General features: G+C 36.1%; 56 protein-coding genes and 2 pseudogenes (2 of these 58 cut by a window edge). 28 read left to right on the top strand and 30 right to left on the bottom strand.

Annotation, left to right across the window (positions count from 1 at the left end; all coding sequences use genetic code 11):
* The 5 genes from ACMAYL_RS15490 to trxA all read right to left on the bottom strand — a co-directional run.
* Window positions 1-349 carry the 5' portion of a biopolymer transporter ExbD gene (locus ACMAYL_RS15490; protein ID WP_103217616.1) on the bottom strand. The gene continues 161 nt to the left of window position 1, outside the view, so the window shows 349 of its 510 coding nt (coding positions 1-349); it begins with the start codon at window positions 347-349; the stop codon falls past the left edge of the window.
* A 21-nt stretch (window positions 350-370) separates the two neighbouring features.
* Window positions 371-898: an ExbD/TolR family protein gene (locus ACMAYL_RS15485; protein WP_103217617.1), complete on the bottom strand. Its 528-nt coding sequence runs from the start codon at window positions 896-898 to the stop codon at window positions 371-373.
* 2 nt (window positions 899-900) lie between these two features.
* Window positions 901-1,551: a MotA/TolQ/ExbB proton channel family protein gene (locus tag ACMAYL_RS15480; protein WP_103217618.1), complete on the bottom strand. Its 651-nt coding sequence runs from the start codon at window positions 1,549-1,551 to the stop codon at window positions 901-903.
* A 111-nt stretch (window positions 1,552-1,662) separates the two neighbouring features.
* Window positions 1,663-2,244: a D-sedoheptulose 7-phosphate isomerase gene (gmhA, locus tag ACMAYL_RS15475; RefSeq protein ID WP_103217619.1), complete on the bottom strand. Its 582-nt coding sequence runs from the start codon at window positions 2,242-2,244 to the stop codon at window positions 1,663-1,665.
* A 45-nt stretch (window positions 2,245-2,289) separates the two neighbouring features.
* The gene (gene trxA, locus ACMAYL_RS15470) at window positions 2,290-2,613 is read right to left on the bottom strand and encodes a thioredoxin (RefSeq protein WP_103217620.1); all 324 of its coding nucleotides are present in this window, start codon (window positions 2,611-2,613) and stop codon (window positions 2,290-2,292) included.
* Window positions 2,614-2,809: 196 nt separating this feature from the next.
* Between trxA and ACMAYL_RS15465 the strand changes: the two genes are divergently transcribed.
* Window positions 2,810-3,307, top strand: coding sequence for an RDD family protein (locus ACMAYL_RS15465; RefSeq protein WP_103217621.1), 498 nt, complete (start codon window positions 2,810-2,812; stop codon window positions 3,305-3,307).
* Here ACMAYL_RS15465 and ACMAYL_RS15460 read toward each other — a convergent pair.
* On the bottom strand, window positions 3,304-3,771 hold the full coding sequence (locus ACMAYL_RS15460) for a GAF domain-containing protein (protein ID WP_392993586.1): 468 nt from the start codon (window positions 3,769-3,771) through the stop codon (window positions 3,304-3,306). The two genes, ACMAYL_RS15465 and ACMAYL_RS15460, sit on opposite strands and share 4 nt — an antisense overlap.
* A 73-nt stretch (window positions 3,772-3,844) precedes the next feature.
* On the opposite strand from ACMAYL_RS15460, the gene polA reads away from it, so the two are divergent.
* Window positions 3,845-6,499: a DNA polymerase I gene (gene polA / locus ACMAYL_RS15455; RefSeq protein WP_103217623.1), complete on the top strand. Its 2,655-nt coding sequence runs from the start codon at window positions 3,845-3,847 to the stop codon at window positions 6,497-6,499.
* 1 nt (window position 6,500) lies between these two features.
* Here polA and ACMAYL_RS15450 read toward each other — a convergent pair whose 3' ends face one another.
* From ACMAYL_RS15450 to ACMAYL_RS15425, 6 genes are all read right to left on the bottom strand, one after another.
* Window positions 6,501-6,989 carry a hypothetical protein gene (locus tag ACMAYL_RS15450; RefSeq protein ID WP_412471315.1) on the bottom strand — a complete coding sequence of 163 codons (489 nt, stop codon included), beginning with the start codon at window positions 6,987-6,989 and terminating at the stop codon, window positions 6,501-6,503.
* Window positions 6,977-9,607: a hypothetical protein gene (locus tag ACMAYL_RS15445; protein ID WP_412471314.1), complete on the bottom strand. Its 2,631-nt coding sequence runs from the start codon at window positions 9,605-9,607 to the stop codon at window positions 6,977-6,979. Before ACMAYL_RS15445 ends, ACMAYL_RS15450 begins: the two co-directional genes overlap by 13 nt.
* A gap of 56 nt (window positions 9,608-9,663) precedes the next feature.
* Window positions 9,664-10,191: a hypothetical protein gene (locus ACMAYL_RS15440; RefSeq protein WP_103217626.1), complete on the bottom strand. Its 528-nt coding sequence runs from the start codon at window positions 10,189-10,191 to the stop codon at window positions 9,664-9,666.
* Between the two features lie 26 nt (window positions 10,192-10,217).
* Window positions 10,218-11,708 carry a hypothetical protein gene (locus ACMAYL_RS15435; protein ID WP_392993577.1) on the bottom strand — a complete coding sequence of 497 codons (1,491 nt, stop codon included), beginning with the start codon at window positions 11,706-11,708 and terminating at the stop codon, window positions 10,218-10,220.
* Window positions 11,709-11,930: 222 nt separating this feature from the next.
* On the bottom strand, window positions 11,931-13,064 hold the full coding sequence (locus ACMAYL_RS15430; RefSeq protein ID WP_103217628.1) for a hypothetical protein: 1,134 nt from the start codon (window positions 13,062-13,064) through the stop codon (window positions 11,931-11,933).
* Window positions 13,065-13,211: 147 nt separating this feature from the next.
* Complete coding sequence (locus tag ACMAYL_RS15425) at window positions 13,212-14,948, bottom strand: chloride channel protein (RefSeq protein WP_412471313.1); 1,737 nt, start codon at window positions 14,946-14,948, stop codon at window positions 13,212-13,214.
* Window positions 14,949-15,175: 227 nt separating this feature from the next.
* On the opposite strand from ACMAYL_RS15425, the gene groES reads away from it, so the two are divergent.
* The 3 genes from groES (at window position 15,176) to ACMAYL_RS15410 (ending at window position 17,893) form a co-directional block, all read left to right on the top strand.
* Window positions 15,176-15,463 (top strand): co-chaperone GroES, encoded by a 288-nt coding sequence (gene groES, locus ACMAYL_RS15420; RefSeq protein WP_103217630.1) that lies wholly within the window; start codon window positions 15,176-15,178, stop codon window positions 15,461-15,463.
* Window positions 15,464-15,494: 31 nt separating this feature from the next.
* Entirely contained in the window at window positions 15,495-17,132 is a 1,638-nt protein-coding gene (groL, locus tag ACMAYL_RS15415; RefSeq protein ID WP_103217631.1) for a chaperonin GroEL, read from the top strand.
* Window positions 17,133-17,485: 353 nt separating this feature from the next.
* Entirely contained in the window at window positions 17,486-17,893 is a 408-nt protein-coding gene (locus tag ACMAYL_RS15410; protein WP_392993573.1) for a response regulator, read from the top strand.
* A gap of 17 nt (window positions 17,894-17,910) precedes the next feature.
* On the opposite strand, the gene ACMAYL_RS15405 is transcribed toward ACMAYL_RS15410, so the two are convergent.
* A complete protein-coding gene (locus ACMAYL_RS15405; protein WP_392993570.1) occupies window positions 17,911-18,303 on the bottom strand; it encodes a hypothetical protein in 393 nt (130 codons plus the stop codon).
* Window positions 18,304-18,443: 140 nt separating this feature from the next.
* Between ACMAYL_RS15405 and lepB the strand changes: the two genes are divergently transcribed.
* The 11 genes from lepB (at window position 18,444) to ACMAYL_RS15350 (ending at window position 28,309) form a co-directional block, all read left to right on the top strand.
* On the top strand, window positions 18,444-19,208 hold the full coding sequence (lepB, locus tag ACMAYL_RS15400) for a signal peptidase I (protein WP_103217634.1): 765 nt from the start codon (window positions 18,444-18,446) through the stop codon (window positions 19,206-19,208).
* 641 nt (window positions 19,209-19,849) lie between these two features.
* Window positions 19,850-20,293, top strand: coding sequence for a hypothetical protein (locus ACMAYL_RS15395; protein ID WP_103217636.1), 444 nt, complete (start codon window positions 19,850-19,852; stop codon window positions 20,291-20,293).
* 16 nt (window positions 20,294-20,309) lie between these two features.
* A complete protein-coding gene (locus ACMAYL_RS15390; RefSeq protein WP_103217637.1) occupies window positions 20,310-20,705 on the top strand; it encodes a hypothetical protein in 396 nt (131 codons plus the stop codon).
* A complete protein-coding gene (locus ACMAYL_RS15385) occupies window positions 20,683-21,366 on the top strand; it encodes a class I SAM-dependent methyltransferase (RefSeq protein ID WP_158246845.1) in 684 nt (227 codons plus the stop codon). The genes ACMAYL_RS15390 and ACMAYL_RS15385 overlap by 23 nt, the downstream gene beginning before the upstream one ends.
* Window positions 21,367-21,422: 56 nt before the next feature.
* Complete coding sequence (locus ACMAYL_RS15380; RefSeq protein WP_103217639.1) at window positions 21,423-22,112, top strand: hypothetical protein; 690 nt, start codon at window positions 21,423-21,425, stop codon at window positions 22,110-22,112.
* Between the two features lie 122 nt (window positions 22,113-22,234).
* Window positions 22,235-23,884 carry an ABC transporter substrate-binding protein gene (locus ACMAYL_RS15375; RefSeq protein WP_103217640.1) on the top strand — a complete coding sequence of 550 codons (1,650 nt, stop codon included), beginning with the start codon at window positions 22,235-22,237 and terminating at the stop codon, window positions 23,882-23,884.
* Between the two features lie 14 nt (window positions 23,885-23,898).
* The gene (locus ACMAYL_RS15370; protein WP_103217641.1) at window positions 23,899-24,924 is read left to right on the top strand and encodes an ABC transporter permease subunit; all 1,026 of its coding nucleotides are present in this window, start codon (window positions 23,899-23,901) and stop codon (window positions 24,922-24,924) included.
* On the top strand, window positions 24,921-25,931 hold the full coding sequence (locus ACMAYL_RS15365) for an ABC transporter permease subunit (RefSeq protein WP_103217642.1): 1,011 nt from the start codon (window positions 24,921-24,923) through the stop codon (window positions 25,929-25,931). Before ACMAYL_RS15370 ends, ACMAYL_RS15365 begins: the two co-directional genes overlap by 4 nt.
* 10 nt (window positions 25,932-25,941) lie before the next feature.
* Window positions 25,942-26,727: an ABC transporter substrate-binding protein gene (locus tag ACMAYL_RS15360; protein WP_103217643.1), complete on the top strand. Its 786-nt coding sequence runs from the start codon at window positions 25,942-25,944 to the stop codon at window positions 26,725-26,727.
* Window positions 26,724-27,386: an ATP-binding cassette domain-containing protein gene (locus ACMAYL_RS15355; RefSeq protein WP_412470397.1), complete on the top strand. Its 663-nt coding sequence runs from the start codon at window positions 26,724-26,726 to the stop codon at window positions 27,384-27,386. The genes ACMAYL_RS15360 and ACMAYL_RS15355 overlap by 4 nt, the downstream gene beginning before the upstream one ends.
* Entirely contained in the window at window positions 27,383-28,309 is a 927-nt protein-coding gene (locus tag ACMAYL_RS15350; RefSeq protein ID WP_392993560.1) for a FecCD family ABC transporter permease, read from the top strand. The genes ACMAYL_RS15355 and ACMAYL_RS15350 overlap by 4 nt, the downstream gene beginning before the upstream one ends.
* Here the strand turns inward: ACMAYL_RS15350 and ACMAYL_RS15345 are convergent.
* Window positions 28,306-29,397, bottom strand: coding sequence for a S1C family serine protease (locus ACMAYL_RS15345; RefSeq protein ID WP_158246846.1), 1,092 nt, complete (start codon window positions 29,395-29,397; stop codon window positions 28,306-28,308). The two genes, ACMAYL_RS15350 and ACMAYL_RS15345, sit on opposite strands and share 4 nt — an antisense overlap.
* 150 nt (window positions 29,398-29,547) lie before the next feature.
* Here ACMAYL_RS15345 and ACMAYL_RS15340 point away from each other — a divergent pair, with 150 nt between their 5' ends.
* The gene (locus ACMAYL_RS15340; RefSeq protein WP_392993557.1) at window positions 29,548-30,414 is read left to right on the top strand and encodes a phosphatidylserine decarboxylase; all 867 of its coding nucleotides are present in this window, start codon (window positions 29,548-29,550) and stop codon (window positions 30,412-30,414) included.
* On the opposite strand, the gene ACMAYL_RS15335 is transcribed toward ACMAYL_RS15340, so the two are convergent.
* A complete protein-coding gene (locus ACMAYL_RS15335) occupies window positions 30,378-31,157 on the bottom strand; it encodes an endonuclease/exonuclease/phosphatase family protein (protein ID WP_412470395.1) in 780 nt (259 codons plus the stop codon). The two genes, ACMAYL_RS15340 and ACMAYL_RS15335, sit on opposite strands and share 37 nt — an antisense overlap.
* A 114-nt stretch (window positions 31,158-31,271) precedes the next feature.
* On the opposite strand from ACMAYL_RS15335, the gene ACMAYL_RS15330 reads away from it, so the two are divergent.
* Complete coding sequence (locus ACMAYL_RS15330) at window positions 31,272-31,574, top strand: hypothetical protein (protein WP_103217648.1); 303 nt, start codon at window positions 31,272-31,274, stop codon at window positions 31,572-31,574.
* 9 nt (window positions 31,575-31,583) lie between these two features.
* The gene (locus ACMAYL_RS15325) at window positions 31,584-32,078 is read left to right on the top strand and encodes a hypothetical protein (RefSeq protein ID WP_103217649.1); all 495 of its coding nucleotides are present in this window, start codon (window positions 31,584-31,586) and stop codon (window positions 32,076-32,078) included.
* A gap of 18 nt (window positions 32,079-32,096) precedes the next feature.
* Here the strand turns inward: ACMAYL_RS15325 and ACMAYL_RS15320 are convergent, their stop codons facing one another.
* The gene (locus ACMAYL_RS15320; RefSeq protein WP_103217650.1) at window positions 32,097-32,495 is read right to left on the bottom strand and encodes a hypothetical protein; all 399 of its coding nucleotides are present in this window, start codon (window positions 32,493-32,495) and stop codon (window positions 32,097-32,099) included.
* Between the two features lie 81 nt (window positions 32,496-32,576).
* On the opposite strand from ACMAYL_RS15320, the gene ACMAYL_RS15315 reads away from it, so the two are divergent.
* Entirely contained in the window at window positions 32,577-34,289 is a 1,713-nt protein-coding gene (locus tag ACMAYL_RS15315; protein WP_103217651.1) for an ABC transporter ATP-binding protein, read from the top strand.
* Window positions 34,290-34,311: 22 nt separating this feature from the next.
* Here the strand turns inward: ACMAYL_RS15315 and ACMAYL_RS15310 are convergent, their stop codons facing one another.
* Genes ACMAYL_RS15310 through ACMAYL_RS15300 form a run of 3 tightly spaced genes read right to left on the bottom strand, consistent with a single transcriptional unit; the run spans window position 34,312 to window position 39,917 of the window.
* Window positions 34,312-35,289 (bottom strand): glycosyltransferase, encoded by a 978-nt coding sequence (locus ACMAYL_RS15310; RefSeq protein ID WP_103217652.1) that lies wholly within the window; start codon window positions 35,287-35,289, stop codon window positions 34,312-34,314.
* 9 nt (window positions 35,290-35,298) lie between these two features.
* Window positions 35,299-38,973, bottom strand: coding sequence for a methionine synthase (gene metH / locus ACMAYL_RS15305; RefSeq protein WP_412470394.1), 3,675 nt, complete (start codon window positions 38,971-38,973; stop codon window positions 35,299-35,301).
* Window positions 38,973-39,917 (bottom strand): methylenetetrahydrofolate reductase, encoded by a 945-nt coding sequence (locus tag ACMAYL_RS15300; protein ID WP_103217654.1) that lies wholly within the window; start codon window positions 39,915-39,917, stop codon window positions 38,973-38,975. Before ACMAYL_RS15300 ends, metH begins: the two co-directional genes overlap by 1 nt.
* A 200-nt stretch (window positions 39,918-40,117) precedes the next feature.
* Here ACMAYL_RS15300 and ACMAYL_RS15295 point away from each other — a divergent pair, with 200 nt between their 5' ends.
* The 3 genes from ACMAYL_RS15295 to ACMAYL_RS15285 are packed head-to-tail and all read left to right on the top strand — an operon-like array spanning window position 40,118 to window position 41,903.
* Window positions 40,118-40,252, top strand: coding sequence for a hypothetical protein (locus tag ACMAYL_RS15295; protein ID WP_255407613.1), 135 nt, complete (start codon window positions 40,118-40,120; stop codon window positions 40,250-40,252).
* 4 nt (window positions 40,253-40,256) lie between these two features.
* Window positions 40,257-41,141 (top strand): hypothetical protein, encoded by an 885-nt coding sequence (locus ACMAYL_RS15290; RefSeq protein ID WP_412470393.1) that lies wholly within the window; start codon window positions 40,257-40,259, stop codon window positions 41,139-41,141.
* Window positions 41,142-41,162: 21 nt separating this feature from the next.
* Complete coding sequence (locus ACMAYL_RS15285) at window positions 41,163-41,903, top strand: inositol monophosphatase family protein (protein ID WP_103217656.1); 741 nt, start codon at window positions 41,163-41,165, stop codon at window positions 41,901-41,903.
* Here the strand turns inward: ACMAYL_RS15285 and ACMAYL_RS15280 are convergent.
* From ACMAYL_RS15280 to trmB, 6 genes and pseudogenes are all read right to left on the bottom strand, one after another.
* Window positions 41,900-45,034, bottom strand: a complete 3,135-nt coding sequence (locus tag ACMAYL_RS15280) for a DEAD/DEAH box helicase (RefSeq protein ID WP_412471312.1) — start codon at window positions 45,032-45,034, stop codon at window positions 41,900-41,902. The genes ACMAYL_RS15285 and ACMAYL_RS15280 overlap by 4 nt on opposite strands.
* A gap of 104 nt (window positions 45,035-45,138) precedes the next feature.
* Window positions 45,139-46,437, bottom strand: a complete 1,299-nt coding sequence (gene rpoD / locus ACMAYL_RS15275) for an RNA polymerase sigma factor RpoD (protein WP_412471325.1) — start codon at window positions 46,435-46,437, stop codon at window positions 45,139-45,141.
* A 62-nt stretch (window positions 46,438-46,499) separates the two neighbouring features.
* Window positions 46,500-46,608: pseudogene (locus tag ACMAYL_RS15270) on the bottom strand (sigma-70 factor domain-containing protein); the annotation flags it as partial.
* A 75-nt stretch (window positions 46,609-46,683) separates the two neighbouring features.
* Window positions 46,684-46,890, bottom strand: a pseudogene (locus ACMAYL_RS15265) (RNA polymerase sigma factor region1.1 domain-containing protein); the annotation flags it as partial.
* Window positions 46,891-46,909: 19 nt separating this feature from the next.
* Complete coding sequence (gene dnaG / locus ACMAYL_RS15260; RefSeq protein WP_103217659.1) at window positions 46,910-48,796, bottom strand: DNA primase; 1,887 nt, start codon at window positions 48,794-48,796, stop codon at window positions 46,910-46,912.
* Window positions 48,797-48,816: 20 nt separating this feature from the next.
* On the bottom strand, window positions 48,817-49,569 hold the full coding sequence (gene trmB, locus ACMAYL_RS15255) for a tRNA (guanosine(46)-N7)-methyltransferase TrmB (protein ID WP_103217660.1): 753 nt from the start codon (window positions 49,567-49,569) through the stop codon (window positions 48,817-48,819).
* 155 nt (window positions 49,570-49,724) lie between these two features.
* Here trmB and ACMAYL_RS15250 point away from each other — a divergent pair, with 155 nt between their 5' ends.
* A complete protein-coding gene (locus ACMAYL_RS15250; RefSeq protein WP_412470390.1) occupies window positions 49,725-50,624 on the top strand; it encodes a hypothetical protein in 900 nt (299 codons plus the stop codon).
* On the opposite strand, the gene ACMAYL_RS15245 is transcribed toward ACMAYL_RS15250, so the two are convergent.
* The 5 genes from ACMAYL_RS15245 to ACMAYL_RS15225 form a co-directional block, all read right to left on the bottom strand.
* Window positions 50,621-50,815: a hypothetical protein gene (locus ACMAYL_RS15245; protein ID WP_103217662.1), complete on the bottom strand. Its 195-nt coding sequence runs from the start codon at window positions 50,813-50,815 to the stop codon at window positions 50,621-50,623. The genes ACMAYL_RS15250 and ACMAYL_RS15245 overlap by 4 nt on opposite strands.
* A gap of 8 nt (window positions 50,816-50,823) precedes the next feature.
* Window positions 50,824-51,036 (bottom strand): hypothetical protein, encoded by a 213-nt coding sequence (locus ACMAYL_RS15240; RefSeq protein ID WP_412471311.1) that lies wholly within the window; start codon window positions 51,034-51,036, stop codon window positions 50,824-50,826.
* 148 nt (window positions 51,037-51,184) lie between these two features.
* A complete protein-coding gene (locus ACMAYL_RS15235; RefSeq protein ID WP_412471310.1) occupies window positions 51,185-52,156 on the bottom strand; it encodes a hypothetical protein in 972 nt (323 codons plus the stop codon).
* Window positions 52,153-53,109 (bottom strand): hypothetical protein, encoded by a 957-nt coding sequence (locus ACMAYL_RS15230; RefSeq protein ID WP_412470389.1) that lies wholly within the window; start codon window positions 53,107-53,109, stop codon window positions 52,153-52,155. The genes ACMAYL_RS15235 and ACMAYL_RS15230 overlap by 4 nt, the downstream gene beginning before the upstream one ends.
* Window positions 53,097-53,507 carry an NUDIX domain-containing protein gene (locus tag ACMAYL_RS15225; RefSeq protein WP_412470388.1) on the bottom strand — a complete coding sequence of 137 codons (411 nt, stop codon included), beginning with the start codon at window positions 53,505-53,507 and terminating at the stop codon, window positions 53,097-53,099. The genes ACMAYL_RS15230 and ACMAYL_RS15225 overlap by 13 nt, the downstream gene beginning before the upstream one ends.
* A gap of 138 nt (window positions 53,508-53,645) precedes the next feature.
* Here ACMAYL_RS15225 and ACMAYL_RS15220 point away from each other — a divergent pair, with 138 nt between their 5' ends.
* The 4 genes from ACMAYL_RS15220 to ACMAYL_RS15205 form a co-directional block, all read left to right on the top strand.
* On the top strand, window positions 53,646-54,305 hold the full coding sequence (locus tag ACMAYL_RS15220; protein WP_103217667.1) for a site-2 protease family protein: 660 nt from the start codon (window positions 53,646-53,648) through the stop codon (window positions 54,303-54,305).
* A gap of 34 nt (window positions 54,306-54,339) precedes the next feature.
* Window positions 54,340-55,245: a segregation and condensation protein A gene (locus ACMAYL_RS15215; protein WP_103217668.1), complete on the top strand. Its 906-nt coding sequence runs from the start codon at window positions 54,340-54,342 to the stop codon at window positions 55,243-55,245.
* A 23-nt stretch (window positions 55,246-55,268) separates the two neighbouring features.
* Entirely contained in the window at window positions 55,269-56,786 is a 1,518-nt protein-coding gene (scpB, locus tag ACMAYL_RS15210) for an SMC-Scp complex subunit ScpB (RefSeq protein WP_103217669.1), read from the top strand.
* A gap of 105 nt (window positions 56,787-56,891) precedes the next feature.
* Window positions 56,892-57,671: the 5' portion of a pseudouridine synthase gene (locus tag ACMAYL_RS15205; protein WP_103217670.1), read on the top strand. It continues 252 nt past the right edge of the window; 780 of the gene's 1,032 nt are visible here — the first part of the coding sequence; it begins with the start codon at window positions 56,892-56,894; its stop codon lies beyond the right edge, outside the window.

The raw sequence follows: 57,671 nt of genomic DNA, 5'->3' as shown, positions 1-57,671 counted from the left end.
CAATCTCTGTTCTCTTCGCAACTAGCTCGTTATATAGAGGAAGAATAAGTCGTCCGCCTTGTGAGTAGAGTTGCCCTTTATATGTCTCTGTATTATGAACTTCTTTGTCATCAACCCAAATGATTTTAGGAGATACCTGAACCACAACACCTTGCTCATTAATTGACTTCGATACCGAGTTCGGAATAGTAATATCTTTTGGGATATTTAAGATCACGCCAGTAGTGTCATAACTTCTAATTAAGAAAACTAGCAGGATAACAAGAATATCAAGAAGGGAAGTGATATCAATATCAAATGGTTCCTTCTTTCTTCTGATTCCTCTATTTCTAATTGAACGATTTCTCATAATAAACCTGATTCTTTATTTCTACGATTGTGTATCGCCAAAAATAATATTGTTAAATAGCTCAAGAACTTTTACATCCTGACCATCTCTTTTTGTCCAAACCTCTGGATCTGTTTTCTTGATATCACGAACAGCATCCATAATCTTAATGAGCTCTTCATAAGAGATATTTGCATTTGGAATAAAGATAACTTCTTTCTCATCCACATATTGCTTCTTAAGATCAATTAACTTTTCTCTTAACTTAAATAGGTCGTATTCACCATCAGCTGTTTTTCCTGCTGAGAATATTCTCCTCTCATTTGGTCCAGAGTGAAGGCTGATATTACTCGCATTGATTTTAAGCGTAAGATCAAGTCTTTCTTTTTGTTGTTTTGGTGGAGTAGAGTTTGAGATAATTGGAACATCAGATCCAATTTCATAAATTCTAACGAAGTTTGCTGACATTAAAAGAAAGAAGATAAAGATGAAGACCGAATCTAAAATTGGAATTAGATTCAGTCTCTCAACTTTCTTATTCTTATATTTTCGACTCGGTTTTCTATACATAACTACTTACTTTCTTCTGTATTTAAAATATCCATTAACTTAACTGAATACTCATCAATCTCATTGATGATCTTCTCTGACTTAGAACTTAAGAATGCATGAATGATCATAATCGTGATGGCCACAAGTAGACCTAGGAAAGTCGTGTTCATCGCTTGTGAAATACCTTTTGCAAGTAGTTCTGCTTTTTGAGTTGGATCAGCAGCAGCAACGGCAGCAAATGAAGCGATTAGACCTTGGATCGTACCTAGTAGACCAAATAGTGTTGAGATATTTGCAATTAGTTGTAGGTAGTTAAGTCTTAGTTCTACTTTTGGAATAATTTCAAGAGCAGTTGCATCGATTGCATTTTGAATTTGCTCTGGCTTAGCAGAAGCTCTTTCGAGACCACTTCTTAAAACCTTAGGTAGAGCAGCACTTGATCCAGAACATACACGTGAAGCACCTTCAACATCATTTGCCATAATATAGCGACGAAGTTCATTCATAAATGAAGCTCCATCAACATCAAATTTAAAGCTTAACTTAAAGAATCTTTCTAATCCAATAGCTAGACCTACTGCCCAGATAAAGAGAATGATCCACATGAAGATCCCACCGTTTTGAAAAAAAGCAGCGATCGTGTTTACCGATGATACAGCTGTGCCTTCCATTTATAGCTCCTTAAAATTATGTACTAACTTAAGAATATTTTAACTCATATTCGCGTCAAGCACTTGATTTTAAAGACTTGGAATAAACTGCCGATTCTTATTCGTAATTCTTTAGTAATTTTGAGGGAAAACTTGTCGCTCAATTCCCTCTATGAACGTATGAATAATTTTAATATGCATTTCTTGAATACGATCAGAAAGATCAGCTTCAATAACGATAGGGAAGTCCACAAGCTCCTTCATCTTTCCACCTCCTTTTCCAAGAAGACCGACTACTTTCATCCCTTTTTCATGAGCTGATTTTACGGCCTCAAGACAATTTGGTGAATTACCTGAAGTTGAGATGGCAAGAAGGACATCTCCTTTGTGTCCATGGGCCTCAACATATTTTGAAAAGATATATTCAAAACCGTAGTCATTGGCCACACATGTGATATGAGAAGAATCTGCGATAGCAATAGCTGGCATTGCTGGGCGGTCTTTACGAAAGCGACCTGTTAGTTCTTCTGCGAAGTGCATAGCATCGCACATTGAACCACCATTTCCACAGCTAATAACACGCCCTCCATTTTTTATGGCCACAACCATTTCATTGATCGCTTTCTCCATAGTGGTGAAGTTTTCTTCGTTCGCGATAAATTTTGTTAGAGTTTCTTGTGCGTGATTAAATGCGTGGGAAATGTAATTAGACATAAATTCCTTCTCAAAAAAGAAAAGCCTCTATCGTAGAGGCTTTTATTACATAAGTTCTTCTAAAGACTTCTTAATTTCTTCTTTTGTTTGAACACCAACTAGAGTCTTAGTTGCTTGACCGTCTTTAAAGAAGATCATTGTTGGGATCCCTCTAATTCCGTATTGTTGAGCAAGCTCTCCGTTGTCATCAACGTTTACTTTTAAGATTGTTGCAGTTTCACCAATTTCTGATGCTACTTCGTCAAGTACTGGTCCAAGTGTTTTACAAGGTCCACACCATTCTGCCCAGAAATCAACTAGAACAGGCTTAGCGCTTTTTAGTACATCAGATTCAAAATTTGTTACGTCAGTTTTACCAACAGTACTCATATAATTATCCTCCAGAGCGTATGTGCTCTCTTTAGTCTCAGTATAAAGTTATATATTAAAATCCTATTTTTGGCTATTAATCAAAGTCTATTGACCGATAGACAAATTAACCATTTCTTTACTTAATATCCATTGTTTGGACTAGGTGCAAAAAATGCCTTGTTTTCTAATAAAATTCATAGGATAAGATAGTTGTATGGATAGAAAGTACCTCTTAAAATCGGCCATTAAAGTCGCTCGTTATTCACGCATCCTTGCTAAGGCAATTGACCTTTTTATTGTCGTCGTCTTATCACTATTTTTGTATCCGATTGGTATCCTTTTATCGATAGTCTATTTAACATTTGCTGATTCAATTCAAAATGGACAGTCAGTAGGGAAGAAATTTATTGGCTTTAGAGTTATCTCTTTAGTTGATGGAACGCCTTGCTCTCTAAAACAAAGTTTTATTAGAAATCTACCTTTTATTATTCCACTCGTTTTTGCCATCATTCCTGTGGCCGGTTGGTTTATGGCAGTTATCGTTGGTCTACCTATTGTTGGGATTGAATTATACCTTCTTTACAAGCTTGATTCTGGACATAGGCTAGGTGATGTTATGGCAGATACAACTGTCATGGCCAATGACGACACAATGCTTGCTATCAAAAAGCGCAAAACTAATTGGTTTGAAGATCAAGGCACGCAGGCTTAAGCAAAGACAGTATTGATAATTTCTTCTAAATTACTTTTATCAACTTCGTCAAAGCTTGCAAGTGAATCACTATCAACATCAAGAACTGCAATTAACTTTTCATTTTCGAAAACTGGTACAACTATTTCGGACTGACTCTTTGGGTCACAAGTAATGTGGTTTGCAATAGAGTGAACATCTTCAACAATTTGTGTTTCCAGTGTATGGGCGGCCGTTCCGCAAACACCTTTACCAAAAGGGATTCGAAGACAGCCAAGAGTTCCTTGATATGGACCGACAACAAGTTCTTTTTCTTTAACAGGGTCAACCATATAGAACCCGCACCAGTAATAATGAGGGAATGCTTGTTTTAAAACACAAGAAATGGTGGCCATTTTGGCAATAGTGCTGCTTTCTCCTTCACAAATAGCAAAGATATCTCTTTTTACTCTTTGATAAGTTTCAGTTTTTTGCGCATTGTCCATAACCAATTCTCCACATTAATCATTAACAGATTCAACATAATTGGCTAGATTTATAGCATAAATTGGAGATTATATGTCAAAGAAAAGATTAATCGTCGTCGACGTCAGTAACTTTATATTCCGTGCATTTTTTGCAATTCGCTCAATGAACGCCCCAGACGGTACACCTGTAAACGCAACATATGGTGTACTTTCAATGTTATTAAAAATTATGGCAAATTATAGGCCAACACATATGCTTCTTGCTCGTGATACATCGGGCGGATCTTTTAGAAATGAACTTTACGATCAGTACAAGGCCAATCGTTCAGAACCACCTGAAGAACTTGTTCCACAATTTGCTCTTATTAAAGAACTTATCGATAAGATGGGGCTTTTAAATGTTGCGAATGAAACATATGAAGCCGACGACATTATCGGCTCAACTGTTGTTCAATGGAAAAATGACTTTGATGAAATCTTAATTGCTTCAGGTGATAAGGACCTTATGCAATTTGTCGGCGACAATATCAAGATGCTCGATACGATGAAAGACGTTATCTACGATGAGAAGGGTGTCTTTGAAAAGATGGGCGTTCGTCCAGATCAAATCGTTGATTACTTATCAATGGTTGGAGATACATCGGATAATATTCCTGGAATGCGTGGGATTGGTGCAAAGGGAGCAGCAAAACTACTTGCAGAGCACGGAACACTTGAGAAGTGTTTTGAAGTGTCAGATACGTTTAAAGGTAAAAAATTAATTACAGCTTTTACTGAGCACGTTGAAGATGCAAAGCTTTCAAAAGAGTTAATTAAAATCGTTACTGATATAGATTTAGAATGTAAATCAGAAGATTCTGAAGTTAAATTTTATCCATCAGAAGAACTTCTAACTTTCCTAAAAGATCTTGGTATGAATTCAATGATCAAGAGAATGGAAGACCTTAAGTATCAACTTTCAATTGCTGATGGCGAGGAAGGGGAAGAAGAAATCGCATCTCCTTTCGAACATAAAGTGGTTACTCTTGATGAGTTAAAAGTACTTATAAAGGATCAAACTGCACTTGCTGTACAAACAGAATTTGATAGCGATGATATTCATGCACGAAACTTAATCGCAATAAGTGTTTCTTTCGATGATAACAACTCATATTTCTTAGAAGTAAATGAAGCTAATGAAAAAGAAGTTATCGAACTCATTTGGGGTGATGATAAAAGAGAAGTTTATAGCGAACATTCAAAGAGAGATTATTCACATATTCTACGTCGCGGCCTAGTGTTTAAGGCCCACAACTTTGATATTACTCAGGCTCACTATAACGTAAGTCCTAGTATGAGACATAATATTGAAGTGATCGCTTCAAATGTAAACGTTAAAGTATCTGAGCTAGATAAGAAAACGCCATTTATTACTTCACTTGAAAATAATGAAGCTAAGGCTTCTTATACAGGACTTCGCTCAATTGCTATTTTTAGATTAGCTTCTCAGTTAAAAGAAGAGCTTAAAGAAAAAGAATTAGTAAGCGTTTACGAAGATATTGATAATAAACTTATCCCAATCTTAGCTGAAATGGAATTTGAGGGCGTGCACTTAAATAAAGAATATCTTTATGAAATGGCCGAAGAACTTCAAGTGTCATTAGAGAAGATTCAAAAGAAAGTTGATTCTTATTCAATGAATGACACAATCAATTTAAATTCACCAAAACAAGTTGGAGAGTTTTTATTTAATGAATTATCGTTTCCTGTTGTTAAGAAAACAAAGACAGGATATTCAACAGACTCTTCAGTACTAGAAGAACTTGATGCTAAAAATATCAATGAAGTCCCTGGACTTATCCTTCAGTATCGTGAGTTAGGAAAAATTCTTTCTACATATGTGAAGGCCCTTCCTGAAATTGTTAATAAGAAAACTGGAAAAGTTCACACTAGCTTTAACCAGCACGTTGCTCAAACGGGACGTCTTTCAAGTGTGAATCCAAACCTACAAAATATTCCAATTCGTTCAGAAACGGGACGTCTTGTTAGAAAGGCATTCATTGCTACACCTGGTAATTTACTACTTGCAGCCGACTATTCTCAAGTAGAACTTAGAATTCTTGCTCACTATAGTGAAGATCCAACAATGATTAAGGCCTTTAACGAAGACAAGGATATTCACGCGCAAACAGCAAGTGAAATTAACGGCGTTGCACTTTCTGATGTAACAAGTGATGAACGCTCAAAAGCTAAGGCCGTTAACTTTGGTCTAATGTATGGGCAGTCTTCATTTGGTTTAGCGTCGGCCCTCAAGATTTCTAGAAAGGATGCAAAAGCATATATTGAAAAATATTTTGAAAGATTCTCAAAAATTAAAGGCTTCTTAGATGGCCTAAAAGAAGACGCAGAGAAAACTGGTTATTCAATCACAATGTATGGCAGAAAGAGATTCCTTCCTGATATTCATTCTAATAATCGTACGATAAAAGCAAATGCTGAGAGAATGGCGATTAACTCACCAATTCAAGGGACAGCTGCTGATATCATTAAATGTGCAATGATTAATATCGATGCGGAAATGAAAAAACGTGGCCTAAAGTCAAAGATGATTCTCCAGGTACACGATGAGCTTATTTTTGACGTACTTGAATCTGAGCTTGAAGAGATGAAGACACTCGTAAAAGAAGGGATGGAGAATGTTGTAGAACTTAAGGTTCCACTAAAAGTTGACCCAGCCTTTGGCGTAAACTGGTACGATCTAAAGTAAGTTAAAATAATTGCGCAGTATATATTTCCTCTCCACAGTAGATAAGCTCTGGGGAGGAAAATGTATCTGCATATCCTCTTTTAAAAAATATAATGGCATCATGCTTATTCGGGCATAAATCTTTGTAAAGTAATTTTTTGATTTCAGTAGAACGACTTGAGACTAGATCGTAGGGAGAGTTGTAGTCGATAGTAATATATTCTTCTGTATAAAGATAAGTAATAAATTCATCGAGAGGTAATTTCTTATCTGCATGAAGATAAGTTGTTATATTGTTAAAAATAAATGTAGAATTCACGGAGTCTGAAAAACACTCATCGCAAATCTCTTCTCGAAGAATATCAGAGTTTTGGCCATCTAGACATCCGATAGAATCACATTCTAAGTGTAACTCCTTTATAAAATCCGAAGTCCATACAATGTTAATGTTTAAGGCATAAGTACTTAGGGTTGATACTAGAATTGATAATATTAATATTATTTTTCGCATGATGAAAATAACCTCGCAAAATTTTGCTCAACCCTAACGGTTAATTCATTTTTACATTCTCTAACTTTAAACTTGTAACCATTAACGACACGCTTTGAAGCAGTAATTGTGAAATTTTGGTCTAATACTTTTTCAACTGCCATTTTTTCATCCTGGTTACTTAAGCAATGATTACCATTTAGTAGACTTGATCGGCAGCTCTTAGGTATCTCACCAAAACGTTGATATGTAGTCTTTAGCTTATCTAAATCAAGCTCCCATCTACGAGGGATATTATCAAAGTCGGTCAGACCCTTGTATAAACTATATATTGCTCTTGCAACATAGAAGAAAGGGCCAAGCTTTGAATTAAAATAAGTTAGTGTATTTGATATCCCTTCAAAATTGATTCGACAAGCAGCACATGCAGCTCGACGACTAGGATCTTTTGAAGAAATATCTGAACCACTGTTGGCGATAATATCTCCGCCACTTCGATCAAAACAGGTGCCTACAGATATTCCTCTGAAATGATATAGGTTAGTAGGACTCTTTGTACTACCTGTAATTGATATTGCACAAGGGACTCCGATAAGTGGGCCAAACTCAGTTATTAGTTCAACATTAACTTTTGTTTTTTCATAATCTTTATTAAATTCAATTTGCCCGTCTTTGATCATTTTATTAAATGAGGTTACATATCCTGGCGTTAAACTTACTCGCGTATACAGAACACCTGGAGTAAACCAACTCATAAGACCTTGGCCAATATCTGAAACAAATTGAGTCATAACTTGTTTCGTTTTAAAATATGGATCATATACCTTACACGAAACTCGATCAGCATAAGGGTTAAATAAATCTGCAGAAGCTTGAGAGAATTTTGCTTTCCAGAACAGATCTCCATAGTAACTAGCACGAGAAGTTTCAATAATATTGATAATTGATTTTCTTAAACAATGACTTATTGATCGACAGATAATATCGCCATTTTCATAAGTAATAAAATCTTGTGAAAGAGCATCACTTTCATAGTGCTTTTCAGGGAATGTCTCAAAAGTTTTTGCTGCACGTGTCTTGTCGATATACCACTGGTGAAAACCTTCATATTCTATATCAAATTCATTATTCCAAATATTTTTTTGATCAAGACTTTTGCAAAAGGCACGTGTTTCATCCATAAGGGACTTGTAATAATCGATAACTTCATCATAAGGTTTTTTTGAAAAGATAAGATCGAGATTGTCGATAAGATCTGTACCTTTAAGGCCTTCAATATGCTTCTTTGTGAAACTAAAGACATCATCTGAAATGACTGAGGCTTCTGCGCATAAGTAGTAAAGATCATTCTTGATCGTATTTCCATCGAGGTTACGAAAGTAAAATGCAAGTTGGTCTTGAACTTCTTCGGCCCTTAAACGATTCCTTACTAATGTGAAGAAAGTTAATGAGTCAATTAGTTTGTTTTTTACATAGTTCTTAGTTTGAGTTTGATTTTTAAATATATGCTCGATCCATTTGTCAGCATCGTCATATGATCCAATATCGAGAATATCTTTATTAACGCTAGCAAAAGGATCTTTGAGAAGATCGTTTTGTACTCCCTCTGAAATCGGGGCGAGGATATCGAGTTCAAGTGCATCTTTTTCAAAATTCTTACGAGAAAATTCTCTAAATGAGTTTTCTGCGAGTCTCTTATTATTACAAGCGGGAATCATATCACTCTTACATCCACTCGGTGAGAAGAGGATATAGTCTTGTGTATTTGAATTTCTGATGATTTGTTCGTATTTAGAATTCTCAACTTTCAAGTTCTTCATTGCCCATGCAAAATAGAGCTTCATTGAATTCCAGTAGTCAAAGCCAATATCTTTTTCCCAATATTTTTCTTTGATTCCTTTTATATCAAATTGATAGCCAGATACTTGAAGATTATCAATTTGATCGATATCCTCAAGGCGACAATCAGTTACCCTTTCGTCTATGTCTAGCAGCTCTTGTGCGATTCGATTTAAGTCTTGAACCGAGGGTTTTTGACCAAAGAGATTCGCCTGTAGAGGACCGAATTTCTTTATTCTAATACACTTAAAAGTTTCATCATCATTGATATATTTTTTCTGAATATAGTTATTATCTTCAAAACTGTCATAGAGACGATGTTTTAACTTATGCGAGTTTGTCCATAGTACGTCCATATAATTATTAAGTTTCGGACACTCTAGTTTTCCATAGCACTCTTTCAATATTCGTTGATACTTAACTGGGATGTTATTTTCACTATCTAAGTAGGGGAGTAGAGGGAGTTCTTGATGAATAAGTTTTTGATGGATTTCATAGATAAGTCGAGTGACTTTATTTCGATAGTCTCTAATAAGCTCTTTTACAACTACCGTCTTATCCTGTCCCGTTCGATTTGCAAGTCGATAAGCAGCTTTTGCAGGAATAGTATTATTTAAAAAGATAAATATTGAAGTTGTTGGTTTTTTTGAATCAATTGCACAAGAGGCACGGTTGTTTAAGTCTATTGTTGTTAACGGTGTGATTAAATTATTTAATTCTTGATGTTGCCAATCATGCCATTTGATTTTTGCATGGGCCGTAAACGTAATTAAAAATAGAAATAAAAAACCTCTCATCATAGAGAGGTTTTATAATTTTGAATTAATCTTAACAATTAAAGAAAAGCTTAAGTTTTTTAGCTTCCGCTATTTCCATTACAGTTGCTTGATTTACCAATGATTGTTGTATAGAAAAGAATCATTGCTTCATCAGCAGGAGTGAAGCCACGGCGTGTATTACCATCTGTGTCAAGTAGGCCATACATATAACGGTTAATAGCAATATAAACAGACTTAGGTACTTTAATACGTTGAGTACACTTACCGTTGTAGTATCTAACATTAACTCCCCAGTATTCTCCGTTAATTTGTCCACCGTATCCTCCAGTGTAGATATTAACTCCACTTCCAGCTTGTTGATTCATGCCTTCGCCAATATTGAATCCAACTTCAAAACCAGCAAATTTGTTTTCAGTAGAAAAAAGAGTACATTCTCCTTTTCGACACGAAACTTTAATGTCTTGTTCTATTCTTAGTAGGATTTCTTCATTTGAAAATTTCTCAAATTCAAATTGGTCCTCTCCACTCCCAAACATATCGTCAACATCATTTGCGAAAGTCGTGCTTGTAAACATTAATAATAAAATCATCAGTAATTTTCTCATTGTTTCCCCTTTGCTAAATATAGCGACTAAAAATCAATATCCCCAAAATCATCATCACTGTCATCGTCCGTTGGGTCCTTCCCTGGAGGAGTACAAGTAAAATATGGTGCTTTGTATTCGTTTGTTGTCTTGTTATCTTGAACATTACTTATTTTTTGGTATTCAAGGACTTCTGAAAGCAGCTCTCCAGTCTTTTCATCTTTCGTTATCTTGAATTTTAATTTCAGTCTTAGCTTGTGATCTTTCATTAAGACACATGATCCCTCGATACAGTAGTCTGAAAAGTATGGTGGCCAAACTGGGTCGTCGAATACACGGCTAATTGAATTAACAGTATTCATTACACCTAAGTGGCTATTCCCAGTAAATTTAATCGTATCAAATACTGGATAAGTCGGTAGTGTCTTTAAAACTTCAACTTTTGCAAATGGTGAAATTTCACCAATTGTTCGTCCTTCTCTATTAATAGAAGGTATTGTTGTCGGTCTCAAAGTTAGGCGTGATTTAATACGGCCCTTGAACATCATAAAATTATATTCTTGATCATCGAGGATTACTTCTAGTTCATAATTCTTTCCAATCTCAAAATAATTAGAAGTAATTTGCGTACCAATTCCGTTTATTAGGCCTGTCCAGTTTGCTGGTGCGATACCTCCATCAAACCAAGAAGTTACATAGTGTTTTTTACCATTGCCAGCTAGCTGAGTAAGAACAAATTCTGCGGCTACTGGTTGCGTATAATTACAAGGTGCCGTACATAGCTTCCCTGGTTCGCACTTTTTCTCACATGTATTTCTTACAAATAACGGTACTCCGAAGTAGGCACTGTTTTTAGCATCTGCTGAAGTTGTTAAGTATAGTTGTCCCAGTTGAATATCGTTTACAGGCCACTTTGTTGGAAACTTTGGCTCTTCCGGTGTAACTGTTTTATTTACCGTTAATAATCCTTCTGGTGATTGGTTTACTCTTAATTTAAAGTCATTAATATATTTTAGTTCAGTTGATCGTCCTGTTGCATCTCCTGAAACATAGACACCAATTGAAGCTAATATATCTTGAAGCTCAAATTCATTTTCTGTGTAAAAATCTTTTGTTAAACAAGCTTCGTTAATAATAGGTTTAATAATATAGGCAGAGTCAGTTTTTGGTTTGAAGAAACAGTAGTAACCTTGAAACCTAGCTGAGTTTTCATCAATTCTTGTTACTTTACAACCTGATTGTGATTTTGGGAAATCGATACCTGTTGCTGATACGTCATTCACTTCAAACTCTAAACAGCGATTCATAATTCGACGACGACCTAATAATCGTTGTTCTCTTTCATCTTTGGTTGTTCCATATGTATTTTCAAGATTTTCAATTCGGCAAAAATCTTTTGAACCATATGTAACACTATCGTTAATACTGTATGTTAGAAATTTATCTGTTAGAACGTAATTTTCTATACCAACTGTAATCATTGTATAGTGATTGTTTGTTGCCGCCGTCATACAGTTGGAAGCTAGTATGTTTGGCATATCATCTTTTTTTACCCCAGCCTCATCATAGATATACAGACCTTTACTGAGTGGAGAAATCGAAATGTTAATATTCTTTGGTGCCGATGCAATTAAGCAGGCAAGAGTATTAAATGTTAAAAATAATAGTATTAAGCCCCTGTAAATCATTTTTCCCCCGCACATCTCTTCACTTAGTAAAGGCAGGGTGGAAAACCACCCTGCAGTATTTAAAAATTGAGATTAGTATCCGTAGTCGTGATCGTGACCTTGGATGTTAGTGATAGCTGTATCAGTACAGATGTTTGCAGCTTGCATTTTCCATCTTCTGAATTTATCAACTGTTTTGTTTGCATATCTTGCATTCTCTTCGAATTCGTAACGAACAACACAACCTCTTAGGTCAGCTGCTGCATAACGCTTGAAGAATTCAACAACAGAGTTTGAAGATAGGTCGATTTGAGCAGAAGGGTTTCCTGATCCACCGTAAACTTGAACGAAGTCACCATCTTTGTCTTTACAGAAAATTCCTGATTTAACAGCAAGTTGAGCTGCTGATTGGTAACTTTCTTCTGACCAGATAACGTCATCTTCGTTTAGATCCCAGTCACCGTTAGTGTTAGAACCTGCGATGTCTGTTACTGTAACTTTTCTTTCGAATTTGTACAGTGGGTTGTCGATGCTACCAAATGACTCTGGCATACCTACTACATAGTCATCTCTGATTTCTTCAGGTACGATGAAATCAAATCTGTCTTCTGAAGACTCTGCTAGGTAGTCTGGTCTTTGACCGTAGTCAATTTGTGTTGCACGGAAACAGATATCAACAAAGTACTTCGCACCATACATTTCTGAACCTAGGTTGAATGATAGTTCTTTAAGTCTCTTGTTGAATTGCTCGTTGTAAGAAAGTAGGCTGTGGTAGTCATACTCACCAGCTGTTTTCTCAAGCGAGAAGCTGTGGTGAGAACGATCTCCGTGATCAGTCCATTTTGTGATTTTACCACGTACTGTATCTAGAGTATTTTCATTTCTTCCATCTAGATCACCAGCACATACGCAATCACAATTTGTTCCATCTGGTCCACAGTCTTGGCCACCGCCATTTGAGCCACCGTAACCGCCGTTACCACCTTCAGCGATAAGTCCTTCTAGGAAAGGATAACCACCATGGCCACCTCTTGATCCTGGATCACATGATCTTAAAGTTTTTGGGTTGTAGCAGAAAACACCTCTGTGCTTTTTGTGCTTTAAACCAGCGTTACATGGATAGATTGATGCTCCCGAAGAATAAACATCAAAGTCGAATTGAACTCTCGCCGCTTGCGTCGAGAAGGCTCCCATAAAAAGAGCCGAAGCTAGTAGTAATTTTTTCATTACCCTCTCCTTTTTAGTTAGGTTGTTAGACAAAAAATATTGATGACAAATTTGTAACAACCGATTTTTTGAAAGTCGAGAGGGGTCAAGGGTGGAAGGCCTGAATTTGTACTTAATTAACCGGCTTTTAAGAAAAGGTTAACTGATTTAATCATTTTCTTTCGATTCTGTGATTTGATAACCGAATTGTTTTACAATATCTTTCGGCGTAAGAATTCCAATGATTCTTTTTTCGTCAAGTCTCGAAACGACCGGTAGACGGGAGATTTGGAACCTTTTTAATCTGTGAAGAGCGATGTATAAACTTTGATCTGGATAGATTTTTATAATTTTTTTCTCGCAACAATGTTCTATTTTTACGTCACCATTTCCTTTTGCAAGTTGTACTCTTAGCTCTGATGTTGACATCATTCCAAGCAGTCTTCCATTTTTTAAAACGGGAAAACCTTGAAGATCAGGATTGTATTTTTGAATGTCTTTTAGTGTTTCATTTACTGTTAAAGTCGCACCGTAAGTTACAATATCTTTTATCATTGCATCTTCAACATGAAGTTGATCAAGTACTTCGAGGTCGTCACGTGTAGGTAAGTGAATACCATCTTGTGCAGAGATTTGTTCGTAGATTGATTCGTTTTCTGTTGGTTTTGAAGAGAGCATATAAGCAATAATATTTGCAATCATTAATGGCAGGATAATATTGTAGTCTCTTGTTAATTCAAACACGATTAAGATAGAAGTAAACGGAGCGCGAATAACTGTAACAAAGAAAGCTCCCATTCCTACTAGCGCATATGCACCCGTGTTCGTTGTAATCTCTGGAAAGAAAACACTTGCTAGTGAACCAATTAAACTTCCTAATGTTGCTCCCATTAAAAGTGTTGGCATGAAAAGACCACCTGAAATTCCTGCCGAATAACAAAGGGAAGTCGCAAGAAACTTCAAACAAAACATTAGAAATAAAACTTTTGGATCGAGTATTAGTGAAAGCAATGTGTCTTCTAAAGTTCCATGTCCACTTCCAATGACACTTGAATGTACCTGAGTCATTAGTGCAATAATGAGAAAAACAATCATCATATAAGTAAGCTTATGACTCTTCATATGTTTTCGATTGAATTCTCTAAATGCTAAAACCGACTTCATCCAAAGAGGGCCAATAAAAGCACAGCTAATTCCAATTAATAAATAGAAAAGTAGTTCACGATGGTCGTGCATCTTATAGTAAAGCTGCTCAAACATATGATGTTGGCCAGTTAGCATCTGTCCAGTGATTGAGGCTACAACTGAAGAAATAACAATTGAACCAAGAACTTTTGCGTTGAGGTCACCAACAACTTCTTCTAATGTAAAAACCACTGCTGATATCGGAGTTGCAAATGCTGCTGCAATACCACCAGCTGCACCAACTGCAACAAGGGCCTTCACTCTCTTTTTAGAGATATGAAATGAGTAGCCAAGCCATGAGGCAACACCTGAGGCGATAGTAACTGTTGGACCTTCTCTTCCTAGAGAGACACCAGAGCCTAGAGCAAGCAGAGTTGTTACTGCTTTTGCAAATGTATCTTTTAAACTGATTCTTCCGTGATCAACGACTAAGGCCGCACGAACTTTTGGGATTCCCGAACCTTCAGAGAATGGAAATCTACGAGTCGTTAGCCAACCAGAAATAAAAAGGGCGATTCCACCAAGAATTACGGATTGCCATGTAAATGTAGTATCTGTTTTGAGGATATGTTGAATCCAGTGAACACCTTTTTGAAGACCAACGGCGATAAGAGCTGATGAAACACCTGTAATGAGCGTAAGGACAAAAAATGTTCTCTCTTCTGCAGTCTCATTTTGCAGGAATTTACCTAAAAGTTTTTCATTAAACTTTAGTTTCATATGCTGTTTATCGGAGCGACTCCTTATAAAGATAAGTTAACTGACTAATTTTTCGCAATATCTCACAATTTTAACCTTACGGGAAGAGAAATTTTGCTTTGCGCCAATATAAATGTGAAAAAATATGATTTTTTCTAAGTGGCAGACCTTGACATGTATCCGTTCACTCCCAATTTATGTATAAACATACGTGAAATAAATAAAAAATGTATTTAACTGGAGGATTTATGCAAGTTAAACCATTACAAGATAGAGTTCTAATCAAAAGAATTGAAAACGAAACAAAGACAGCTGGTGGTATCTACATTCCAGATAACAACTCAGAAAAACCAAGTGAAGGTGAAGTTATTGCTGTTGGGCCAGGATACCGTCTAGACAATGGTTCTGTTGCAGAACTTGCTGTTAAAGAAGGTGATAAGGTTCTTTTTGGAAAATACGCTGGAAGTGAAGTAAAGCTTGATGGTGTTGAGTATCTAATCATGAAAGAATCAGATATTTTAGGAATTTTAGTTTAATCAAATTGATTAATATACAGGAGATAAAAAGATGGCAAAAGAATTAAAGTATTCAGAAGAAGCTAGAGGACTAATCCTTGAAGGTGTTAATCAACTTGCAAATGCAGTTAGAGTAACTCTTGGACCAAAGGGGAGAAACGTAGTAATCCAAAAATCATTTGGTGCTCCACACATCACAAAAGATGGTGTTTCTGTTGCAAAAGAAATCGAATTAGAAAATAACTTTCAAAATATGGGCGCTCAAATGGTTAAAGAAGTTGCTCAAAAGACTAACGAAGACGCAGGTGATGGTACAACTACTGCAACTGTTCTTGCTCAAGCAATCTATACGGAAGGTGCTAAGCTTGTAACTGCTGGTCACAATCCAATGGATCTTAAAAGAGGAATCGATACTGCTGTTGAGAAAATCGTTTCTGAATTAAGAGCTGTTGCAAAAGAAATCAAGACTAACGAAGAAATTGAACAAGTTGGTACAATCTCAGCTAACAATGACAATGAAATCGGAAAACTTCTAGCGGAAGCGATGGATAAAGTTGGTAAAGATGGTGTTATTACTATTGAAGAGTCAAAAACAGCTGAAACAACATTAGATGTTGTAGAAGGTATGCAATTTGACCGCGGTTACCTATCTCCATACTTTGTAACTAACTCAGAGAAAATGGAAGTTTCTTTTGATAATGCAAATATCCTAATCACTGATAAGAAAGTTTCTAACATGAAGGAACTTCTTCCAATCCTTGAAAAAGCTGTTCAGACTTCAAGACCACTTTTAATCATCGCTGAAGATGTTGAAGGTGAGGCAATTACAACTCTTGTTGTTAATAAGCTAAGAGGAACTCTGAATGTTGCAGCTGTAAAAGCTCCAGGATTCGGTGATAGAAGAAAAGAAATGCTTAAAGATATCGCAGCACTTACTGGTGGTACTGTAATTTCTGAAGAACTAGGAATGAGCCTTGAGACAGCTGCTCTTGAGCACTTAGGTTCGGCTAAGAAAATTTCAATTGATAAAGAAAATACAACTATCGTAGATGGTGCTGGTGATGTAGCTGCTGTTGAAGCACGTGTTAACCAAATTAAAGCACAAATTGCAGAAACAACTTCTGACTATGACAGAGAGAAACTACAAGAAAGACTTGCTAAGCTTTCTGGTGGTGTTGCAGTTGTTAACGTTGGTGCTCCAACTGAAACTGAAATGAAAGAAAAGAAAGACCGTGTTGAAGATGCACTAAACGCAACAAGAGCTGCTGTTGAAGAAGGTATTGTTGTTGGTGGTGGTTCTGCTCTTGTTAAAGCTGCTCAAGTTCTTGCAGATCTTAAAGCAAATAGAGAAGAAGAAATGCACGGAATTAAAATCGTTCAAAGAGCTGTTGAAGCTCCTCTTAGACAAATTGCTACAAACGCAGGACTTGAAGGTTCTGTTGTTGTTAACGAAGTTAAGAAGAACGAAGATGCAAAATATGGTTTCAACGCTCGTGATGAGAGATATGAAGACCTAATCGCTGCTGGTATTATTGATCCAGTTAAGGTTACTCGCTCAGCACTTCAAAATGCTGCTTCAGTTGCAGGACTTATGCTTACAACTGAAACAATGATTGCTGATATTCCTAAGGAAGACGGTCCAGCGATGCCTCCAATGGGTGGAATGGGCGGAATGCCTGGTATGATGTAACCCGCAGCATCTTAGCGAAGCTAAGATTTGATGCGGGGTAGGCGCCCATCTTTTGGAATGCCTATCTCATCAAGAGGTGAGCATTTATGCTCACCGGTTTGCCCCAGCGCGAGGGGACTCACTTAAGTAAAAATAAGCCTGCTTTTATGCAGGCTTTTTTTTATATTACTACTTGCTTCTTTGAGAGTGACTAGTTAAAAGCCAACTCTTCAAGGCGCCTATTTTCAAACCCATCCTATTTAAGGACTCTAGTTTTCAATGCTTTACACCGCTTATCTTAAGCAAATAAAGAATTTTCATTGGATTCCGATATAATATTTATTACGAAAGAGTTCACTTTAAGGGGAAAGTTCATGGAGTATTCAAGTATAAAAGCACTTGTTGTTGATGATCTCGATTATATTAGAAAATCAGTTAAAAGTATTTTGAATGATATTGGAGTAGAGAATATTAATGAAGCTGTTGATGGTATTTCGGCACTTCGAAAAGTAATCGAAGCCCATGAAAGTGGCTCTCCCTATCAAATAGTTTTTTGTGATGTGCATATGCCAAACTGTGATGGACTTGATTTTCTCTTTCAACTTAGAGCTGATGAAAGGATGGCCGACTTGCCTGTCGTTATGGTTAGTTCTGAAAATTCTATTGCAATCATTAGAAGAACAATTGAATTAGGTGCAAATAATTACTTACTCAAACCTTTTTCCGCAACAGTATTAGAAGATAAAATGAAATCTGTTTTAAATATAGAAGCGGCCGTTTAGGCCGCTATGATTTATTCTTACTGATCTTGTTTTCTTAATTCGTAACTGATGTCACTAAAGTTGCGATTCACACAACTTACGAAAGAGTAGCTAACGCCTCTTCCAATATTCATACAGTGGCTCAGAAACATTCCTAATTCACTTTCAATTCTTCTGAAATTATTGTTTACACAACTTTCAAATGAGAAGCTTAAGTCATCACCAAAGTTGCTGCAATATTGTAAGAATAGATTTGGTACTTCGAATTCTGCTCGTCTAAAGTTTGAATTAATACAACTTGTGAATGAATAGCTTACTTTGTCTCCAAAATTAGAACAGTGTGATGGAAAATATGCTTCTTGTTCACTTGATGCACTAACATTTAGAATAGTAAAAAATAAAAATACAATCGTAACTAAAGCTGATTTCATAATTCCTCCCTAAGTTTTATGAATAATATTATTTTATGCAGCTTTTTAAAGGATGTGCAACCAAAGTGTCTAACGCAATTAGCCTTATACTTTTTAGGGACAACTCGTTATAATTTTTTAAGTTAATAAAGTGAGGAAATATGTTTAATAAAGCACAAGAAGTTGAGGAGCAGAAACCTGCTTTTCTTTCAGGTCAATGGTTTAAAGATGAAGCGCTATCATGGATTAAAATTATTTTAATCGTATTTGGTTTCAGATCTACTTTTGTTGACCACTACCACATTCCAACAGGATCACTACTTCCGACAAATGCTATCGGTGATTCAATTGTTGTTAATAAGATGTCTTACGGGTTTAAAGTTCCATTTACGGAGTTCTTTAATCCTATTTATATCGGTGGGCAATCGCTCCCTGAACGTGGTGATATTGTTGTTTTCGAATATCCAATTAATCCTTCTATCCTTTTTGTTAAAAGAACAATTGGCTTACCTGGGGATACGATTGAAGTATATGAAAATGAATTATTTATTAACGGTAAGAAAGTTGAAAAGACTGCGATCGAAGGTGAAAAAGATCAAGAGCTAAGAGGTCTTTACGATAAAGAGCCTTCTCTTAATCCTGAAGATATGAAGTTCTATTATCAACAAATTGGCGAGAAGAAGTTTACGGTTGGTGAAAACCCAACATTCTTTAGGCATCTAAATCAAGAAAAGGTTACTGTTCCAGATGGACACGTATTCGTCATGGGTGATAACAGAGATTATTCAAGTGACTCACGTGTTTGGGGATTTGTTCCTGTAAAGAATATTCGCGGTAAGGCATTCATGGTTTGGATGTCGCTAGTGTACCCTTGGTCAGATAAACCTTTCCACTTTAGACCAAGTCGAATCGGTACATCTCTTTAAATTTTCCTGACAATAAATTTGCTATGGGGCCACAAAGGAAAGTACTCTGGTACTAGTTCCTTTTTGGTCCTATGTTAAGTGCTTGTTTTTGTAGGACCATTGATTTCTCTATAGTGCGGCCTGTGGGGCATTTTGCACACTTCAATTGTAAAGTTTTTGTAAGTTATTGAATCTATTATTTGTCAATTTTGGCACGCTACCTGCTTATATATAAGTATCCAGAGGCCAGGGGGCCTCCCCAAGATTAGGACGATTTTGGGAATTAGCAATAGGACGTTGCTATGGAAACTGAGAGTTACACTTATGAATGTAAGGTCGCTTTCAGGAAAAATGGGCCTAGAGGAAAGGGCAACAGAATTGTAAAAAGCACGAAGCTTAATCAAACCACCTCTAGGCCCCTTTTAAAAGTTGTTGTTTATTTAGAGTGTCCACGGAAGGACACGAAGAAAACATGGAAGTTATAGATAAGCTTTGGAGACATCCCTCTCTCCCTATGATTTGACCCAAAGCTTATAGAGGCCGAGAGTAACGTGTGTGGTTTTAAGAAAGGAGTGCTCTCGGCCTTTCTACGTTTTAGGGCAATTTTTTCCACAATCTTATTCATCTTTAATTAACGTTTGCAATGAACCGATGGGCTCATTGTGAGAAAGTCAAACTATGTCATCTATTTACAATTTGAACGAGCCTTAGGAGAAGAGTTTCTTTATATGTCTCGTGTGTTTTCAGAATTTGGAATGAAACTAGTTCCAATGAAACTTGATGACTTTAAGTCGATTAGAATGAAGGAGCATCAATTTGTTATTTGTTGTATCCGAGATATTCGTGCACTTTTTAATTATAATAAATTATTAAAGAGATATATGAACTTCATGCTTAGACAGGGAAGTATCACACTATTTGAGTATAGTTCATTTGCTATAACTCATGATGATGCCATCTTAAAAACAAAAAAAGTTTTTCAAGAAAGACTACCTGTTAGTATGTTTCGTATGGCCGATCGTGCGGGACAAGAAATGTTCAGCAAACTTGTGACAAATTCTTCTCGCTGGCCAGGTGGAAGAAGAGCAAAGTTACCTGAGTATTAAAAGGGATTGAGAGAGAATGAGAGTTTCAAAGGAAGTAAGTCGCTTACTTATTATTCTTAGACAAGATGCTGCTAGACTTGCAGATAAAATCATTCACCGCGAAAGAGAGTATTTGCAAATCTTATCGATGAAGCGAACACGCGAACACTTCAATGCCATTTTTAGATCTAATTTTAAAACGATAACAGTTGCGCAGTTAATGCTTTTATCTGAAGAGCTGATTATCAATCTTGAAGATTTCTATAATACCGTGGATGACCTCCATTGGTACCTCGCGCATACAGAAGATATGCCCGCAACTATTGAAGATAAAGTCCATGCTATGGTAAAAATGGTGAAAAACAAGTATGAACAACTAAATCTTTATTTAAATGCGGAGCTTGAGACTCATGAAGAAAGCGCAATTGCTTAAATTCATTATTTTACTATCTTGTTTATTTCAAGACACCTTTGCACGCCAAAGCATATCTGGTTCTCGTTATGAGTTACTAACAGGTCAAAGAGTTCAAGATAAAGCCTCAAATATCTGGGATAAGAAGTTTGCTCAGCACGACTATATTTATGGGAAGTCTCCTGCAAATTTTTTAGCAAAAAATTATCAGCATATACCTCGAGGAGCTACTGTTCTAGATATTGGGATGGGTGAAGGAAGAAATGCGGTCTTTCTTGCTACAAAGGGATATAAAGTAACAGGTGTTGATATCAGCTCAGTGGCAATTGATAAATCACTAAGGCTTGCAAGACAAGCTGGTGTTCGTATCAAGACTATTCATAAATCTGTTGATGATTTAAAAATCGCCGCAGGATCTTTAGATGCGATAATTTGCTTCTATTATGTTGACCGTGAAGTATCTAATAAACTTAAAAAGTGGCTAAAGCCTGGTGGGGTTATTATTTATGAAGGGTATACAACTGCACATAAGAAGAAATATAAAGAGCAGAGTGTCGATTCATATTTCTTAAAACCTGCAGAACTATTAACGATGTTTAATGATTTTAAAATTCTAAAATATGAAGAGCCACAACAAAGCTCCGAGCTAACTCAATCAATAATTGCTAAAAAGCCTGAATAAAAGGCATCTCTTTCCCGCAACTATCTAAAATAATTAAATATGGCACAATGGAGAGAGTGAAGTACTTCATCTTAGTTGCCACATTCTTGAGTGGAATTGTTTGTTATGCAAATATTCTCGAATTCAATAAAGACCTAGGCTATTTTTCTGGGAGAGTCTCGCATATTGAACCAAGCGCAAGACTCGTACGCTTCAAAGTCGATTTTGATAATATCAAATATATTAATAAATTAGATGAACTCGATCTCTGGGGTCTTCATCAAGAATCCTCTAAGTGTAAGGCCATTGTGATGGGCCGAACTAGTCACTACTTGTTGGTACGAGTACCAAAATATGACGAGTGCAATCGTAACTCTGCCTTTTCGACGGGGCGTTATTATAATTTTTATTCACAGGATCTTGTTAATAATGTTGCGATGGGTAATGAGTTAATTGAAATTCTTGCGAAGAAAAAATTGGCCCTTGAGTCAAAAATTAGTCGCAATAAAAAAGACCTAATTACTTATACGCAAAGAGTCGAAACGATCAATGCTCGCTATGATTTATTGAGACAAAAACTTGAGAAAGAATGGCGTGATGAGCTGCGTCGACTCGAAGATGACCATCAACAGCTTGTTCGTAACACTGAAGGTATTCAAACACGATTGAATGAAGTCGATTATAAATTACAACAATATCGCATTGAGTCTAAAAATCTTAAAGAAGACCGCTGGTCTTTGGATCCGAGGAATTACATCACAAAATAATTATCTCTTTTGTAAATAATTTTAGCATCTAGACAGACGAACGCGTACATCCTAATGTGCATTCTAGCCATTTGGTGTAAAATTTTATATTGTGACTCGCTAAATATAAAAAGGATAAGTTTATGAAAAAAGGAATCTTTTTACTTCTTTTAAGTACACTTCTATTGTCAGTAGTAGGGTGTAATAAAAGTGGTGGAGCTAAAAAATCAAACAACACTTTTTACTACAATCTAAGTGGTACTCCTACAACACTGAACCCGTTATCATCAACTGATGCTTACTCGTCAAATGTTCAAGGTTATGTTTTAGAAGGTCTTCTTAACAAAAATATTGATACAAATGAGTGGGAACCAGGTCTTGCTGAATCATGGTCAATTGAAAATGATGGTTATGATTTTGTTTTCAAAATTAGAGAAGGTGTAAAGTGGCATGATGGAAAGCCATTTACTGTTGAAGATGTAAAATTCTCTTTTGATGCAGTAACTCATCCAGAAAACAAGTATAAGACAGCTCACATGAAGTCTTACTTTGCTAACTTTAAAGAAGCTGTAATTGAAGGTCCAAGAACAATTCGTTTTAAGGCCAACAAAAAGTACTTTGGTAACCTAATGTCTATTGCTAGTGGTGGATACCTTGCAATCGTTCCAAAGCATATTTATGAAAACCCAACTGAAGAAGAAGAAAAAGAACTTAATAAAACTCTTATTGGTACAGGTCCTTATATCTTCAAAGAGCTTAGAAGAGGTAAAGGTATCTCTCTAGTTCAAAATAAAGACTGGTGGGGATACAAGACAGATAATTATAAGAATGATTACTCATATGGTGAAATCTTCATGAGATTTATTAATGAGTCTTCTGTTGCTATTCAGAGACTTGAAAAAGGTGACTTAGACTTTAACTCACTTTCACCAGAAGAATACGAACAAAAAACTAATGGCCCAAGATGGGGTAAAGAAGTTTTAAAGGTAAAAACAGAAAACAAATCAGTTAAAGGTTACGGTTTTGTTGGTTGGAACTTTAAGAGCCCAATCTTTAAATCAAAAGAAGTTCGTAAAGCAATGAACTATCTTATGAACCGTGAAGAGATGAATAAGAAATTCCGTTTCGGATATTCTGTTCTTGCAACTGGTCCTCTATACGTTCAGTCTGAATATGCAAACAAAGACGTTAAAGCGATTCCTTTTAATGTTGAAGAAGCAATTAAGATCCTAAAGAATGATGGATGGAAAGATTCAGACGGTGATGCTGTTCTTGATAAAACAATTGATGGTAAGAAGACTAAGCTTGCTTTTACAATCTTAAACCCATCTAAAACTTTCTCAAAATACTTAACTATGTATCAACAAGATGCAAAGAAAGCTGGTGTTGCGATTGAAGTAAAATACATTGAGTGGAACTCTTTCATTAAAGCTCTTGATGAGAGAAACTTTGATGCTGTAACTCTTGCGTGGTCTGGTGGATCACTAGATTGGGATCCAAAACAAATTTGGCACTCAGATTCAGCAGCTAACAATGGTTCTAACTTTATTTCTTACTCAAATAAAGAAGTTGATAAGCTAATTGATCAAGCTCAACTGACTCTTGATAAAGAAGCAAGAAAGACAATGCTTAAAAAAGTATACAAGCTAATTGCTGAAGACTACCCATATATCTTCCTATTTAACGACCGTTATACTTTCTACGGACATACTGAGCGTATGCAAAAAGAGAAAGATACTTATATTTACGGAGTTGGTTACGGAAGTAAGTGGTCGATTAAACCAGCTAAATAAGTAGGAGAGACGACTTGTTTAATTATATCCTTAGAAGATTAATGATTATGATCCCGACGTTGATCGGGGTCAGTATCCTTATGTTTGTGATGGTAAACCTTGCACCAGGTTCTCCAATCGAGCAGAAGCTTCAGCAAATGAGATTTGGTGGAGTTGGTCAAACGACAACTGATACTAGTTCAAATAATGGTGCTGTATCTCAAGAAGTTGTTGAGGCCCTTAAGAAACAATATGGTTTTGATAAGCCACTATACGTTCGTTATGGTATTTGGCTAAAGAATCTAGCTACTCTAGATTTCGGTGAGTCATTTACATACGAAGAGCCAGTAATGGACGTTGTAATGAGTAAGCTACCGGTTTCAATTCAGTTTGGATTGGTCTCATTCATACTATCGTATTTGGTGTGTATCCCGCTTGGAGTTCTAAAGGCAGTTAAAAGTGGATCTCGATTTGATGTCGTGTCTTCGTTTGTTTTATCTGGCCTTTATTCAATTCCATCTTTCATGCTAGGTATCTTACTTCTTGTTTACTTTGCAGGGGATACATTTGTTGACTGGTTCCCAATTGGAGACCTTGTTTCGGATTACTATGATGACTTAAGTATCTTTGGGCAAATCCAAGATAGAGTTTGGCACTTTGTACTTCCTCTTATCGCATATATGGTAGGACAGTTTACTGTACTAACTCTTCTTATGAGAAACTCGATGATTGATGTCATCTCACAAGATTATATCCGTACAGCAAGAGCGAAAGGTTTAGCGGATAGAAAAGTTTACTATAAGCACGCTTTAAGAAATGCTCTAATTCCAATTGTTACTGGATTCGGACACTTCCTATCTCTATTTTTTGCTGGATCTCTTCTTATTGAAAGAATCTTTAACCTAGATGGTATTGGTCTACTTGGTTACCAATCACTTCTAGAAAGAGATTATAACGTAATTATGGGACTGTTCTTTATTCAAACTGTCCTTATGTTCTTAGGTAACCTAATCAGTGACGTACTTTACACTGTTGTTGATCCAAGGATTGATTTCTCATGATTGAAAAATTTATTGAAAATGAACTTACACTTAAAAGATGGAGACGTTTTAAGAAAAGAAAGTCTGCAGTAGTTTCTATTGTACTTCTTCTCTTCTCTGTACTTTTAACACTTTCGGCACCATTAATTGCCAACAGTAAGCCAATCTATATGACGTACCAAGGGAAGTCTTACTTTCCTGTATTTAAAGACTATCATCCAAAGGAATTTGGAATTACTAACGTTTATGTTACGAATTATAGAACTTTAGATATGGATAGCGTTGTATGGCCGCTTGTACAGTGGGACCCATATGAATCAAATCGTGATGTATATGAATATCCAGCTGCACCTAGTGAGACAAATATCATGGGAACAGATGATAGAGGTCGTGATGTATTCACGCGTCTACTATACGGATACAAGTATTCAATTGCTTATGCTTTCTTAGTATGGCTTCTTTCTACTATCATGGGTGTATTCTTTGGTGGTGTAATGGGCTACTTTGGTGGGAAAGTGGATTTCTTCGGTCAGCGTGTTGTTGAAATCTTTAGTACGGTTCCAGTATTCTTATTACTACTTACGATGATTTCGATCTTTAAGCCTACACTAACGCTTCTAATTTTCATCTCATCAATCTTTGGATGGATGGGAGTAAGTTACTATGCTCGTGGTGAGTTCTTAAAGAATAGAAAGCAAGAATTCGTAGAAGCTGCACGTGGTATGGGAGCATCAACTTCTCGTATTATCGTTAAGCATATTCTTCCAAACTCTCTAGGTCCGATTATTACTTTCGCACCTTTCTCAATTGCTGCAGGTATCTCTGGTCTTGCTTCACTTGATTACCTGGGGTTTGGTCTTGCAATTCCTACACCTTCTTGGGGAGAGCTTCTTAACCAAGCTCACCAGAACTTTAGAATTGCATGGTGGCTAGCTGTTTATCCTTCAGCTGCACTATTTACTAGTTTATTCTTACTCGTACTTATTGGAGACGGAGTAAGAGACGCACTAGATCCAAAAATGAAATAATGAGGTTGGCGTGAGAATATTCATCTTAGTATTCTCCGCCATTCTTTTCTTTAATTCTCACGCACAAAATTTTCGAGTCCTTTCAACTCTTCCAAGCTTTACTGAGTCAATGTTTTATCTAGATGCTGGAAAACTGTTAGTTGGAGTCTCTGACTATTGTAATTTTCCAGAAGAAGCCAAGCGTTTGCCACGCTATGGGTCTTCATTTGAAATTAATCTTGAGAAGGTTGTAGAAGACAAAATCACGTCTGTTCTGCTTGCTGAAGTTCAAGGCGGACGAGTCAAAAATAATTTAGAAAAATTAGGCGTTGATGTCATCATTACACCATATAAGAAACTTGATGATGCAGTAGGGATGCTTAAAGTTTTTAACGAAAAGTTTAAGCTTAACAAAGATAAGAAAATCGAAGCGTTTTCTAATGAACTGAAATCTCTTTTAAAACCTATATCTAAAGGTAAGAGAGTTCTGATGATTATCGATGAAAAGTTTAAGGATGGTAAACTACATGAGGTTAGGGCCATCGGTATTGATAATTATTATCATGAGATATTAACAAAACTAGGTGCAAAAAATATTGTAGCGGAATCAGGTTACCCTTTAAGGAGTCTTGAGAGCTTACTGACTTCTAATTTCGATTTAATTCTAAGAATATCAGATCGTAAAATAAAGTCAGAACAAGATTGGAAGAATTCTTATTTTAAAGATAAAATTTATCTATACGAAAAAGATTATGCGGTTGTTTTGGGACCTAGGACATTATCGTTAGTTAAAGATTTAAGGGAGATTTTGAAGTGATTAATTGTGAAAAATTATCAATTCAAGATAGGCTATCAGTGAATAGCTTCTCATTTGAATCAGGCCATTGTGGAGTTATCGGCCCAAATGGTGCAGGGAAATCGAGCTTTCTAAAGGCAATTGCTAATCTTGTTGATTTCAATGGAAAATGTCTTGTTGAGGGGGATGTTGCGTATTGTGGTGATAGTGCTTCAATCCAAACTGATATGGATGCGCAAGAAGTTATGTCTTATGCTAGGGGTAGCAAGGCGCAAGACTTAGCTTATCTTAAAAAATTAATTAAACACTTTAACTTTGAAAATCTTCTAACTAGAAGAGTGTCAACATTAAGCGGTGGAGAAAGGCAAAGACTTAATCTGATTTGTGCCTTTTATTATGACTGTAAGTTTACTTTACTAGATGAGCCCACAAATTACTTAGATCCAATTTACGTTGAAAGGCTGAGTTGTTTTCTTCAAGAGTATAAAAAAAGCTGCTTTGTTGTTTCCCATGACTTTAACTTCATTATAAATATTTGTGATCGTCTTGTGGCGTTTGAAGACTCTCAAATGAGTTTTGATTCGACTGTAGATGAAGCCGTGTCGACAAAAATCTTTGATAAGATATTTCATAAGAATTTTAACTATCACGTGATTGATAATAAGAGGTATATTCTGTGAAAAAAACAATCCTCTTATATATTGCGGTTATTTTAGCGGTAACACTTACTCCTTTCATAGGCCGAGAAGGAATTATTGACTTAAACGAGCAGGGACTTTATATCCTAGAGAACTTGAGATTCCCTAGGGTTTACTTAGCATTTTTAGTTGGTGGAATACTTTCTGTAATAGGGAGTACAACACAGGTAATTTTTAGAAACCCACTTGCTACTCCATATACTCTTGGCTTTTCGAGTGTGGCCGCCCTTGGGCTTGCTATTGCGGAGCTTGGATTTAATTCTTTTTCTTTAGGGGCTTATATTGCTCTTTCATCAATCTTTCTTCTAATCTTATTATTTCTCTATTTGAATAAGTTCTCGTCTCAAAGAGTATTATTATTTGGAGTTTGTCTTTCTATCTTTTCATCAAGTGCTATAGTCTTTGTTCAAAGTATACTTGGAAATGAAAGCATTGCTAGGCTAATCCGCTGGATGATGGGAAGTCTTTCAATTGTAGGGTTTGAGGGTCTTTTATATACAGCACCATTATATATTTTAGGTTTAATTTTCTTTGTTATTCATAAGAGAAGTTTAACTCTAATTTCTATTGGAGAAGATTTTGCACAAACGAGGGGAGTGCCAACTCGTAAGGTAAATGCAACACTAATACTTGTTTCAAATATACTAATTGCAGTTGTCGTATGGCAATGTGGCCCGATTGGTTTTGTTGGCTTGATTATTCCACATATTACAAGGCGACTTGTAAGTGCTAACTATGAAAGAAGCTTAATGCCTACTTTTATCTTAGGGGGTGGCTTCTTAGTACTATGTGATTTTATTTCAAGAATAGTTTTGGCAAATAGTATTATACCAATTGGTGCAATTACGGCGTGTGTTGGAGCACCTGTTCTGGCACTCCAACTATTTAAACGAAGCGAATCTTAATTTCTTTTTATTTCTTCAAGTTTTACGATGGCCTTTTTAAGTGCAGAACCTCTTCGGTAAAGAACTTCTACGTTATCGCCAACTTTATATTCATAAAGAGTATTAAAGATATCATCGAAATCATTTATTTCTTTTCCATCAATCTTTAAAATAACATCTCCTAGAATAATACTTCTTGTACGTGGATCTTGTTCTAGACCTCTTAATCCCGCTTTTGCAGATGGCCCATCTGGTCGAACACTTTGAATCGGAAGTCCCTTTTCAACATCAATACCGTAGAAGTATGAGAGCTCTCTTTTTTCAGCAATGGCTATACCAAGACCTGGTCTTTTCACAATTCCGTATTTAATTATTTGTGGCACTACTTTACTTACAATATTTATAGGAATAGCAAAACCAACACCTGCCGATGAGCCAGAGTTTGAAAAGATCATTGTATTGACACCAATTACATTTCCTGAAGAATCAAATAGCGGTCCTCCTGAATTTCCAGGGTTAATTGAAGAATCTGTTTGTAACATTCCTCTAATTTCAACTCCACCAATGCCTTGAATTCCTCGATTTTTAGCCGAGATAATCCCTGTTGTTACCGTTGCATCAAGACCAAATGGCGAACCAATAGCAATGGCCTTTTGACCAACCCTAACTTTATCAGAGTCTCCTCGATTTAGTGGCTTAATATCTCTTGGGATTTCTAATAACTTCAAGACAGCAATATCTTTTGCTGGCTCTGTTCCAATTAGTTTTGCTTTATATTCTTTTTTATTGTTATTAAATCTTACTAAGAAGTTATCTCCACCTTCGACTACGTGAAAGTTTGTAATGATGTGCCCTTTATCATCCCAAACCCATCCTGAACCTTCACCTTTAACGACTTGTTTATTTGTCATCGAAAAGAAGAAGCCACTTCTTGCTCTCATACGACCTAGGGTCGAAATATTTACGACTGAATTCACTGAACGATCGAACACTGAAATAGTATTACGTTCACTTTCTAATATCGCCTTATTTTCATCAAACAAAGCCTTTGAATTTAGGGATGTTAGTAGAATAAGAATTAAAAAGAATGGCCTTAAATTGCTTTTCATAATATTCCTCATTATCTCTTTTTGACGCTCATCTCATTATACATATATAATCATAGTATAAAAAATTTTGTAACACAGAAATGTCAAATTTCTGTAAGAATTCTGAGGTCACTCGTGGATATTAATTATTTTAATCGTTATACAAATCAAATGGAAGTGGAGAAAGTTTACGGGGATACTGCTATTAATTTCCTCTATGGAAATCCTCTTGGAAAGCTAATCTCTGGTGCAATTACTTCATCAATTGTCTCGTGTATGTATGGCGAAATTCAAAATATGAACTTTACTAAGAATAAGGTTCCAAAATTTGTAAAAGATTATCAAATAAATATGGATGATTTCCTTCCAACTGAAGGACGTTCAAAAGATGACCCTTATGGCAGCTTCAATGAATTTTTTATTCGTAGGTTTAAAGAAGGAAAGAGGCCATTCTTAGATGAAGCTGATTCGATGTCTGCGTTTGCTGAAGCAAGATACTTTGGATATGAATCAATTAATAACCAAGTTAAGATACCGGTTAAGGGCAAATTTTTAAATTCAACGGAGTTATTACAGAATTCTAAGTGGGAAAGTGTTTTCGAAGATGGACCACTTCTTCTCGCTCGATTATGTCCTGTTGATTATCACCGTTTTCACTATCCTCTAGATGGTGAAGTGATTGATTACTACAAGATTGGTGGTGGATATCATTCAGTAAACCCACTTGCTCTACGTAAGAAAAATGATATTTTTTCTACAAATATCCGTGAAGTAACAGTTATGCAAACTAAAGAGTTTGGCAAAATTGCATACGTTGAAGTTGGTGCAACGATGGTTGGCCGTATTGTACAATCAAGTGATTTAACAACATTTAAAAGAGGCGATGAGAAAGGTTATTTCTTATTCGGTGGCTCTACTGTCATTGTTATTGGTGAGAAAGGTAAGTGGTCACCAACATCAGATATCCTAAATAATACAAAGAACGGAATTGAAACTTATATTCATTTAGCAGATAAAGTTGCACAAACTGGAAAGTGATCTGATGGGTAAATCCCCTCAGAGCTTTCTTTATGAAGGTGAATTTCTTCGCACTTTAAAGTATCTTTTGAGTGAAGAATCCAGTCAATTCGAGAACCATCTTCACGAAATCCTTTGAAGCTATGATGACTCTCACACTCTTCATGACCCAGGTCTAGCCATGGATCAGTAAGATTGAGGTCACTTTCATCTAGTACTTTCCTAACTTTTTCAAAAGGTGACTCATTAAAGTCTCCAGTTAAAATAATAGGATAGTCAGCTCTTACTTTTTCAATTTCACTAATTAGGACTTTAATTTGTTCCTTTCGTGTATCAGATTCAAGGTGATCTAAATGAGCATTCACAAAGAAGTAGTGTTTTCCATTTTCCTTGGCCTTAAGAATCGCCCATGTACAAAGTCTTGGAAATGCACTTCCAAATGATTTCGACGCAGCAATATAAGGTGTTTCAGAAAGCCAAATGTCTCCTGAATTTATTAATTCAAAGATATCTGGTCGATAATAAAGAGAAGGATACATTCTATCTTCAATCCACTCACGATTTGAATCAATGATCTCAAGTCCATCTAAGAGCTCTTGGAAATCTCTTAATTGGGGCTCCCAGCCTTCTTGGGTTCCAATAACATCTGGTCGATAGGCATTCAGTGCGTTTGCAAGGATAACACGTCTCCCATCCCATGAATGAACTCCATCGGCAGGGTTGTTAAATCGAATATTTGAAGAAATTACAGTGAAATTAAACATATTCCATTAATGAAAACATATTTTTCATCAATAGAAAAATAGAAAACTCCGCAATCGACACAAGTAGTTAAAAACTGACTTTTTTATTAAAAATGGGCCAGTTAAGGAGGTCTTATGGTTCAACAAGAGCAATTAATTAAAGAAATTAAAAAACGTTATCCAAAGCATACATACAAGCAGTTGGGAGAGATGTTTCAGATGCAAACGACACGTCTATTTAGATTAATGAATGGCGCAGAAATGAGAACTAGTGAGTATTTTAAGATAAAGGAAAAGCTAGAGATTAATTCTTCGGAACTCAGTTCATTAATTCAATTCTTAGAAAAGCATTCATTCAGCTTAAGTCGTAACGATTGTAATGAAATTGTGAGTAACTTAGAAGAAAAGTTTTTTATTAGAAAGTTAACAGGGTTATAGGGAGAGAATATGTCACGTTTATTAATGGTAGAAAGAGCAATTTTAGAAGTTTGTGGTAAGTCTCAAAAAACAATATTTCAAATCTCTAATGAAACAGGAATGAGTTTATCTTTAGTGGGGAGCTTGTGTGTTCGCTTAAATAAGAAGGGCATACTAAAGAGGCAAGATAGTACATATTCGCTTAATAAAGATGCCCAAGGTTTAATGATTGCAAATGCAGTAGAAAATGTCAGAAAAGAAGTAAATGAAGTGGCCAGTTCAATTGTAGAAAATTATTTTAGTCAGAAAGAAAATCGATCATTAAAACTTCAAAAAGTTTATGTAAACAAAACAGAAGAGCTTATTCTTAATTCAATGCTTGATCAGTTGAATAGTTTTGTTGAGGAGCTTCAGCGTAATTACAAAAAAAGTTCAAATAATATTGTGAAAAAACAAAAGGTTTTACTTTGGGGACATGGTAATTATTCAGACATAATTAATAGCTCTTTAAACTTAGCGAAGTAATATTAATAATGTCTAAAATTAGCCAACGTAGCCAAAATCATTAAGCATTTTGGCCACAAGTTCTTTTAATTGATATTTTAAAATCTTATTTTCAGGAGACAGTGTAGAACATTCGATATAGCCAATCATTGTTTTAAAATCTGTCTCTCTTTCATTTTCCTTTAGCCATGAATCAAATGTGAGGATGGCCTCAATCCAAGCACGAACAGAGTATTGAGTTTTATCAATAAGACTAAATAAGAGTTCACCATTTTCTTTCTGACTTGGTGAAGATTTCAGATGCTTTTGTAGGTAACTAAAGATTATTTTTATCTCATCTTCAGAATGTATATTCTCTAACAGAAGATTAAGCCTTTCATCAGAAAGGAAGGCCACTGGATATTGTGCTCTGAGTCTTCTAAAATACTTTTCAATCATAGTGCCTAACATGGTGTGCAAACGAGTTATTTTGTTCTAAACTAGCAAAGTTAATTATATCTAATTTAGCAAGGGTTTTTCATGTTTGAAACTATTAAAAATATATGGCCACTAATCCATCGCCATCGCGCCAGAGTTATCGGAAGTATGATCTTCGGTATTGGTATGGCCTTAATTAAGGGTGGTCAAATGGCGCTAATTAATCCTCTTTTCACAAAGGGGCTTTCGCCAGAATCAACACTTGAGGAGATTCTTGGAATTGTAGGATTAGCTTGTTTACTTGCACTTATTAATTTACCTGTTCGCTTCTTTCATTTCTATTGGATGCAATTTGCAATGAACGATGCTGTATGTGAAATCAGAACAAAGATTTATTCAAAGATTCAAGATATTCCAATTTCATTTTATACGACGACTAAGCAAGGTGACGTTATTTCAACAATCTTAAATGATACGATGATTTACTCGCAGGGGATAAGTGGTCTTCTTACATTATTAAGAGAGCCGATCACATTATTTGTTTTATTAGGATATGCCTTCTATCTTGATTGGCAACTAACACTTGTTACATTTGCACTTCTTCCTATTATGCTTTTAATTTTCGGTTTCTTTGGAAAGAGAGTAAAGGCACACCAATCAGATGTTCAATCGAGACTTTCTGATATGACTCATGTCATTGGCGAAGGTGTTGGTGGACAAAAAATTATCAAGGCTTTTAATCTTCAAGATTATACGAGGGATTTCTTTAAAGGATATCAGAATAGCTTTTTTGAATTTCAAATGAAATCAGAAGTAATGAGACAAATTTCACACCCTTTAGTTGAATTTATGACAACTCTAATCCTTTCTTCAGTTATCGTTTTTGCTCAGGTGAAGATTACTGGAAATGCAATGACAACAGGTGAGTTCATTACTTTTATTGCAATTATGGCAATGATCCAAGATCCGATTAGAAAGACAAATGAAGCAAATTTAAAAATTAGCCAGGCGCAAGCTGCGGAAAAGCGTATTTTTAAATTTTTAAAAGTTGAAAATGAAAAAGATGACGGTAAAAATGAGCACTCTGAATTAAGTGATAAAATTTCTTTTGCAAATTTAGACTTCTCTTACGGTGATCATCAGGTCATTAATAATTTGAGCTTTGATATAAATAAAGGTGAAAAGGTTGCTTTAGTTGGGCTTTCAGGCTCTGGTAAGTCGACTCTTATTAATGTTCTTCTTGGACTTTATCCTGTTAAAAAAGGAAGTTATAAAATCGATGGTATTGATTCAAGTGATTTCAAATTAAAATCACTACGCCATTATTTCGGCTTAGTTTCGCAAGATATCTTCCTGTTTAATACAACGATAAGAGAAAATTTAACTCTAGGTAAGGAAGTCAATGAAGCTCAAATTCAAGAAGCATTAAAAGTGGCCCATGCGATAGAGTATATTAAAGAGCTTCCAGAAGGGCTAGAAACTGTTATCGGTGATCGTGGGGTAAGACTATCTGGTGGACAAGCACAACGTTTAACAATCGCTCGTGCTTATCTTCAGGATAATGATGTCTTCTTATTTGATGAAGCGACTTCTGCTCTTGATAATGAATCAGAGAAAGTAGTTCAACAGTCGTTAAATGAGCTTGCAAAAAATAAGACAGTTATTGCTGTTGCACACAGGCTTTCAACTATTCAAAACTATGACAAAATCATTGTATTAAAAGATGGAAGGATGATTGAGCAAGGCCGTCATGATGAACTAATGAACCTTGATGGCGAATATAAAAAGTTATATGAACTGAGTATGAAGTCTTAACTTCATACTCAGTAGGTATTGATTAGAATGGTAGTCGTTTTCCGGCCCTAAATGGATAAATCCATTCTGGTTCTTCTTCATTTAAATGTTGTCCATTTAAAACAATCTTATACTTTTCAACAAAGTCCTTTGTGAACCTTTCAATTGAATAGTTTTCGATTACATGATTTCTAATAAAGTCTCGATCGAATTCTTCTGCACCATTTTTAAAGTATTGAATAATCTCTTCATGGCTATAAAAAGTTCTTCCAGTTCCTTTTACGATTAGATCAGGAAGTGAACCGAAGCTAGAACCAAATACAGGTATACCTTGAGTCATTGCTTCAATAATGGCAATTCCAAAAGGCTCATGCCATCTAACTGGAAATAGTAAGGCGTCGCATTTTTGCATGATCGACAACTTATTATCACCCCCAACCATACCATGGTTGTGGATAAGAGGATGAATTCCAAGTATTGAGTTTCCACCACAGATGTGTAGATGCTTATTTGTTTTTAGAGCTATTTTTAAGGATTGCTTTAAATTTTTTACTCGCCATGATGCTTTTGCAAGAAAGAGAAGGTGTTCTATTTCTGTTATCTTATTACTTGTGTAATTGATAGGGTATTCTCTCATGTCGACAGCGTTATTTACATAAGATGTACTATTATGATTTCTTGCATGTGACTTCGAGCAAAATACCGTATTACGATCATGCTTTTCACCAGGGAAGCCATTCCCTTGGACATTTAATACGTATGGTACATCGATTCTAATTTTCTCCGGAAATGAGACGTGTACAATATCGATATTATCGGGAACAAGTTTTTGCCAATCTTCGCCTTTGTTCCATACAATATGCTTGATTCCGTGCTTTGTTACTTCACTCTCTTTTGGTCCAATAAACGTTACTTGATGTCCTTGTCTAACTAGTTCAAGCATGTGCCAAAAAACGGCCCTTTCAATTCCACCATATTTCTTTACTGGAAGAACTTTATGGTGATGGATACATACATGCATTTCTGCTCCTTATAGTATTGGCCTAAGCCATTTTTTAGTTATTTCTAGGTCCTGAGCTTTTACTTTTGAGTAATGCTCAATTTGGTCCTGGGCAATGTTTAGAATATTAAAATATTTAGCACAAGGGTTAAAGAAGATGTAGCCAGAAACTGAACTAGCAGGATACATGGCAAAGTTCTCTGTTAAGTATGCGCCAGTATTTTCTTGTACATTCATAAAATCCCACAGCTTCGCTTTTTCTGTATGGTCAGGGCATGCAGGGTAGCCAGCTGCTGGTCGAATACCAATATATTTTTCTTTAATAAGTTCATCTAAAGAAAATTCACGCTCTTCTTCGATTCCACACATCTGACGTGCTCTTTCGTGAATTAACTCTGCATATGCTTCAGCAAGACGATCTCCTACGGCCTTAACCATAATTGAAGTATAATCATCACCACTTTCTTCAAAAGTTTTAGCATACTTCTCAACTTGATCTCCCATTGTGACAACAAATGATCCAATATAATCCTGCTTTTCACCCTTTGGTAGGATGTAGTCGGCCAGAGATAGATAAGGGCGATCTTTTTGTGTCTTTTCTTTTTGTTGCCTTAGGAAGTTGAAGGTACCAAATTCATTCATATTTTCATCGAGTAGGATAACATCTTCATCTTTTGAATAAGCTGGCCAAAATCCTAGGACTGCTTTTGGAGAAAAGCGATTGTTCTCAATAATATCGTCTAAGATATTTTGAGCTTCGTTATAGAGTTTTTTGGCTTCTTCTCCATAATCTTTATGCGATAAGATATGAGGGTAGAGACCTTTTAGTTCCCATGTCCAAAAGAAAGGTGACCAGTCGATATACTTTGCAATTTCAGCAACACTAATATCGTCAAACTTCTTAGCGCCAATGAATGGAGGTGTGAATTCGACAAATGTTTGTCTTGGGTCAACTCTTAAGTGATCACGGGCCGCTTCTAATGAAACCGTCGCTTGGCCACTATCTTTCTTATTTTCAAAATATTCTTTTGTTCTTTTTTGTGACTCTTTAAGATCTTTTAAAAAATCATCTCTTAGATTAGTACTTAAAAGGCTATTACAAATTCCAACTGTTTGAGAGGCATCCCCAACGTGAACGACAGGACTTGTACACTCAGGTGCAATTTTTACTGCAGTATGAGTTTTAGAAGTGGTAGCACCGCCTATTAAAACAGGTACTTCAAGACCTTGACGATTGAACTCTGCTACGTTGTGAATCATCTCATCAAGTGAAGGCGTGATAAGGCCACTTAGTCCAATGAATTTGGCTTCGTGTTCTTTGGCAGCTTTAATAATTTCTTCACAGCTAACCATAACCCCAAGATCAACAACGTTATAGCCATTGCAAGCGAGAACAACACCAACAATATTCTTTCCGATATCGTGAACATCACCTTTAACTGTTGCAATAACAAATGTATTCTTTTTACTTTTCCCGTCAGCATCCTTTTCCATAAATGGTTCAAGGTATGCAACAGCCTGTTTCATAACACGTGCACTTTTAACAACCTGTGGAAGAAACATTTTACCTGCACCAAACAGATCACCTACAACTCTCATCCCATCCATTAGAGGGCCTTCGATGACATTTATGGGAGCACCTAGCTCTTGTCTTGCTTGTTCGACATCTTCTTCAATGAATTTACCGATACCTTTTACAAGTGCGTGGGTGATACGCTCTCCAAGATTTCCTTCACGCCAAGTTAAATCGTCTTCTTTTGCCTTTGATTTTACACCTTTAAATTTTTCAGCATATTCGATTAAGTCATCAGTTGCACTTTCAGAACGGTTGAAAAGGACATCTTCAATTTTCTTCATTAGCTCAGGTTCAACGTTCTCGTAAACTTCGAGCATTCCCGCGTTTACAATTCCCATATCTAGGCCTGCTTTAATCGCATGGTAGAGGAATGAGCTATGCATAGCCTCGCGTACAATATTATTTCCACGGAATGAGAAAGATATATTTGAAATACCACCACTAGTTAAAGCGCCTGGACATTTTTCTTTTATTTCTCTTACCGCTTCGATGAAGTTTATCGCGTAGTCATTATGTTCTTCAATTCCTGTTCCAACTGTTAGTACATTTGGGTCAAAGATAATATCTGTGGCCGGGAATCCTACTTCTTCAGTTAGAATTTTAAAGGCGCGTTGGCATATCGAAACTTTTTCTTCTTTAGATGCAGCTTGTCCCTTTTCATCAAATGCCATGACAACAACGGCCGCTCCATATTGAAGGATCTTTTTCGCATGTTCTTTAAAAACTTCTTCACCTTCTTTCAATGAGATTGAGTTAACAATCCCTTTTCCTTGAATGCACTTAAGCCCTTCTTCGATGACCTCCCACTTAGATGAGTCGATCATAATAGGAACCTTACAAATATCTGGCTCAGATGCAATTAGGTTTAAAAATTTAACCATACAAGCTTTAGAGTCGAGGAGACCTTCGTCAAAATTCACATCGATGATATTTGCTCCATTCTCAACCTGCTGTCGGGCAATATCTAAAGCTGCTTCAAAGTTTTCTTCACGAATAAGGCGTGCAAATCTTGGTGAGCCTGTCACGTTTGTACGTTCTCCAACCATGATGAATGGACGCTCTCCTGTATAATCAAGATTTAACGGTTCAAGTCCTGAAAGTCTTTGCGTTTTAGGGAGATCGTGTTTTTCGCGAGGATTGATATCTTTTAGATGATTGTAAATAGCGTTGATATGATCAGGAGTTGTTCCACAACAACCTCCAACAATATTAACGAGCCCCGATTCTGCAAACTCTTCAAGAAGAGCAGCTGTCTCATTTGGCTTTTCATCATAACCTGTATCACTTAACGGATTAGGAAGTCCTGCATTAGGGTAACAAGATATCAAGCAGTCTGAAACTCTTGATAACTCTTCAATATATGGGCGCATCTCTTGTGCTCCAAGTGCACAATTGATACCAACACTAAATGGCCTAGCATGTTCAACTGAGTTCCAAAAAGCTTCAACAGTTTGACCTGATAGAGTTCTTCCTGATGCATCTGTAATAGTTACAGAGAGCATAATTGGAGTATCAAGGTTGTTATCATCTAAATACTTTTTCATTGCAAAAATTGCAGCTTTTAAATTTAGTGTATCAAATGAAGTTTCAGCTAAAAGTAGATCGGCACCGCCGTCAATTAGTCCTTTTGTTTGCTCGTAATAATTATCAACTAACTCATCAAATGTAATACCTCGAAAAGCAGGGTTATTAACATCAGGTGAAATTGAAGCTGTTTTATTTGTTGGCCCTAGAGCTCCAGCAACGTAGCATTTACGCTCCGGATTTTCTTTCATGAATTCAAGACAAGCCGCTTTGGCAATCTTGGCCGCTTCCACATTTAGTTCATATGCAATTTCACTTAAGTGATAATCGTCTTGAGCTATTCTCGTTGCCGAGAAAGTATTTGTTTCAATAATATCTGAACCAGCAGCAAGGTATTTTGTATGAATCTCTTTAATAACTTCTGGTTTAGTAAGATTTAATAAGTCGTTATTTCCTTTCAAGTCTATCTTAGTATCTTGAAAGCGATTTCCTCGAAAATCTTCTTCTGTTAGATGGTATTGTTGGACCATTGTTCCCATAGCACCATCTAGAAAAAGAATTCTATTCTTTAGTGTTGATTCTAATTCACTACGAATATCTTTCATTAATATATACCTTTTAAAACTTCTGAAACATTTGCACTATCATTCATTACATAGAAGTGAACTGAAGGAACATTTGCATTTAGTAATTCTTCCGTTTGTTTTCTTGCCCATTTAATTCCGATTTCTTTAATATGTTCTGAATTTTCTGTCGCTTCATTTACGAACTCATCTGGGAAGTCTACATAGAAGTGCCTCGGTACATTTGAAAGCTGTCCCATGCTCTTAATGACTTTAATTCCTGGAACAATTGGACACGTGATTCCAGCTTCACGACATTTATCAACAAATTCAAAATACTTCGTATTATCAAAGAACATCTGTGTAACGATATAATCAGCACCAGCATCAACTTTCTCTTTTAGGTACTTTATGTCTGTCGCTAGATTTGGAGCCTCAAAGTGTTTTTCTGGATAGCCTGCAACACCAACAGAAAAGTCTAGAGGTAAGCTATTTGAAATATCGTCAAGATAGATACCTTTTTTTACGTTATCAATTTGCTCCACAAGGTCTTTTGCATAGAAATTTCTTTGGCGAGAAAGATCGTATTTTTTATTATAGTTAAGGGCGTCTCCACGTAAGGCCAAAACATTATGAATACCGAGGTAGTTAAGTTCGATTAGAGCATCCTCAGTCTCCTCTTTGGTAAAACCTTGAGTTAAAAGGTGAGTAACTGTATCGATTTTAAATCGATTTTGAATAACTCCACAGATCCCAACTGTTCCCGGACGTTTCTTGTAGATCTTTCTCTCAACTGAGCCATCATTTTTTTCGTTATAATATGCTCCTGCTGAGTGTGCTGTTACGTCAATCCATGACGGATTAAATGGCAAGAGCTCCTTAACGATATCCGTTACAGCTGAAATATTTTTTCCTCTTGGTGGAGGTACAATTTCAAAACTAAAAAGTGGGCTCGTCGCCTTGTCGATGTGCTCGATAACTTTCATTCGTGTATTTCCCTATGTGTAAATTAGACACCTTATTTTAATCATTTATGAGCAATAAGAAAAGGCGAGGGCCCCTTTTTCTGGGGCCTTAGGTTAATTCGAATGAATCAGGTAAATGGAATATTTAGATAACTTTAGAGGTTAAATGGGGGGAGCTAGAAAGCATCATGTTTGCTTCTAACTTGAAGGATTTTTAACCTATGGCCGAATATATTTGGACTTTTTTCACAAATGAAATGAGTGATCTATTCCACAATGAAATATATTGCCTAAATTCAGGTGCTTATGAGTTTCACGATGGGCCAAAAACTGTTATCATATTTATTAGAGGATGATTTGATGAATCAGGATCAGATTTACCATTTAGAAAGTGAGTTTATTAGAGTTTCAGTTACGAAGCAGGGAGCTGGGCTATTATCAATATTTGATCTTGAATCATATGTTGAATATCTATGGCAAGGTCATCCAACTCTAAACCCTTGGAAGCCACAAATAATTTTTCCAATTGTAGGAAAACTTAAGGATGATCAGTATTGGTTAGGTCGAAAATACTATCACATGCAAAAGGATGGCTTTCTTAAAGACTTCCAATTCGAAGTCAAAAATCATCGTAAAGATCGAATTACCTTCGTTCATACGAATAGCCCCGATACAGAGCTTATATTTCCATTTCGCTACAGTATTGAAGTTACTTATATGGTTTATGGGCCAAAACTTACAGTTTCTTTTGTTATTAAAAACCTTGATAAAAAAGAAATGTTCTTCTCTTTAGGCTTTGCTCCAACTTTCAATGTTCCTTTAGGACCAGAAGGGCATGATGATTGCTTTATTGAGTTTTCAACTCAAGAAGAGCGTGGAGCGTATTTTCTTGAAAATGATTTAGTTAACTTTCATGATGCGGATAATAAAAAAGTTGTTCAAGATTGTCGTGTTTTCTTCACTCAAGAAAATTTTAGAGGTGGAGAAATGGTATTTAAGGATATTAAGTCAAAGAGTATCGCTCTTAAGAATATTTTAAATGAGAAGTCGGTTAATATAGATCTAGGGAATATTCCATATTTATCAATTTGGACATATCCAGGTGCGAACTTTGTTAGGATTGCGCCAGCCTTTGGAGTTACTGATGCTCTAGATTCAAATAATGACTTTTATACGAAAGAGGGACTAATCGATTTAGAGCAAGAAAAGACCTTTAAGCACGAGTTCGTCTTTCACATAAGATAGTCATATCCACTAGGACCAAGAATGTATCGAAATGAATTAGAAGAAATAAAGAGCAGTATTCATACTAAACTCGACACAATGGTGTGGGGTGATATGTCTATTGAAAGAAAGGCCGATAAGAGTATTGTAACTGAATTTGATATTTTTGTGTCTGATCAAGTGAAAAAGGTTTTTCATGAATCAAATTTTGATTTTAATTTCTTTTCAGAAGAGGACCAAGAGAGCTTTGAGTTTCCTGTCATTGTTCTAGACCCAATTGATGGTACTCGAGAATTTGCCAAGGGGTACGGTGAATGTGCTGTATCTTTAGCTATTTTATATTCTGCTGATATTCACGATGATCGAAACTTTGGTTGGATTTATAATCCTTTTACTGGATTTGAGATTACAAGTGATGTGAAATATCCACTTGGAAGTCGCCATGCTCATGCTGAGGCGGTAAATATTATGATCTCCCGTTCAGAGTGGGAGAAGGGTGCTAATAAATTAGATTTTAAGCATAACTTCAGGATAACTCCACTAGGTTCAATTGCATTTAAATTAGGTCTTCTCGCAGCAGGTGCAGCAGAATGTGTAATCTCATTTCGAGATAAGAATATTTGGGATATTGCTGCTGGAGTAATTATTTGTCACTCTAGAGGAATCTACTCAGATGAGATTGATGATCTTTCAACAAAGAAGTTAAAAGGACCATTCATCTTCTGTCGAGATGAGTTAAAAGAAGCTGTTCATAAAGAAGTGAATCGTTTAAAAAATTCTTAGTTAAATAACTCTTCAAAATCTTTCATTGTGAGTTTTCCGCTGAATAGTTCTTCATCATCTTCAGGAAGAAGTTCTTTGAATAGCTCACGTTTGATATCTTGTAATTTTAAGACTTTCTCTTCAACTGAACCTTTTATAATAGGTCTAAATACGTTTAGAGTATTTTTCTGACCAATACGATAAGCTCTGTCGATTGCTTGAGATTCAACAGCTGGGTTCCACCAAGGATCCATAATGAAGACATAGCTTGCTGCTGTTAAGTTAAGACCAACACCCCCGGCCTTTAGAGAAATAAGGAAAAGCTTTGTTTTCCCACTTTGGAATTCATCTACTGCTGCTTGTCGCTTCTTAACATTCAGAGAACCATCAATTCGAGAATACTTCCAACATTGGCCATCAAAAGCAGAACCAATGATATCAAGATAAGTCGTAAATTGTGAGAAGACGATAACTTGGTGACCTTCTTCAACGATTTGTTCTAAACTTTCAATTAGGTAGTCAACTTTTGTTGAAGTAAGACTTCTAATATCCTTTGTCGTTTTATTGCTATGATTTTGCCACAGGCAACTTTGACGTAATTCAAGAAGCCCTTTGAGAATTTCTCCATACTTCTTGTTCTTAGGAGCATTATTAATATTATCTTTAATTGATTGTAATTTGTTTTTGTAAAACTCGTCTTCGCCTTCATCAAAACTAAGGAGAACATTATTCTCTATTTTAGGAGGAAGGTCTGTGAGAACTTGATTCTTCGTACGCCTAAGGATAAATGGGGCGGCAGTTTTTCTCGCGTATACTCTTGATTTAGGAGTAGAGCTAGATCTTAAGAATCTTAGATCTCCCCAGATACCAGGTATACTAAGATCAATAATATTGAAGAATTCAGCAAGATCGTTTTCAACAGGTGTACCCGTTAGGCAGATTCTAAAGTCTGCATTGATTTTTCTTGCAGATGACGCTCCAAGAGAGCGCATATTTTTAAGGTGCTGAACTTCATCCAGAACGAGTACATCATAATGTGATTCTTCAAATTCAGCTTCAAGTTCTCTTTTTAAGATTCCATATGAAGTTAGGATTACTTTCGCTTTACTATCTTCAGGTAATTCTCTGTCTGCACCGTGGAAGATATGAACATCGATATCCGAGAATTTTTTAAATTCATTTTCCCAGTTAAGTAGTAGGGAAACTGGACAAACAATTAAAACTTTATCGATCTTATCGTAGATACTCTCAATAAAGGCGATTGTTTGAATTGTCTTACCAAGACCCATGTCATCTGCAAGACAGGCCCCAAGCTTATTTTCATGTAGAAATTTAAGCCAATTGTAACCAGTCTTTTGGTATGCCCTAAGAGTTGAACCGAGATGTTCAGAGATAGGGTAGTCTGGAATACCTTCTAGATTTTGAAGTCTTTCACAAAGCGCAATTTCTTCTTCTGTAAGCGCGCCCTCTAGACCAATTTTCTTAAGTTCAAATAATTCAAAAATTCTGGCACGAGAAAAAGGTAAGATGAATTTTTTAAATTTTCCATCTTGTATCTCTTCTTTTGCTTCAAATTTTGTATATTTTTGTACAAATTTTAAAAGATCTTTTTGCTCATTGTTTAGTAAGATGACACCATCTTTAGTAATGGCAATACTATTGTCCAAATCGACGTTCTTGAGGACTTCTTGGTCGACGTCATTTATTTCTAGTTCTAAATCAAACCAACCTGAGCGCCCAATTTGCTTTCTTTCAAAGCGTATTCGCGAGTTCCAGTTTTTGATTTCATTATTATTATAGAAAATTTCAACACCGTAAGGTTTTGTTACCGTAAATAACTTAGAAAGACCTTGGGTAATTTGTGACATTGATACCTGAAAGATAACTTCGTTAGTATCTCTGTAAAGGTAAGAGTAGCGGAAAAAGTGATCTCCAAACTCTGTTACCATAACTTTAAATAAAAGGCGTTGAAGCTTATTATCATATTTATAAAGCTTATGATTTTCGTGATCAAAGCTCAGCGTATAGTCTTTACTAACAACTTCTGAAATAAGGCGAATCCACGAAGACTTTTTCGATTTTCCTGATAGTGACTTTTTATAACTATCAACACCTGTTTCAAAGTAGTGTTGAACTTCTCTTAGGAAGTGATAGGCTTCAATTTTCTTTCTAAAAAGATCAAGATAGCCACCTTCAAAAGTGAGAGAGGCCATAAATTGTGGAGGCCTAGTCCTCTTATCTTCCTTATTGAAAAATTCAATTGAGAAGTTGTTGTAACCCTTTCTTTGAGAGTTGTTTATATAAATTCTTAAGTCAGGAGACTCAATACTTGAAATATCGAATTGGTTTCCTTCAACTTCAAATGCGATATATTTTTCTAGCCTTTCTGAATAAGCCAGATTTAAGGCATCATCGATTTTATATGATGTTAAGTTTGATCTTAGAGTCGAAAAGAACTCTTTTAGTTCACTTGGTAGCGAATATAAATGACCAGTATCCCAATTAAATAAATATATACTTTCAAAAATACTAATATTTCGATGAGTTTTTCCCTCATCATCGAGTAAGGCAAAACGAATACTCGATTTTAAGTCATCCTGAAAATCAACACGTTGCTCTTTATTTGGAGCAATATTGAAAACAAGTTTCCCAGAAAGATTTTCAGGGATAGGGAATTCAATAGTTTTCTTAGATGTTAAAGAATAGTTTAGTGTAGAGTATGTCGGGCCATGAGGTGCATTTTCTAGCTCGTGTGGTCCACTAAGAATTGTTCCATACTCAAGAGGGTAAACACCATATCCTCCAATTGGTGGAAGGTGAGTACTTGTATCTGACTGATCGTTTGTTGTCGCAATATAGTACATAAAGAGCGCAGCTGTATGGTGACAGTGCTTTTCTTTTGTCCACTCTAAACAGTCACATGAAGTTGAGAGTGGAGACTCGTCAGTTCCCTCAAGTCTTTTCTTGTAAACAACTTTAGACTCATAAGGACGGTCTTCTTTGATAATACCTGTTGTAATTAGGTAACCATCAAGACTTCCTTTCTTAAATGAAAGAGAGACCTTCCCAAGGCTGAGAACTTTTCTGGCCTTTGAAATTGCCAGAGTTGAAAAATATTTTTTTGCTAGGTCGAGTCCAGGTTCTTGTGTCATATATTACTTTTATGTCTAAAAGCCTTATTATAACGCAAAATTAAGGAATGTAATAGTTTTAGTTAGCTCAAGTAATAAGGCCCCTTAATAGGGGCCTGAATTACTTAGTTATTTTCGATATATGACTTAAGAAGTTTTGCTCGAGAAGGATGTCTTAGCTTGCGAAGTGCTTTTGCTTCGATCTGTCTAATACGTTCACGAGTTACGAAGAAGTCTTGTCCAACCTCTTCTAGAGTGTGGTCAGATTTCTCACCAATACCAAATCTCATTCTTAGAACTTTTTCTTCTCTTGGAGTAAGAGTTGAAAGTACTGAACGAGTTTGCTCAGATAATGTAATGCTCATTACAGCATCTGCAGGTGAAATAATTTTCTTATCTTCAATGAAGTCTCCTAGAGAAGAATCTTCTTCCTCACCAATTGGTGTTTCAAGAGAGATTGGCTCTTTAGAGATCTTTTGAACTTTCTTAACCTTATCAACAGGCATTTCCATCTTCTCAGCAATTTCTTCTGGAGTTGGCTCACGCCCAAGTTCTTGGATAAGTTGTCTTTGAGTTCTAACCATCTTGTTGATTGTTTCAATCATGTGAACTGGGATACGGATTGTTCTTGCTTGGTCAGCAATGGCACGAGTAATGGCCTGACGAATCCACCAAGTTGCATAAGTTGAGAACTTATAACCACGACGGTACTCAAATTTATCAACAGCTTTCATAAGACCGATGTTACCTTCCTGAATTAGATCAAGGAATTGTAGACCACGGTTTGTATATTTCTTAGCAATAGAAACAACAAGTCTTAAGTTTGCTTCAACTAGTTGAGCCTTCGCGCGGTCAGCTCTTTCTTCACCATTAGTGATAATCTTGTAAACAGTCTCGATATCGTCAAAGCTCATTCCAGCTTCTTGTGATAGTCTTCTTAGTTTTCTTAGAATATCTTCTTGGTTACGAACTAGTTGCTCTACCTTTGCATCAGTTGTGTAAAGCTCTTTAGCGAATGCACGTTTGAATGCATCGTCTTCCATAATCTTTTCATGAAGATCACGGTAAGCTTCAATTGTTTCGACTTCTAGGAATTTAAAGATACGATCTTGTTGCTCGTAAAGATCTTTAAATTGTAGGTAGTACTTCTTAACTGGTTCAACGAAGCTATTGATGATCTTTCTGTTGAAAGTAAGATCCGCAAGCTCTGTTGCAATAGAGTCCATTTTTGTTTTTTCAGTTTTTGAAAATTTATCAAGAGTTCCATCATCTTCGTTTAGTGAAGAGTCATAGATTTCTTTAAGCTCATCACATACATTGATGATTGTTTTCTTAACCTTATCAATGTCTTTTTGTGTTGATTCATCATCAAGACCACGTACAAGCTCTCTTACGAACTCAGTTGGGTTTTCTAGTTCAGTGATACGATCTTTTAGGTTAATGATTTCTGCAATCGCGTGAGACGATTTAAGTGAAGAAAGAATAATTTCTCTTTCACCTTCTTCGATTTCTTTTGCAATTACAACTTCGCCTTCTCTTGTAAGAAGGGCAACAGAACCCATTCTCTTTAAATATAATTTTACAGGATCAGTTGAGGCACTTCTAAGTTCAGCTCTCTCTTCTTTTGAAAGCGTCTCTTCAATAATTTCTGTACCGTCAAGCTTGATTCCTTCATCTTCCTCTTCAACTTCATGATCAGTTACTTCAATCTCTGATTCGCTGATAGCTAGCATAATGAGGTCAAGTTCTTCAGGAGCAATTAAACTTGCTGGAATAGCATCGTTAATTTCTTCTGGAGTTAGAGAGTCTTGATCCTTACCGCGAGCGATAAGTTTTTCGAAACCCTTTGATTTTAAAAATTGTGCAGCACTTGACATGTTTGGTTTCTCCAGTCTTTTACTTTTTTAAAGCGTGAAGCTTTCTTCGGATTTTAAAAATCTTTTCATTCAACTTAGTTTCTTCTTCTTGAGTTGTAATATTACTTCTCTCAGAATCTAAGCGACCAATTTCTTCTTCTAGACTAACTCTTTCAAGTTTTGTTTTAAGGTCTTTAATAATTTTAAACGCTCCCTCTTTTTCTAGTTTGATTCCTTTGTATTTCTTTATGCCCTCATCGATTATTTCATGTAGGCCGAATTTGGAAGAACTCGAAAGCGCAAAGTTTTTAAATTCCCTCTCATCTATTTCAAAGATTAAATTTTTCAGATTTAAAATATATTCTTTTACCCTATCTGAGTGCATAAAATCAAGCAGATCGGTCATTTCATCATACTCAAGACAATCCGGATGTTCAACGATAGCAAGCAGTAAAGTCTTCTCCGTTTTTGAGATTGGAGCTTCAACTTCATCCATTATTGGCATCACACTTGCATCACTTTCGATGAAACTTGCCATATAGTCTTCGTCAAACTCAGCTGGAACCATTTCCATTGGTGGATTCTCTTCAATGGCCGGCTTAAAGGCTGGAGATTTCTCATTTTTTAAGAAATCTTCATAATTCTCGATAATACTGTCTTTACTTGATTCAAGATTAAGTTTTTTTGCCCAACTAACAAGTCTTTCGATAGCGTTCAGGTCTTTACCTAGTGGAGATACAAGATCAAATGCCTGTTTTAGAAGAGCTAGCTTTTCATCCAGAATTTCAATCTTACGATCTGGTAGTAATTTTGAAAATTCATAGTCAATAAATGGAACAGCGTTATCAATTCTGTCTTGATAGGCAATGATACCTTCCTTTTCAAGGAAGTCGTCCGGATCTTTATGGGGATTTAGATCGACAAACTTAGGGATAATACCTGTTTCAAGAAATTGGCGATTGGCCCTCTGTGAAGCCTTAAAACCAGCTTCATCATTATCAAGCGAAAGATAAATATTCTTTGTCATGGACTTAAGCGTACGAAGAGAGTTGTCGCCAAGGGCCGTCCCCATGATTGCGACACTATTTTCAAAACCCTTCTTGTAGTTTGCAATTTGGTCCATATTTCCTTCAACTATAATCACGCTATCGCGCTTTCTAATGAATGATTTTGCAAGATGGAGGCCATAGAGAAGGTTTCTCTTGTTAAAGATGAACGACTCTATAGAATTCATGTACTTAGCGTGTTGATATTCATGAATTCGTCGGCTAGTGAAGCCGATAACTTTACCGTAATGGTCCCAAATCGGAAACATTATGCGTTCACGAAAAGTATCATAATGGGACTTGTTGTCGGCATTATATTTAACGATACCAATTTTCAGGGCCGTCTGTAGAATCTCTCCACGGTCTTTGGCCGGAAGGGAACATATATAGTCGTAGATGCTATTTTTTTTAGGAGCAAATCCTAGTTGATAGAGATCTGCAATTTCATTGCTTAAATGACGATTCTTTAAAAAGTCTAAATACTGTTCAGGTTTGAGGTTTCGCCCTGACTGAAAGTAGATAGTTGATGCAACTTTAAGAATTTTTTCAGCATAAATGAACTCTTTCGACTTTTCTTTAGTATTTGTATAAGAGTCGAAATCGATACCAAACTTATCGCAGATATCTTTCATGGCCTCGATGAATTCGAGGTTTTGAAGATTCATAACGAAGTCGAAGTGACTGTGACCTGCTCCACATGAGAAGCATTTATAGATCTTCTTGTCGTTAACAACAGACATCGAAGGATTTGTGTCGTCGTGAAATGGACAGACCCCATAAAGGTTGTTGCCCTTGCGAACTAAGTGCACACCATAGCGCTCGATTAAATCAGAAATCGGGATCTCATTGACGATCTTTTCGCGCAGTCTTTGTAATGACATGTGTGTGCTAACCTAGCTTATTAATTTGCTTTTTTGGATTTTAGAACAAAAGCCTTAATATTTACACCTTGCTCGATAAATATTTTCTCAAACTTTGTTTTAAATTGGCAAAGTAGGTGATCTGGAGCGTCGTTCCATAGATCTTTTGTCTCGAGTTCAAGCTCAAATAGGTCCTGTTTCTCGATAACTTCCTTCATCCACTCCGCATAACCATCGTGATCAGTCTTCACAAAGAAATATCCACCTGGCTTAATAACTTTGTATGCTCTCTCAAGGAAAGGAAGCTGAAATAGCCTCTTCTTGTGATGACGCGCCTTTGGCCATGGATCAGGGAAGAAGTAGAATACTTTATCTAATTCATTCTCTGCAAAAAGGTGTTCGATTCTTTCACCTTTAGCTCTTAAGTATTTAAAATTACGATATGGAAGTGACTTTAACTTCTTAGCTAAGGCGTAGCTTCTCTTAAAACGATAATCTAAACCAACAAAGTTTTGGTCTCTATAAGCATCACAGTATTGAAGCATAAAGTGGCCGTATCCAGTTCCGATCTCAAGGCATAACTCGCCATCTTGCGTGAACACTTCTTTGTTCCAATTACCACGGTGAACTTCAGCTTCTTCATCTCTTAGAACAAATTCACTAAATTCCTCTAACTTATCATGGTAAGGGTTGCGGTGCTTGTACTGAAAGTCCTTAGCAAATGACTTGTCTTGGTCTTGTTTGTACGCAAATGGATCGTTTGTCGCTTCTTGAGCGTCTGATTTTACTGGCAACTTATACTCCTAAATGATTATTGCACCTAGTTATCAAATTGAAGGCGCTCAGGCAAGGCTTTAAAACCTTTCTACAAGGTTTTGAAGAGGTATTCATAAATAAATATTAGGGATAATTAAGTATTAATTAACTCAAAAGCTATGGAAACTGTAGTATGAAGTTTATTTTGCAACTTTTTCTAATTTTTCATCTCTCTCAAGTGGCCCATGCCTTCGATGCAATGAGCAGAGGGCCAGCTTCTATTGATCCTACTCCCACATACAAGGAGCATGAAGTTAGTATTATTCAAGGACATTATCGACATCAGTATTTTCGCTATTTTCTAGAGGAGATATTAACACTTTCTCGAAGTGACTTCGGTGATTTTAAAGTTAAGAGCCTTGAGTGCGGAAATGAGAAAGAATGTGTGGAGTCGGGAGCTTATAAGAAAGGTGATATTATTTATTCTCCTTCTGAAAATTGGGATTTAGCAGATTTTAAAAAAATAGAGGCCCCGATCTTATCTGGCTTGATGGGACTTCGCTTGCCGGTTTATGAGTATAAAGATCGCATGAAATTTGAAGCGATAAAATCCCCTGAAGAGTATAAGAAAAAGCGTGTATCATTTAATAAGAATTGGCGCGATTATAAAATATTAGAAAAATCTAAGTTTAAACTAATTGCAGTTGAGACATTTGATGACATCTACGGTGCACTAACTGATAGTCGAGCAGACTATACTCTTAGGGGAGTTTCTGAAGCATTTATTGAAGTGCTCAACCAAAAAGAGAATCTTCTCATCGATACAAAAAACTTTATCTATTATCGTTATCCAGTTTATCTCTATGTGAGAAAAACTAATAAGAGACTCTATCGAGCTTTGATTTTAGGAATGAAAAAAATGGAAAGCCAATCCTATAATAACTTTACTAGAAGTTTTGTCGGACAAAACCTTGTCTTGGACGAAAGAGAGAGTTGTAAGATCTATAATGTGAATACAGAAGTCGTCCAGGTTTTAAAGCAATGTGAGCTAAAGGGTCTAATTGAAGCTGTTGCCAACTTCAATCGAAATTAACCTTTTAACATTTGCTCAATAAGACGAGCTGCTTTCTTTGCTTCTTGTGGATTTTCTAAACGCTTTTGAATGAGCTTTTGAAGTTGTTCAACTTCTTGCTTCATCTTCTTATTGCCTTGAGGGGCAGTAGGTGCTGAGTTTTCACGTGAGTCAGCACCCTTAAATAAGTGAGTATATTTTTTAACACCCATGAGAATTCCTAAGCAACTGCTTCAGCTGCACCTTTTTTCATTGTAGAAACTCTTTTCATGTGTTCCTCAATTACTTCATATAACTCTAGTTTTGTTGTATATGGATCCATACCATCAGGCATTGTCGAATAAATTACTTCGTTGTTGATTTCTGCAAAGATAAACCAGTTGTTACCTAGTTTTTGAAAAAGAACTTCTGTACCTTTGTGTTGAATTGTCATAAATCATCCTCCTGAAATAGTTTTTGCAATCCTTGCTAAAACAATGACACTAACTTTATCGTCGCTTTAATTTTTTCTTTTAAAAAAAAGTGAGTACTATTTATGAACGGAATTTTTTGCCGATGTTCTCTAGAGAAATGCCGAAAGGCTAGTAACGATACGTGAATCCGACATTGTAACCAAATGTTCCTTCAAGGTCTGTCGAGATTTTATTATCTGGCCATAATTGAGAATTTGTAAATTGACCATCTGACTCAAGTGTTGATGGAAGTCGAATGTCGATAACAGGGCCATGATAAAGATAAAATGTGGAAGAATCGAAGATTCTTTTATGGGATAAATTTATTGAAAGTCTTGCATTAAAAAATAGGCCACTAAATAGTTTCTCTTCTGCAATTCCATTTGTTTCATCATCTTGATTAACAAATCGTCTTTGGTAATTGAGTCCAACTTGTAGCATTGATTCGATTTCAAAATACTGTCTCTTGTGAAACGTATATGAAACAACTGGCCCAAACGAGTAGTGAATATTACTCTCTGTTGTGAAGATATCGCCATTAAGTCGATACTCCGCTTGCCCTGTCGTAACACCTCCGAAAAAGCCGTAGTAGAGGCGGTTCCCATCATCAAATGTTGCTGGGCTTAGATACTTCACATTTAAGCTTCCTTCAAAACCTGTACTTTCTTGCTGAACTTCAGAGTTGTAGGCATAACGAGAAGAGACACCTTTTTTAAAGATGAGATCAAATTGGGCGCGATGAAGAGGGCGCCCCTTTAATGGATATTCATCAGGAAGAGGTTCTGCAATAACATAATCAGTTGGATCATTTTTAACATAAATAGTGTTGCCGAGATCTTCTGATTCATTATTTAAAATCAGCTTAATAAAGTCCTTTCTAATATAGGCTTTTCTTCCATCTCTCGTAAGAGTTACGTAGTAGTCCTCTTCGTTCAAGTAGTTTGGATGCAAGTAAACTTTGGTACCTTTTCTCAATTTCATTAGGATGTGGCCATCTTCATTTGGCTTGCTGACAACAGGGGCTTCATGGACGCGAATGATTCCATTTGTTGCAAAGACAGAAGTTGTCAAAAGTATAATGAAGACTAGCTTTTTGATCATATTGAAACCTCAAATTCCTTGCCAATATTAAAGCTAATAGCTGTCGCAGAATTATCATTAGTAAGGTTTGCAGCTGGTAAAACGACACTTGAATCAAATGCATAATTTTGCATTTTAAGGTCTAAGCTTACAAAGTATTTTGCATAATTGTAATTTACATTGATACCAAATGAATCGATTGTGTAATCTACTTTAGAATTATCAATTGTTGCTGAAGTGTAGAGTGATCGTTGGGCACTAAGGCCGGCGGCAATAAACGACTTTTCATTTATGTGATAACGATATTCTGTGCGTAGTCCTATTGAAAAAGATGTGAGTTGGACTTCTTGGCCACTATTTTGTGCTAGGTATTCAGCAATAAGAAAGACAGGGATATTTGTAAACGTTTCAACTCCAGCTTCTAAAGCAAGAGTGGTGCTTGATAGTGAAATATTATCAAGAAAGAAGTTCGGTGTTGAGCTCCCTAATCCTGCTCTTATCTGTGTATAAGTATGTATTTGCTTCTTATCGTATTCGATTGCTTTGAATTTATCTTGTTTAAAAGGAGTAAATTTCTCATTGTTGAAAGTTAAAATTGTTTCTAAATGATCTAGGTTCGTACTTAAGGTAACGTACTTCACATTATCTTCATTTCCATCACTTGGAAGGATAAAGAAATAGCGTGAACCCGGTGATACTTCTTTAGTTCTAATGATTGTATTCTCTTTTATGCGATAGTAACTTTTTCCATCAAGTGACTCAATTAATGAATTTGCCAAAATAACACTTCGAAAAGTCTTCGCCTTTAAATTATTCTTTATGTATTTAAAGCGTGGTTTCGCCTTTGTTTTAACAGCTTCCTCTTTTAGATTAATTCTTCGTAAGTCTTCAAACAGCTTGTCAGAAGAGCTTTGGGCCACACATGTTTGTTGAATAAGCAGACAAGTGATGATGAATTTAATTAGTCGAGACATTCAAGGGCCTTTTGAAATGCAATGAAGTTACTTTCGTACTTAAAATCCTTCTTTGTTATTTGATCAAATGAAACCCATTTGTAGCCTTGATGTTCTTGTGGGGAAATGATGACTTCTTTCTGATTGGTTTTTGCAAGAAAGCAATACTCCGTCACATCCTTGTTCCAGCGATCATGAAATTCAAATTTTTGATCTAGTTGAATTATTTCTGCAGCACTAATTGAAGTCTCTTCAAGTAGCTCACGTTTGGCAGCTGTAAAAATATCTTCTTCAGGCTCAACAGATCCTGTTACATTTTGCCAACCAAAACCACGATCTTCCTTCATCTCAAGTAGAAGAATGGCCTTTAAATCATTGTGCACAGTGACAACCTGAACCTTTTTATGACGCGTATTCATAGGTTTATTATAGCAAAAAAATTTAATTTCAATGCCTTGGGCAAATTTGGAGGTTAATTTCTTTAATTTGTCTTACATTCCGTTCATTTTGCGGCGCAAATTTTTGTCGATTCCCGTGGTTTTTGGTAGATTATTGCGATGGATTTAATGCGAATTATCAATACATTGACTTTGGCCCTGCCGGGCTTTCTATTAGCGATCTCTTTTCACGAGTTTGGACATGGTTGGATGGCCAAGAGATATGGTGATGATACGGCCGAAAGAATTGGGCGCTTAACTTTAAATCCTATTCCACATGTGGACTTAGTTGGAACAGTAATTTTCCCAATGGTAGGAATTATGCTTGGCGGAGTTCCATTCGGTTGGGCCAAGCCAGTACCTGTGGATGTTCGTCGATTTAAAAATATGAAATCAGGGATCTTCTGGGTAAGCTTTGCAGGCCCTGGAGCGAACTTAATACTTATGGTTTTATCTGCGCTATTCTTTGGAATGGTTTACGCTTATGTTCCAGCGACTTTCTCATTAAAGACGCAATTTATGGATATGCTTCAGTACTCGGTATTTATTAATATCTTACTGGCGGTCTTTAACTTAATTCCATTTCCTCCACTTGATGGATCGAAAATGGTTGCAGCTTACTTAGATTACAACTCAGCACGAAAATATGAAGAACTTCAAAGATTTAGTTTTATTTTTATTCTAATTCTTTGGTTTACACCTATCTTTGGTTACATGATCAGACCGGTTATGCAGCTAGGGATGGTATTAATGAATACTTTTGCAGGTATTCTCTCTTAATTAAGTTAATTGAGGGATTTGAGGGAATTAACACATGTTAGACACAACGATTAAGGTTAAAACGGATACATTTGATGGTCCACTTTCACTGCTTTTGCTTCTTATTCAAAAAGAGCAAATGTCGATTAAAGAGCTAGACCTTACTAGAATTACTAAGCAGTACTTAGATTATCTAGCAAATATGAAAGAGCTTAACTTTGATATTGCAGGAGATTACTTATTCTTAGCTGCGACGTTAGTCCTTCTTAAATCAAAGAATGCAGTTACTGAAGAGGAGCAGGCTAAACTTCAAAGTCAGCTTGGTTCGGAGAGCTCGTTAAATATCACTTCTCATGCGGAGCTTGTTCGTCGTCTTGAAGAGCTTGCCCTTTACCAAAAGATGGGTCAAAAGCTTCTTGATCTTCCTCAAACGGGAAAAGATATTTTCGTAAAACCAAAGGTAAATCGTAAGGAGATTGTTAATTCAATTCTTACTCCAATGGAGCTTGAGAAGCTAACTGATACGATGATTGATTTCATTTTCCGTCAAAATCGTAAGTATACAGTTATTAAGCGTGACCGTTTATCGATTAAAGAAAAATTAGAATTCTTAAAGACATATCTACAAGTGGGACAAAAAACAAATCTAGATGAACTACTTGAAAATGATAGCAATAGCCGAATGGCAACGACGACTGGTGAAGATACTGCAAAAATGTCTGCAGACGGTAAGAACACAATTGATAACGTTGTAATTACATTCATCTCACTATTAGAACTTGCTAGACTTAAGCGTGTACAGGTTTTCCAAAATGAAAGCTTTGGGCAAGTTTACGTTGATGTTGTGAAGACTCTTGATGACTTCGATGTTACTCAAGCCGATGGGTTTGATGATGAGAATGAGTCAAAAGATAAGATTGAAACACAAGAATTAGAAAATATGGAACAAGTAGCGCAATAAGCGCTATTAGAGAGAGCACACAAATGGAAGAGAACACAACAGTTACTGAAGCAAATCTAGAGTTTCTATCAACAGAAGAAGAGATGGTTGAAGAGTTAGAAATGGCCCTAATGCCATCAGATGAAGACCTAGAGTTTCCAGAAGAATACTTAAAGCTAGAGTCTGACTTTGCTGATGAAAAACTTCAAGAAGATAAGCTTTGGAAAGCCAGAACAGGACTTAATGAAGAAACAATTTGTGGTGCAATTGAAACAATTGTATTCATGAGCGATAAGCCGGTTCCATTAATGAAAATCAAATCACTTATTGATGAAGATATTCCTCTACGTGTTGTTCACGAAGCAATTACTCGTCTTCAAGATGAATATGAGTTAAAGCACCACGGAATTCGTCTGCAAGAAGTTGCAAATGGATACCAATTTAGAACAAAGGCAACTTTCTCTAAGTATGTGCAAGACCTATTTAAAATCAATGAATTAGTACTTTCTCCAACAGCTCTTGAAGTACTAGCAATCATTGCCTATAAGCAGCCAGTTTCAAAAATTGAAGTTGAAAAAATCCGCGGTGTTGATAGTTCACACATTGTACGTGGTTTAATGGATAAGAGACTCGTTCGCGTAACTGGACGTTCTGAAGAAGTTGGACGCCCTGTTCTTTACGGGACAACTTCTGAATTTTTAGAGGTATTCAACTTAGCAAATATTGATCAACTACCACCAGAACATGAGCTTGCTGAAATTGCTACTCAAGGTGTTGGTAAAATCGAAGATATTAAAACACTTGTTAACGCCGACCTTGCGTCACGATTTGATCAAGATGAAATTGAAGAACTTGATAATATCGCAATGTCGATTAAGGCAATTGATTCAGAAACAGCATTTACAAAGTCTCTTAAGGTTCAAGAGAGAAGACGTAAGTCAGGTAGAACTGAAGAAGGTGAAGAAGCTGCACCAATTCTTACTGCATTTGATCTTCTTGAGCAGCACCTTGATAACTCACTTGTTACAGGAGCAAATAAGGAATCGGCTGAATCGGAAGTATTTACGGCCATTACTTGTCCAGAAGTTATCGCAGACTTAACTAAAGGCCCATTCAATATCCCCGAAGAAGAGGAAGATGACTTTGAAATGATCGATCTTGATTCAGGTGAAGTTATTAAAGATATCTCTGTTGAAGAAGCGCTAGAAGAAGTTGCTGAAGCAATTTTATCTTCTGGAAGTGAAGAAGGTCTTGATGAAGAAGATCTTATTAATGATGAAGCCGATATTGAAGTAGCGGCCGAGCAGGTTGAAGAAATTGCTATTATTGATGAAACAAAAACGGATGAAGAAGCCGATCAATTAGCACAAGCTCTTGATGATGCGTTTGCAAAGTTATTTGGTGGTGACTCTGCTGTGCCACAAGATGAGATGGAAGTTGATCTGGATGATAGTATCAATGAAACAACTCAAAATTTAATTAATGGAGCAAAGGATCTTGATCTTGACCTCGATTTTTTAAATAACAAGGACTTAGGGGATTCTGAGTCATATATTGATTAAGAAATAATTACTTAAATACTTGTAAAAGCTTACGTTTAGTTCTATTTAGACGTAAGCTTTTTCTTTTAGCTTTTAACCGCCGAGATGGCAGATAGGAGAGTCAAAATGTCTAAATTAGTACGTTTACAAAAATTTATTGCAGATTGTGGAATCACTTCACGTCGTAAGGCCGAAGACCTAATCGTTCAAGGACGTGTAAAGGTTAATGGTATTGCTATTCGTGAACTTGGTTCTAAGGTTGATCCAACGATTGACGCTGTTGAAGTAGATGGTAAAGCAGCAGATCTTGGTTCTGTTGAAAAAATCTATATGATTATGAATAAACCTCGTGGGGTTATGACTACAGTTAATGATCCTGAAGGAAGAGAAACTGTTGTTGATCTATGTAAAGAAATCAGTGAAAGAATCTATCCTGTAGGTCGTCTAGATTACCTTTCAGAAGGTCTTCTATTAATGACTAATGATGGTGACTTTGCAAATCTTGTTATTCACCCAAGTTCAGAAATTACTAAGGTATACGAAGTAAAAGTATTTGGTGCAATCAATGAATTCCTACTTAAAAAGCTAAGAGCGGGGGTTTATATTGATGGTGTAATGACAAAGCCACAAGCTGTTCGCGTAATTAAGCAACTAGAAACAAAAACATGGCTTGAGTTTAGAATCAATGAAGGTAAAAACCGTGAAATTCGTCGTATGTGTGAAGGTGCAGGTCTAACTGTTGATAAACTAAAGCGTGTTGCTATTGGTGGCTTAACTGTAGAGGGGATTGCTCCTGGTTCATACCGTCTAGTAAATAGAAGAAACTTATTGAATGCTATTGGTATTGATATGGCAGGAAATAAAATGCAAGATGCTGTTGAGTATATTTCAAGCAAGAAGTCTGTA

The sequence above is a fragment of the Halobacteriovorax sp. RT-2-4 genome (genome assembly GCF_047085445.1).
In the GTDB taxonomy this organism is placed as follows: domain Bacteria; phylum Bdellovibrionota; class Bacteriovoracia; order Bacteriovoracales; family Bacteriovoracaceae; genus Halobacteriovorax_A.
This window is presented reverse-complemented; position numbering and strand designations above follow the sequence as displayed.

What these genes read in the sequence shown, in the direction of transcription:
- ACMAYL_RS15485 (WP_103217617.1), bottom strand. Translation starts at nt 898, where the DNA reads ATGTATAGAAAACCGAGTCGAAAATATAAGAATAAGAAAGTTGAGAGA.
- ACMAYL_RS15480 (WP_103217618.1), bottom strand. Translation starts at nt 1,551, where the DNA reads ATGGAAGGCACAGCTGTATCATCGGTAAACACGATCGCTGCTTTTTTT.
- gmhA (WP_103217619.1), bottom strand. Translation starts at nt 2,244, where the DNA reads ATGTCTAATTACATTTCCCACGCATTTAATCACGCACAAGAAACTCTA.
- trxA (WP_103217620.1), bottom strand. Translation starts at nt 2,613, where the DNA reads ATGAGTACTGTTGGTAAAACTGACGTAACAAATTTTGAATCTGATGTA.
- ACMAYL_RS15465 (WP_103217621.1), top strand. Translation starts at nt 2,810, where the DNA reads ATGGATAGAAAGTACCTCTTAAAATCGGCCATTAAAGTCGCTCGTTAT.
- ACMAYL_RS15460 (WP_392993586.1), bottom strand. Translation starts at nt 3,771, where the DNA reads ATGGACAATGCGCAAAAAACTGAAACTTATCAAAGAGTAAAAAGAGAT.
- polA (WP_103217623.1), top strand. Translation starts at nt 3,845, where the DNA reads ATGTCAAAGAAAAGATTAATCGTCGTCGACGTCAGTAACTTTATATTC.
- ACMAYL_RS15450 (WP_412471315.1), bottom strand. Translation starts at nt 6,989, where the DNA reads ATGCGAAAAATAATATTAATATTATCAATTCTAGTATCAACCCTAAGT.
- ACMAYL_RS15445 (WP_412471314.1), bottom strand. Translation starts at nt 9,607, where the DNA reads ATGATGAGAGGTTTTTTATTTCTATTTTTAATTACGTTTACGGCCCAT.
- ACMAYL_RS15440 (WP_103217626.1), bottom strand. Translation starts at nt 10,191, where the DNA reads ATGAGAAAATTACTGATGATTTTATTATTAATGTTTACAAGCACGACT.
- ACMAYL_RS15435 (WP_392993577.1), bottom strand. Translation starts at nt 11,708, where the DNA reads ATGCCAAACATACTAGCTTCCAACTGTATGACGGCGGCAACAAACAAT.
- ACMAYL_RS15430 (WP_103217628.1), bottom strand. Translation starts at nt 13,064, where the DNA reads ATGAAAAAATTACTACTAGCTTCGGCTCTTTTTATGGGAGCCTTCTCG.
- ACMAYL_RS15425 (WP_412471313.1), bottom strand. Translation starts at nt 14,948, where the DNA reads ATGAAACTAAAGTTTAATGAAAAACTTTTAGGTAAATTCCTGCAAAAT.
- groES (WP_103217630.1), top strand. Translation starts at nt 15,176, where the DNA reads ATGCAAGTTAAACCATTACAAGATAGAGTTCTAATCAAAAGAATTGAA.
- groL (WP_103217631.1), top strand. Translation starts at nt 15,495, where the DNA reads ATGGCAAAAGAATTAAAGTATTCAGAAGAAGCTAGAGGACTAATCCTT.
- ACMAYL_RS15410 (WP_392993573.1), top strand. Translation starts at nt 17,486, where the DNA reads ATGGAGTATTCAAGTATAAAAGCACTTGTTGTTGATGATCTCGATTAT.
- ACMAYL_RS15405 (WP_392993570.1), bottom strand. Translation starts at nt 18,303, where the DNA reads ATGAAATCAGCTTTAGTTACGATTGTATTTTTATTTTTTACTATTCTA.
- lepB (WP_103217634.1), top strand. Translation starts at nt 18,444, where the DNA reads ATGTTTAATAAAGCACAAGAAGTTGAGGAGCAGAAACCTGCTTTTCTT.
- ACMAYL_RS15390 (WP_103217637.1), top strand. Translation starts at nt 20,310, where the DNA reads ATGAGAGTTTCAAAGGAAGTAAGTCGCTTACTTATTATTCTTAGACAA.
- ACMAYL_RS15385 (WP_158246845.1), top strand. Translation starts at nt 20,683, where the DNA reads ATGAAGAAAGCGCAATTGCTTAAATTCATTATTTTACTATCTTGTTTA.
- ACMAYL_RS15375 (WP_103217640.1), top strand. Translation starts at nt 22,235, where the DNA reads ATGAAAAAAGGAATCTTTTTACTTCTTTTAAGTACACTTCTATTGTCA.
- ACMAYL_RS15365 (WP_103217642.1), top strand. Translation starts at nt 24,921, where the DNA reads ATGATTGAAAAATTTATTGAAAATGAACTTACACTTAAAAGATGGAGA.
- ACMAYL_RS15345 (WP_158246846.1), bottom strand. Translation starts at nt 29,397, where the DNA reads ATGAAAAGCAATTTAAGGCCATTCTTTTTAATTCTTATTCTACTAACA.
- ACMAYL_RS15340 (WP_392993557.1), top strand. Translation starts at nt 29,548, where the DNA reads ATGGAAGTGGAGAAAGTTTACGGGGATACTGCTATTAATTTCCTCTAT.
- ACMAYL_RS15335 (WP_412470395.1), bottom strand. Translation starts at nt 31,157, where the DNA reads ATGTTTAATTTCACTGTAATTTCTTCAAATATTCGATTTAACAACCCT.
- ACMAYL_RS15330 (WP_103217648.1), top strand. Translation starts at nt 31,272, where the DNA reads ATGGTTCAACAAGAGCAATTAATTAAAGAAATTAAAAAACGTTATCCA.
- ACMAYL_RS15325 (WP_103217649.1), top strand. Translation starts at nt 31,584, where the DNA reads ATGTCACGTTTATTAATGGTAGAAAGAGCAATTTTAGAAGTTTGTGGT.
- ACMAYL_RS15320 (WP_103217650.1), bottom strand. Translation starts at nt 32,495, where the DNA reads ATGATTGAAAAGTATTTTAGAAGACTCAGAGCACAATATCCAGTGGCC.
- ACMAYL_RS15315 (WP_103217651.1), top strand. Translation starts at nt 32,577, where the DNA reads ATGTTTGAAACTATTAAAAATATATGGCCACTAATCCATCGCCATCGC.
- ACMAYL_RS15310 (WP_103217652.1), bottom strand. Translation starts at nt 35,289, where the DNA reads ATGCATGTATGTATCCATCACCATAAAGTTCTTCCAGTAAAGAAATAT.
- metH (WP_412470394.1), bottom strand. Translation starts at nt 38,973, where the DNA reads ATGAAAGATATTCGTAGTGAATTAGAATCAACACTAAAGAATAGAATT.
- ACMAYL_RS15300 (WP_103217654.1), bottom strand. Translation starts at nt 39,917, where the DNA reads ATGAAAGTTATCGAGCACATCGACAAGGCGACGAGCCCACTTTTTAGT.
- ACMAYL_RS15295 (WP_255407613.1), top strand. Translation starts at nt 40,118, where the DNA reads ATGGCCGAATATATTTGGACTTTTTTCACAAATGAAATGAGTGATCTA.
- ACMAYL_RS15290 (WP_412470393.1), top strand. Translation starts at nt 40,257, where the DNA reads ATGAATCAGGATCAGATTTACCATTTAGAAAGTGAGTTTATTAGAGTT.
- ACMAYL_RS15285 (WP_103217656.1), top strand. Translation starts at nt 41,163, where the DNA reads ATGTATCGAAATGAATTAGAAGAAATAAAGAGCAGTATTCATACTAAA.
- ACMAYL_RS15280 (WP_412471312.1), bottom strand. Translation starts at nt 45,034, where the DNA reads ATGACACAAGAACCTGGACTCGACCTAGCAAAAAAATATTTTTCAACT.
- dnaG (WP_103217659.1), bottom strand. Translation starts at nt 48,796, where the DNA reads ATGTCATTACAAAGACTGCGCGAAAAGATCGTCAATGAGATCCCGATT.
- ACMAYL_RS15250 (WP_412470390.1), top strand. Translation starts at nt 49,725, where the DNA reads ATGAAGTTTATTTTGCAACTTTTTCTAATTTTTCATCTCTCTCAAGTG.
- ACMAYL_RS15245 (WP_103217662.1), bottom strand. Translation starts at nt 50,815, where the DNA reads ATGGGTGTTAAAAAATATACTCACTTATTTAAGGGTGCTGACTCACGT.
- ACMAYL_RS15240 (WP_412471311.1), bottom strand. Translation starts at nt 51,036, where the DNA reads ATGACAATTCAACACAAAGGTACAGAAGTTCTTTTTCAAAAACTAGGT.
- ACMAYL_RS15235 (WP_412471310.1), bottom strand. Translation starts at nt 52,156, where the DNA reads ATGATCAAAAAGCTAGTCTTCATTATACTTTTGACAACTTCTGTCTTT.
- ACMAYL_RS15230 (WP_412470389.1), bottom strand. Translation starts at nt 53,109, where the DNA reads ATGTCTCGACTAATTAAATTCATCATCACTTGTCTGCTTATTCAACAA.
- ACMAYL_RS15225 (WP_412470388.1), bottom strand. Translation starts at nt 53,507, where the DNA reads ATGAATACGCGTCATAAAAAGGTTCAGGTTGTCACTGTGCACAATGAT.
- ACMAYL_RS15220 (WP_103217667.1), top strand. Translation starts at nt 53,646, where the DNA reads ATGGATTTAATGCGAATTATCAATACATTGACTTTGGCCCTGCCGGGC.
- ACMAYL_RS15215 (WP_103217668.1), top strand. Translation starts at nt 54,340, where the DNA reads ATGTTAGACACAACGATTAAGGTTAAAACGGATACATTTGATGGTCCA.
- scpB (WP_103217669.1), top strand. Translation starts at nt 55,269, where the DNA reads ATGGAAGAGAACACAACAGTTACTGAAGCAAATCTAGAGTTTCTATCA.